Origin of the sequence: Pseudocoprococcus catus (assembly GCF_019734885.1) — a bacterium.
Taxonomy (GTDB): domain Bacteria; phylum Bacillota; class Clostridia; order Lachnospirales; family Lachnospiraceae; genus Coprococcus_A; species Coprococcus_A catus.
Genome location: NZ_JAAXCM010000062.1, coordinates 57,672 through 100,844, shown reverse-complemented (window position 1 = coordinate 100,844; position 43,173 = coordinate 57,672). Strand labels below are relative to the sequence as shown.

Here is a 43,173-nt window from a genome sequence, read left to right as displayed (position 1 = left end):
TCTATTTTATTCCCAAAATGACGAAATCCTTTGATTTATTGGGCTTTTTTCGACAGAAGGCAGACTGTTTCACAATGTGTTGAGACTAACATCGGAACACACACCCTTTACCTCGTCACTTATATCGGAACACATTTTTTTCACTTTGTCTCCAATACCTGATGACTTCCCGAATCTTTCTTTTGCGTTTCCAATTTCATTCTTAAATCCTGTTTTATATATGAAAGTAATTTTATAAGAATCTTTGTTTCCATCTTCGTCTAGTCCGCCGACTATTACTTTTTCAACTATACTCTCAAATATTCCTCTGTCAAATTCTTCTAGCACCTCATTATGCGATAGTGCTTTTTTGAAATCTGAAAGCCTCCTTTGCAATGAACTCTTTTCATCCGACTGTTGCTGCAGATATTCCAGCTTTGCTCTTGTATTTGTCAGTTCAGTTTTTAGTTCTACATCCGTTTCCTCATAAATATCCTGTTCAATAATGCCTTTCAGATAATTATCAAGTAGTTTTTTTCTCTTTAAAGAAACCTTGTCAATGCTTTTCTTCAGCTTATGTAACTGATCTTCAATCGAATTTTCTCCAAGTGCTTTCTCGGTTCGCTTCAAAAATTCTTCCAGAACATCTTTATTATCATTACACAACATCCTATAAGACTCAATAAATGCTTCTTCTATGACCTGCTCTGGAATGCCTTTGCTATCCGGACAAAATCTCTTTCCTTCTTTTGTTGATTTAACGCACTGCCATATCGTCTTTTTATACTTAGAGCTACTGTGCCATCGCCTACGAGAAAGATTAGAGCCACAGAATCCGCATTCTACCATACAGCTAAACGCAAACTGCCGACTAAATTTTTCACGTTTTCCAGGAGTGACTCCACATTTCCGATTTCCGTTTCTACGTCTTCTCATCTCCTGCGCCCGTTCAAATTGTTCCTCTGTAATGATTGGTTCGTGATGATCATGTATATAATACCGATCTTCCTCTCCAAGATTTTCTAAGCGTCTTTTTGAAATCGGATCAACCGTAAAGGTTTTTCCAAGTAAAATATCTCCCTTATATTTTTCATTATTAATGATTCCCATAACACTGGATGAAGTCCAGGGATTTCCTCTAATTGTCAGATGACCCTGCTCATTCAATTCCCTGGCTATCATTGTGCTGCCTGCTCCTGCCACATATCTATCAAAAATGTACCGTACAACCACAGCGCCTTCCTCATTGATTGAGATAGATTTTGTTTCCACATCATAATCATATCCCAAACAACCCTGAAATCCTACCAGTTCCCCCCGCTTCATTTTCATCTTCAAGCCCTTTTTCACATAAGCAGAAGTATTTTCAACTTCCTGCTGTGCTACAGAACTTAAAATAGTCATTAGAAATTCGCCGTCCTTTAATGTGTTAATCTTCTCAACCTCAAAATAAACAGCAATATTTCTCTCTTTCAACATACGAACATATTTCAATGTGTCCAGAGTATTTCTGGCAAATCGTGGAAGGCTTTTGGCAATAATCATATCTATCTTGCCATCCATGCAATCCTGAATCAACCGCTGAAACTCTTCTCTCTTATCAACCTTTGTCCCAGTGATTGCCTTATCAGCATATATACCTGAAAATATCCATTCTTTATTATTCTTAATTAACTCTGTATAATGCGTAACCATTGAGTTATAACTCTTTATCTGATCTTCATCGTCCGTACTTACTCGACAATAAGCCGCCACTCTCAACCGCTCAATCTTCCGTCTGGCAGAACCGTCAAATGAATCATGTGCTTTAATCAATTCAACTTCCATTTCGCCCTCCTTTTTGTGTTCCTACCATAGCGTTGATTATATTATAATACAATACAGATATACCGTCAAGCAGTAATGTTGGATACGATACCATAATCTTTCATTAATCTTTTTTGTATTACCTGATATTCAGTTTCATTAATCAACTTCTTAGAAAGCAACTGCTTTAACATAGATAGCTGCATACTATATCTCAATATTTTTTTATTATCCATATATATCAGATACCCCTTTCTAAATAATACTCTCCTGCAGGCGGCTGCCGGGCACAGCCTCATTGGTATCACACCATCCTCTCGGACCGAAGCAGCTTATCTCCGGAAGTTTCATTATCAGAAAGCAGTATCTTCGCACAAAGTCCCCGTTACTTTGCCTGTGATCGGATATTTATCGCTCGTGCCTTTACTTCAATACCCAAACTGGCATTCCTTCGCTTTCAATGTCCGGCAACTTTGCGCCACGATGTCGCAAAGTACCAGACACAGGCAGTCATGGCGTATCCATCACACAGCTCCACTGTTTTCTGCGTCCTGCAGGAAAAATATGAAATTGTCAAGGTACGCCAACTCTCATTACTTTTCACATGGACAAAAAGGGGCAAATTCCCATGTTCAAAAGTATTAAAGCTGTATTTTAAATCCCAATATCTTCGTGATGAGTTTAGTTTCCATCCGGCGCTTCATATATTCATCAATTCCATATCTTGTTCGCCCGCTCTCATCTATAAACTTTCTCCGACATCTACTGTTAATGTAGGGCTGAAAATAATCAATAATCTGATTTATTGCTACAGCATCGCCTCCAATGGCATCCTCAATCACTTCAAATGCAATTTGCTCTTTCTTTTTTCTGTACTGCATATGTATCACTCCAATAATTTCTTTAATAATCGCAGAGAATCCGCTTTATGGTAATGCACAGTACTCTGTACAAGATTCATACATTCTGCAATTTCTTTTTCCGTCATATCCAGAAAATAAGACATAAGAATTATCTTCCGTTTCTTTTCCGGCAGACGGTACAGTGCTTCACTGATTGCTTCATCCTTAACAGGCACTTCCATACCCATAATCTGGAAATATCGAATTTTCATAAATTCGTCATAAGAACAAAACCCGTCTAGGATTTCTTCCCGAAGTTCAGAGAAATTGATTTCCCGCTCCCAGATCTTGTCCATTTCATCCAAATAATTCAGTGCTTCACCATCCAGCACTTTAATGCAATACCTGATAAATTTTCTTTGCACAACAGCTTTTTCCAGTCTTGTCAGATTCAAGGGGATCACCTCCCCTCTGCCTGAAAGCTATTTTCGAAAACATCTTATTGCCCCCTTTGTAACGAGGACAGTCAAAATTTTAAAAAAAATCGAAAAAACAAGAAGAAATTTTTTAATGTTTCCGTATATAAAAATGCGCCCATATGAGCCATTGCCCATCGGACGCACTCTATAGCTGTTTCAGTTACCACCCACATTTTAATACAACTATGTATCACAGACATAAAAAAACGGGAATAATATCGCTATCACTCCCGGCTATACACATTTTTTTCAATTTTAAATTTTAATACACCAATACATTGAGAAATCAAAACCAATAAAACTGTCATAGCAACCAAAGATACCATTTCTAAAAACCTGCCAAGCGTACAGAAAATAGCAAAAACAAGTATCCCGCTTATGGTTTTCTCCGTAACTTTTTTACAATGTTCTTTCTCATTCTGATCAAGTTCCCGGTTGATATTTTCTACTGGTGCTAACATCCAAACCATGCTCAGACCTACTACAATACAAATCCATGAGCAAATTACAGGAAAAGTAAACTTACTGTTTATTACTAATATCAACGTCTGAACAGAAACCGAACACAAGAAACATGCTCCAAATCTATTCAGATGCAAACCACCGGCATAAGTTCTCAACAGCATAAAAACAATAGTAAAGACTACAAATTCCGGAATCATATGCAACCATATCGCTATACAGAAGCATGTCAGAAAACAACTTACCATTTCAAGTCCTATCTGAAATCCATACTGATATATCGCATATGATTCCTCGGAAGCTGCACCGGTTTTAATAACATAATCTGTTATTTTCTCCGATAAATATTTCATATTTATTTTTCCTTTAATGCTTTAAGTTCTTTCGGCATTTTAGGCTGATGGAAAATATATGCGCAGGCGCTGTCTGCCGATACTTTTCCAATCTTCAAAGATGCACTTGCCAATGCTTTGGCGGACTGCAGTTTTAAATCTTTTGTTTTCATATTTTGAAACTCCTTTCATTTGTTTTTAACACTTTATCACAAAAAAACGCATCCATTTCCTTAATGTCAAAATATCGAGTGTTCATGTAACTTTTCCCTTACCCACACTTTCAACTTCCATACAACACCACTCTGGCAAGGAACCGCCCCGGCTCTGTGGTGTCAACAGACAATACCCCCTGATATTTATCCGCCGCCCTACGGACAGATGGCAGGCCGATCCCATGATTGCTTGTATCCGTTTTTGTTGTTCTCAGTTCCTCCCCCTTCCCTTTCGCCAGCTTTCCCCGGTAGCTGTTCTCTATCGTTATCAGCAGGTTGTTTTTGTCATATTTCATCTTTAGCCGTATGTACTTCCGGCCTTCTGCCCTCCCGGCGCCTTCCACTGCATTTTCCAACAGGTTTCCCATGATCAGGCTTATATCCGCTCCCCGGAATGGCATCTCCATCGGGATGCTGAGATCCGTCAGAAATTCTATCCCCGCATCTTCTGCTTTTTTCTTCCAGTATCCTACCAGGGAATCTGTCACGATATTCCCGGTATTGATCTCTTCGGACGGTCTCAGCCTGCCATCCTCTATTATATCGGTTACAAACTGGATAAGCTTCTCCCTCTCCCCTCTCTCTGCATATGCAAGGATCGACAGGAGATGGTTTCTCATACCATGCCGCACATCCCTCATCTGCAGCACGGACAGTTCCCTCTCTTCCTGGTGCCTCGCACAAAGGTCTAGCTGCTGTTCATACACCAGATTCATCCGCCGTATCCGTAAATCATCTGCCAGCCGTATATAAATATAAAAAATCAGCACATTGATAAACAGCAGTATCAGACCGGAAACAAGAGAATACCCCTCGGCATATTCCCAGTCAGTCCTGTAAGCCAGTACAAACACTGCGTTCATGATATATATGCTCCCAGTCGGGATAAATATGATCAGGATGCTGTACCCCGTCGGCAGACCCGTAACCTTTTCATTTGTAAATACTTTCCTTAAAGCCAGGATGATCAGGAAGAACAGGAACCTTGAAGCAAACGCACCAAAAATCTGCCTTTCCACGATGCTTTCCCCATAAATCATCAGCACGCTGCCAATCAGCATTTCCGCGAGCATCCAGATGGCTGCAAATGTAACCGCAAAAAAGCTTTTCATCCATGCCTTTCCTTCAAATACATTTGCCACAACGAACAGGGCAAGCCCTACTGTTGTCCCTATGTTCCATGCTTTCGGAAGTTCATTGATAACCTCCGGGATTCCTACCTGCCAGAGTACAAGCACGATAACCCCAAGCAATACACGGATATTCTTTTTTCTCCTTTCAAAAAACATCCCAAAATAAAGGAAAAAGAGATATACTGTAAACATCGTCAGCAGCATATCTGCCATCCACTTACATGCCGACATAAAACGTATCCTCCATCGCACAGTATTGCTTACTGATCAGTTTCCGGCGGTCTTCACTGATTGAGAGCCTTTCCTCATTATCCATTACGGCAAAATCGTATGCCAGTCCTTTTATGTGTTTATAGTTTATCAGGAAAGACTGGTGTATCCGGAGGAAAATGCCCTTGCTGGCTCTCAGGCTTTCCTCAATCTCATTCAGTTTTCCATAAAATTCAAAGGTCTCTTTTTCTGTAACTATGTACACTTTTCTTCTCTTGCTTTCAAAATAAAGGATATCCCTCACCGGTATTTTGCAGTTCAGCCTCTGGTAGCTGTACCGGAAATAACTGTCGGCGCTGCTGATTTCTTCATATGCCGCCTCCAGACAACCCGCTATCTGTTTTTCTTCTACGGGTTTTACCAAAAAACGGAATGGTCTTACGGAAAATGACTCCTGCATATAGCTTTCATGGCTCGTGACGTAGATGATCAGGACATTTTTATCTGTCTCCCGGATTTTCCGTGCCACTGTGATCCCATCAGCCTGCCCCATCTCGATATCCAGGAAGATAACATCAAAGTTGTTCATACTCTCTACTGCCTCTGACAGATGCTCTCCTTCCCAGAACACTTCTGTTTCTATCGGAATAAAGTTTCTCTTTGCTATGCGGCACAACATATCCTCTATCTTTCCGGTTGTCGCAATATCGTCATCACAGATCGCTACTTTTATCATTTCCCACACCCCGCTTTCTTTTCTCTGCAGTTTTTCCAACAGTCTGCATGATCGACCATACCATTTCCCTGTCATACCCATCCATTCTTCTGTACACTTCTATCAGGTCATAATACTCATCCAATGTTTCATTCATCTTGATCTGACCGGACAGATCCCGCTTCATGTCAGACAGCCCAAGCAGGTAATCTGTTGTTACATTAAAATATTCTGCTATCCTTTTTAAGACATCTACTTTTATGATGGTAATATCCTTTTCATATTTGCTGAGCATTTGCTGTGTTACTCCTATCTCTACTGCTAGAAGCTCCTGTATCAAGCCCCTTTTTTCCCGAAGCATTTTAATCCGGCTTTCCATAATCGTTTACTCCTTAAATATACGTGATACTACCATGCTACCCTTTTCACATTTTCTTGATACAAATAATAGGAGTATTTAATTACGCAATATCAAAAAAAAGAAAGTGGGCAGCTCTATTCGCTGTCCACTTCCTGCATTATACCTTATATTTTTTAATTATCTTCTTATAATTAACTCAACTTTCCCAGCTGATATCTCTAAATAAAGCCTGAATAAATGCGGCTTGAGATGCAATCCATTCACTTACTTTACATTTTATGATGGATGTAATATCAGCAGATAATGTTAAAATGTGCTCCACAAACAGAGCCATAAGGCTCTGCAGTGAACTGGTTAAGTCCATGTCCTGGATATCATCGCAGAACATGAAGAATAATTCGCCATACGTTTTCTGGTCATTTTGGTTCCTGCGGATCCATTCCAGAATGATGTATCTTGTAAATACAATGGTCGTATGGCTTACCATTGCACCATAATTATGGCTCTGAAATTCAGTGCCTAACTTCAGAAAGGATTTTGATGATCTGAAAAAACATTCGATAGACCATATGCCGATATTTTAGAAATGCCGATTTTTGACTTTCTGAAATATTGGATTTATAAGACTTTGTAAATATATCGGCATTTCTTACTATAGAGACGTAATCAGTCATTATTATAGTATTTCCTTTGATGAGTATGAGACAATCTATGAGATAAGCGATGTTGATGATAAAAACACGGTATAAACTTAGCGATAGTGACAGTTCCATCTTTAAGGATGATGTGATGTTCAAGTATGCCAATGACGAAGATACTATCAAGCGGCTTTGTGGATTAAAATAAATGCCGATAGTTTATTAACCATGCCTGATATTGGGTCAGGCATGGAATCTTATAGAAATTTTATCGGCATTTCTAAAATATCGGCATATGGCAGGTTATGCAGATATCGGCATAACCTGCCATATGTTTCCATAAATCCGTACGATCTCAGCATCACTTAAAGAAACGTCTGTGCTTAAGAGATACAGACATTCACTCTTCTTATTGCGGTTTCGTACGAAAACGATCTTAACAGGAATTCCTGTTTTGGTGGTGACGACTAAAGAGCCAAAAATATTTTTCGCACCTTCAAAGCGGACCATTCTTTTTAGTTCGTGAAGTGTATATTTTTTGTCCTTATAAGTATAACGCTGTTTCAGCTACTTGACCATTCCGATCACATCGAGCCCGGTATCCATAACAGAGCGGATCATAGGTTCCGTTGTGAACCAGGTATCCATAAGAAGATAATCGGCCTTTATACCGGATTGTAAGGCTCTCTGGATAAGAAGAACTGCGGCGTCTGTTTTACTCATCATGCTTTCTTTACGGAACTTATAACCGTTTGTACGATGATCAATATTTTCAGATATTTCATTGTAACGATTGCTCTTTTTGGCAGAAGAAAGCAGATTAAACCCAACGGGGATAAAACTGTAACCATCAGACCACCCCAGTGTAAGCAGGGTAAATCCTTTCTGAAATCTATGTTCTACATGATCATAGACACGTGCAAGCAATTCTACAGATTTACTCCGATTCCGCTTTACTACGGAATCATCCAGAACCAGTACTTTTATCCGTTCCGGTCTGGTAAGAGCATCAAATCTGGAAGTAACTTTAGCTGCAAGGAGCATAAGGAATCTGCTCCAGTTATAGGAAGTTTCATTAAGAAAACGATAATACGTATTCTTTGAAACGGCCTGGTCTTTATGTTTAGAGTTCAGGAAACGAAAGAGATTTCGTCCCTGAAATACAAGCAGGAGTAAAAATTGAAATACTTCATATGCTGAAACGCCACAGGATTTTGTAATGTTGGAGTTTCGCAATAATTTTCCAATCTGAAGTTCTTTTAAAGCATTGGAAAATTGATTTTGGGTATTTTCATTTTTATCATTCTGGTATATCATAAGTTCAGCACCTTTTCCTTTGAGTATTTGTTTGTGGTGAACTTATTATATCAAAGATCAGGTGCTGTTTTTATGTCAAGGTACCAATTATTTTAAAATTTTAGTTGAAAAATCAACTGTTTATGCCAGGTTTACTGGTGGGAAAGTTGAGTAATTAATTACAGTTTCTCATTTGAGTGTGTGAAACTTTTTCTGTAAATAGCTAATAACAGCAAGGTCTTCTATGGTAAAATATAAATCATAGGAGGCCTTTTATTATGGCAAGAAGAGAAAAGAAACCTGTACACAAAGTAGTAATGACAGAGGGAAAGCGAAACATCATTCAGCAACTTCTTCAGGAGTATGATATTGAAACCGCTGAAGATATCCAGGATGCTCTTAAGGATCTGCTTGGCGGCACCATCAAAGAGATGATGGAAGCAGAAATGGATGATCATCTTGGCTACCAGAAATCTGAATGATCTGATAGCGATGATTACCGCAATGGATATAAATCAAAGCGTGTAAACAGCAGCTATGGCAGCATGGATATCGATGTTCCACAGGACCGTAAATCAACATTTGAGCCACAGGTTGTAAAGAAGCGTCAGAAGGATATTTCTGATATCGATCAGAAGATTATTTCCATGTATGCAAAAGGGATGACGACCCGGCAAATATCCGAAACCATCGAAGATATCTACGGTTTTGAAACATCAGAAGGCTTTATTTCAGACGTTACAGATAAAATCCTGCCTCAGATTGAAGACTGGCAAAATCGACCGCTGGATGAAGTATATCCAATCCTCTATATAGATGCCATCCATTATTCCGTACGAGATAATGGAGTAATCAGAAAATTGGCTGCCTACGTCATTCTTGGCATCAACACAGAAGGGAAAAAAGAGGTTCTTTCAATCACTGTCGGTGATAATGAAAGTTCAAAATACTGGCTGTCCGTCCTGAATGAGCTGAAGAATCGTGGTGTAAAGGATATCCTGATTATCTGCGCTGACGGTCTTAGTGGTATTAAAGAGGCAATTGCCGCTGCATTCCCCAAAACAGAGTATCAGAGATGTATTGTACATCAGGTAAGAAACACGTTAAAATATGTTCCGGATAAGGACAGAAAAGCGTTCGCTTCCGACCTAAAAACGATTTACCATGCTTCAGATGAAGAGAAAGCTAGACTGGCTCTGAATCGTGTTACTGAAAAATGGACCGCAAAATACCCGAATTCTATGAAACGCTGGTATGATAACTGGGATGCGATAACGCCGATTTTCAAGTTCTCACCGGATGTCAGAAAGGTTATTTACACGACCAATGCAATTGAAAGTCTGAATTCTACCTACCGTAAGCTCAACCGTCAGAGAAGCGTATTTCCAAGTGATACAGCACTCCTGAAAGCTCTGTATCTGGCAACTTTTGAAGCCACAAAAAAATGGACTATGAGCATTCGAAACTGGGGACGGGTCTACGGTGAACTCAGCATTATGTACGAGGGAAGACTCCCAGAATAACAGAATCTGTATGCATGATGAGAAGGACGTTTTTGACGTCCGCTCTTGACATGCCTGAAAGCATGTCGTATATATAAAACAAGAGCTGGAAGCTCCAATTTAGTGTTTCCAGCTCAATCATTATCATAGAAGATTTTTATTTACAGACTTTTCTTCATAGTCTCTCTCATTTTTCAGTTCGGTTATATATTTATCTCTTTCCGACTCAGGAATCTTCAAACCACCCATCGCCTGTTCTGCAGACCATCCCATTGTCTCCATAAGGCTTTTAATTGAAAAAAGAATTCCTTTTTCAATTCCTTTCTCCTCAACACCTTTACTTAAATTGCACATAGTAGACACCTCGCTTTCCAAAGTCTTTGTCATCTCAATTGCAAAATCTTCCTGCAGAATCTTCTTTTTTTCTTCTACTTCTCTCTCCGTCGAAAGCAATACTTCCAATAATTTCAATATACCAGATGAATTATCATCCGTAGTTCCCAAACAAATCATGATTGCAGTTAATAAGTCGTAATTTTCAATCTTCTCTTTGACATTTCCCACCAGATTTTTTTCTGCAATATAATACTCTGTAATGGTATTCTCTCTATATTGCGGAGGATTCATACAAATCCAAATCGAATATACCTTTTTTATATTTTCGTAATGAGATGAAGTAAATTCTGTCCCATACTGTGATGAAATCATACGGCTACAATAATATATTCCACGTTTTATAATCGGATAACCCGGATAAAAGTCATTCTGCGCTTCAATATTGATTATTAACTGGATTCTGTTCTCCGTTCCTGGAGCTTCCGCACAAAAACGAATATCATAGGTAACCGTGCCTTCATAAACAGAAGCATCTTCCACAGATACATTCCTTATTTGTTCTCCAGATAATCGCTCATCTACATTTACAGGCACTTGTCCAATATCCGGTTCTCCATCAATGTATCGAGAAACTATTTCCTGTATATTACAATTTCTATATTCTTCCAAACATTCTTTCATAATCCAGGCAAGTATCACTTTGTTTGCCAACAAGCGCTTGCAGGCCGCATCATATGCCGCTTTATCTCCCATTGCATCAATATTCTTTGACAATATGCTTTCTATTCTCATCCAGTACAATCCTCACTCATCATTCTTGTTTTATTTTAACATATCCACAAAAAAAAAGCCATCTTTATATACTTTTCACAAATACAATTTATCAAAAATCTATGTATCTCTGATACCTGTTCCATAAAACAATATCCTCTAATTTCTGCTTATATTCTTGCATGTCATCTATATTAGTTATATAATCATATGCGCCTACTTTCAGTACAGAATAAATTTCCTGTGGTGTTCCATTCATTATTACTAGAATAGAAACATGTGTACCCAACCTGCCTTTTATTCTTATTATCGGCATAGTCGCATCTTGAATTCTATCCTTATCAAAATGTATAATGACAACATCTGCCAAAGGATATTGACCTTTTTGCAGGTCATCATACTTATACCACATTAGTTCAAATTTACTTTGAATAATTTCATTAGTCTTTTCAAATGCTCTTCTGCTATCACTAAACAATAATATTCTCACCTATGCCACTCTTTCCACAATCTATAATTTTATTAGTATATACCTTCTCCGCTCATTGTGCTGTTTAATGTCAAAATATCGAGTGTTCATGTAACTTTTCCCTTACCCACACTTTCAACTTCCATACAACACCACCCTGGCAAGGAACCGCCCCGGCTCTGTGGTGTCAACAGACAACACCCCCTGATATTTATCCGCCGCCCTACGGACAGATGGCAGGCCGATCCCATGATTGCTTGTATCCGTTTTTGTTGTTCTCAGTTCCTCCCCCTTCCCTTTCGCCAGCTTTCCCCGGTAGCTGTTCTCTATCGTTATCAGCAGGTTGTTTTTGTCATATTTCATCTTTAGCCGTATGTACTTCCGGCCTTCTGCCCTCCCGGCGCCTTCCACTGCATTTTCCAACAGGTTTCCCATGATCAGGCTTATATCCGCTCCCCGGAACGGCATCTCCATCGGGATGCTGAGATCCGTCAGAAATTCTATCCCCGCATCTTCTGCTTTTTTCTTCCAGTATCCTACCAGGGAATCTGTCACGATATTCCCGGTATTGATCTCTTCGGACGGTCTCAGCCTGCCATCCTCTATTATATCGGTTACAAACTGGATAAGCTTCTCCCTCTCCCCTCTCTCTGCATATGCAAGGATCGACAGGAGATGGTTTCTCATACCATGCCGCACATCCCTCATCTGCAGCACGGACAGTTCCCTCTCTTCCTGGTGCCTCGCACAAAGGTCTAGCTGCTGTTCATACACCAGATTCATCCGCCGTATCCGTAAATCATCTGCCAGCCGTATATAAATATAAAAAATCAGCACATTGATAAACAGCAGTATCAGACCGGAAACAAGAGAATACCCCTCGGCATATTCCCAGTCAGTCCTGTAAGCCAGTACAAACACTGCGTTCATGATATATATGCTCCCAGTCGGGATAAATATGATCAGGATGCTGTACCCCGTCGGCAGACCCGTAACCTTTTCATTTGTAAATACTTTCCTTAAAGCCAGGATGATCAGGAAGAACAGGAACCTTGAAGCAAACGCACCAAAAATCTGCCTTTCCACGATGCTTTCCCCATAAATCATCAGCACGCTGCCAATCAGCATTTCCGCGAGCATCCAGATGGCTGCAAATGTAACCGCAAAAAAGCTTTTCATCCATGCCTTTCCTTCAAATACATTTGCCACAACGAACAGGGCAAGCCCTACTGTTGTCCCTATGTTCCATGCTTTCGGAAGTTCATTGATAACCTCCGGGATTCCTACCTGCCAGAGTACAAGCACGATAACCCCAAGCAATACACGGATATTCTTTTTTCTCCTTTCAAAAAACATCCCAAAATAAAGGAAAAAGAGATATACTGTAAACATCGTCAGCAGCATATCTGCCATCCACTTACATGCCGACATAAAACGTATCCTCCATCGCACAGTATTGCTTACTGATCAGTTTCCGGCGGTCTTCACTGATTGAGAGCCTTTCCTCATTATCCATTACGGCAAAATCGTATGCCAGTCCTTTTATGTGTTTATAGTTTATCAGGAAAGACTGGTGTATCCGGAGGAAAATGCCCTTGCTGGCTCTCAGGCTTTCCTCAATCTCATTCAGTTTTCCATAAAATTCAAAGGTCTCTTTTTCTGTAACTATGTACACTTTTCTTCTCTTGCTTTCAAAATAAAGGATATCCCTCACCGGTATTTTGCAGTTCAGCCTCTGGTAGCTGTACCGGAAATAACTGTCGGCGCTGCTGATTTCTTCATATGCCGCCTCCAGACAACCCGCTATCTGTTTTTCTTCTACGGGTTTTACCAAAAAACGGAATGGTCTTACGGAAAATGACTCCTGCATATAGCTTTCATGGCTCGTGACGTAGATGATCAGGACATTTTTATCTGTCTCCCGGATTTTCCGTGCCACTGTGATCCCATCAGCCTGCCCCATCTCGATATCCAGGAAGATAACATCAAAGTTGTTCATACTCTCTACTGCCTCTGACAGATGCTCTCCTTCCCAGAACACTTCTGTTTCTATCGGAATAAAGTTTCTCTTTGCTATGCGGCACAACATATCCTCTATCTTTCCGGTTGTCGCAATATCGTCATCACAGATCGCTACTTTTATCATTTCCCACACCCTGCTTTCTTTTCTCTGCAGTTTTTCCAACAGTCTGCATGATCGACCATACCATTTCCCTGTCATACCCATCCATTCTTCTGTACACTTCTATCAGGTCATAATACTCATCCAATGTTTCATTCATCTTGATCTGACCGGACAGATCCCGCTTCATGTCAGACAGCCCAAGCAGGTAATCTGTTGTTACATTAAAATATTCTGCTATCCTTTTTAAGACATCTACTTTTATGATGGTAATATCCTTTTCATATTTGCTGAGCATTTGCTGTGTTACTCCTATCTCTACTGCTAGAAGCTCCTGTATCAAGCCCCTTTTTTCCCGAAGCATTTTAATCCGGCTTTCCATAATCGTTTACTCCTTAAATATACGTGATACTACCATGCTACCCTTTTCACATTTTCTTGATACAAATAATAGGAGTATTTAATTACGCAATACTAAAAAATAGTAAGACAAACAAGGACATTCCATTGATTATCTTACTATTTTTATTAATCATGCAACCATACAAATTGAGTAGACTCTGAATAAATATTCGAATAAATTATATCTGCAAGTTCATCTTCGGAAGCATTTCCATTTTCTTCTCCTATATATCTCCCCACTTCATTATTATGTAAATCCATTTCTTTATGAGCTATTTTAGGGAAGCCATCGGATTCATCTCCAGAAACATCTTTATCTTCATGTGCAGTAGCAAATAACTCTGCTTTTTTACTACCGAGCAAAATACTCATTTCCGCATTCCAAATACCATGTCTAAAAGCATCACTTCTATCTCCTAATCCACTATATCCAAACTTTCTCTCCGTCTGTTCAGTTGCAATTTTTCTTGCAGTATTAACCTTAAGTGCATCAAATGGATAACGAATACACAACCTTTTTTCTGATTCAGTAAGAGAGTTCCAAATATCTGTAATTCCTCTTATATCTCTCTTATCTCCGAACTCCTGTTCATCCATAATTTTCAACACTTCATCTTCTGTAAGTTCTGGATTTTCAGATTTTATCGATAAAATCTCTGCAATCATTTTTTCAAAGTCTGTTTCTTGCATCATCACCAAATCATCTCCATTTATATCTTGCGCATAAACAGAGAAAGGTGTAGCAGTGCATAGCACAAGCGTCAATCCTAAAATTAAAAAGCTATTTTTTTTCATTTTTTCTTGTCCTCCTTACAATTTTTATTATACTCTTAAAATATTATTAATAAAAAACATGTAATAAAATCGACCGACTGAGTAATTTTTTCTTATATTTTCAATATTATTGTTTAATTTTGTTCTTTCCACATCTTTGCATACATACCCTCAGTTTCAATTAAATCTTTGTGCATTCCTTGTTCCACTATCTCCCCTTGTTCTATTAAATATATGTAATCTGCATCTTTTATAGTAGAAAGGCGATGAGTTACAATAATTTGTGTTATATTATTATTTTTTAGTTCTTTATAAATCTCTTTTTCAGTTATTGCATCTAACTGGCCGGTTCCTTCATCAAAAATAATAATATCCGGATTCTTCACTAATGCTCTAGCTATAGAAAGCCGTTGTCTTTGTCCACCTGATAAATTTTTTCCATTTTCTCCTATTCTAGTTTCATATCCTTTTTCCATACAACTTATATCCTGATCCAGTCTTGCCATCTGAGCAGCTTTTTGTATTTGCATTTTTTCACATTTTTTTGAAATATCAATATTTTTTTCAATTGTATCATCAAAAAAATAAGCCTCCTGCATAGTAATACCGATATGTTTCCTATAATCATTAACATCCAACTCTGTAATTTTATTTCCATCAATCATAAGTTGTCCTTCCGTTGGCTTATATAATCCTAAAATTAGTTTAATCAATGTGCTTTTCCCACAGCCTGTTTTTCCTACTATCGCTATTTTTTCTCCTCTTTTAATAGAAATATTAATACGCTTCAAAATATTTTCTCCTGACTTAAAATATTTAAAGCTCACATTTGTAAGTTGAATTCTTTGAATTTCTTTTTCAATTCCCTTCTTATTTATATTCTCTTCTTTCTCCGCATAATATATTTCCATAAGTCTCTCTAAAACAGAACGTAAATACACTATATCTTGCATATCATTTGCAAGTGCTGAAACAGGATTAATAAACATACTTCCAATAGATACTAACGCCATTAGACCACCCAATGATAATCTTTCTGCTGCAATTTCATAGCTTCCAAGAGCAAGCAATAAAATTGACGGAGTAAGTTTTAATACCATTAGTATACATTGAAACAAATTTGAAAATTTTTCTTTGTGCGAACTAGTTGTCATCTGTTGCGAAAAAATTTCCCTCCACTGATTAATAGAATCAATACTAGAATCTGAGCTTTTAATAAATAATATATTTTTTAAAACTTCTAATAAATATGTATATGTAACCTCTTGCCTCTCCAAATTTTCATGCATAAGCCGTCGTGTATGTTTCATGCAAAAATAAAAAAATACAGCCTGAAAAATAGCAATACCATAAATTACTAAAGATAATCTAATTGACATGCACATCATAGCTATTCCAAAAACTAAAATAGATAAACAGTTAATTATTAAAGAATTACCTATTCTTGCCATAGTGTCTTTAATCAAATTTATGTTGTTAATTCTATTTGAAATATCTCCTGATGAGCGGATATCAAAATAACTAATCGGTAAGTGAAATAATTTTTTGATAATATCCTCTGAAAAATTTTTCCAAAAGTCATATGACATACTTAAAATTATATTACTCTTCAAATAACTTAATACGCCATAAAGCAAAACTGCTCCTATTCCAAGTAAAAATACAAGTAATATAATATCATAATTTCCCCTTCCAATAGCTACATCTATGATAATTTGAGTACATATAGGCAATATAAGACTACATACTTCAATTGCAAATGAAAGAATTATACTACCCCACAATTTTTTTAATGAACCCATATTCTGCTTTATAGCCAATGTAACATTATTAATATAGTGTTTTTTTTCTACAAATTCTGATGTTTTCTTTAAAATAACAATGGCTTCAAAGTAATCTTGTAAATTTTCATTCACAGATATTTTCCGTTTGCCAATTTCTGGATCTACTATTACAATATGTCTTTTATTTATTTCCTCTAGCACTACATAATGTCCCTTCTTATTTAATAAGATAGCTGGCAAATATTCTTTAAAATTTTTTATTCCATAGTCATCGAATAATTTATACGCCCTACTCTCTAATCCATAAGACATACTAATTTCTATAATTCCCTTTAATGTCAATCCATTTCTAGAAAAAGAACATTTTCTACTCACTTCAAAAAGCGGAACTCTATTGTTGTAATAATGCAATATCATAGTCAAACAAGCAGCTCCACAGTCTAATTCCGACATTTGTTGAATGAAAGGAACTTTCTTATATAACATCCTTTTCCTCCTTTATTCAATGTGCTCATAAAGCTATCTTTATGAGCACCAATGCAATTCATTCTATTTATCCACACTAAGTGACAATACTGATGGCAATGAACTATCATAAATTTTTAAAAACTCATATCCAATTCCTGCTAATCCAATCATTAAACTAGGTGTATTATTTTGACCAGGAAGTCCACATTTATACCTTCCTAATTTAAATTTGGAAATGTTAGCATCTAAGTATGAGTACACCACATTATTGATTTTTTCTTTATCAGAGTAATTCGATGCTTGCAATAGAATATCAATATTCCCTAAATCTCCATGGCATAAACAATGGCTCTTTCCAAAGCCTTTAAAAATTGTCGTTTCAAGCGATACCTCTATTTCCTTTTTTATTTTCTTAATCGCTTTTTCTTCTTTTATATATTCTAACATAATTATCCTACTCATAAGTATTCCCGGAGCTCCATGACACCAAGTAGCAGGAATAATTCCTTGACTATAATTTGTAACACCACCAAGTGCTCTTATATCTGCCCAGTTTTTCTCTTTCTCCACATATAAACTTCTCTCATAATTTAAGGCTTTTTCTGCTGCAATAAAATACTCTATCTTACCTAATATTTCTCCTGCTTTTATAAGTGCTAAAGCAATACCTGCAGCACCATGCGAGTAACCCGCTAAAGCATTTGATGCTATTTGAGGTTTCCACATCATCATATCATCTTTTTTTGTTGCTTTTACAATTAAATAATCAGCGCATTTAGATATTAATTCTATGGATTTTTTTTCTAATCCTTTTCTACCAACTACATTATATGTTTGCAGAATGCAACCAGCCGCACCCGCAACGACATCAAAATTTTCATCTTTGTCTACAACATTTATAGTGTTAGACAAAATCTTAGAACATAATTCTGTATAATCTTCACCTATAATGTCCCCTATTACAATTAACGGAAATAAATTAGAAGTTTCACCTGTATATGCGCCAATTACAGTTTCTTTCTCCATTTCATTTTTAATACTCAAACATTTTTCTAGAGTTTTTATAATGCCATTCATGCCTCGCTTCGTTATTTCTAAATACTTTTCTTCTCTCGTAATTTTATACAAAGCTGCCATAAAAAGTAAAATACCAGGTGTGCCATTGTATAAATCTATTCCTGACGGCTCAACACTCCAATTAGTTTCTTCTACCCCTGTTACATTTGTAATAATCCATCCTATATCCTCTGCACTATTTCCAGATATTGCTGTACGAGCTAATTCTTCACCAATTTCTTTTGCCTTCTTATAGCACTCTATTTCAAGCAATCTCTTTTCATCTTTATCATGTCTCCTTACTAAAACCGGGTTTACCGTATACTTTTCTTCATCCATCAGTGACATTCTTATAAAGTTTAATTGTATTTCACAGTTTTCTTCTGACATATTTTCTAATTGCCCTTTTACTAAATCAATTCCTCTTTCTTCATACACCCCTTCAATTTTCCCTCTAGAATGCAATAATTTAGTTTCATCAGGATAATTTACGAAAAACGGAATATCATTATCTAATAAATCCTTAATTTCATACGGTGCAACTAGATTATATTTTTTTTCAAATTTTCCTTCTTTATATAACGTTGTAAACAACATCTCACGATCCAATCCACTTCTTAAATAATCTGGGTGAGTACCTATATTTAATAATGTGGAGTACTGCTGTGTAGATCTGATTATCTGCCTTACTTTCACTGTCTTAAATATCTCTACTAACTGTTTAAAAGTATTCATGCTTTCTTTAATCGTGCTATATGCTTCTAAAAAACCACCTTCTATTGATAATCTATAATTATATATATTTATTTTTTTATCATCAGAAATCGGTCTATTATTTGAGCTATGAAGCCTTCCTTTATCATATTCTATTCTTATTTCATCTGATAAATAATCTTTAATTACTGGCATCTCCATAGGTACAATCTGATTAGAATCACCACCCAATGCACTTATATCTACTCCACCATGATTTTTACTATGCCATGTTAAATTTGGAAGAATACCAACATTTCTTACAGATCCTTCAATTATTCCTGTTATCTTACCAGGTGCCGTATTTTGTTCTAAAATATGAAATCTATTATGGAAAAGAGCTTCTAAATCAATCAACACTGGATTAGCCGAAAAAGCTATAATATTTTCGTAATGAATATCTGTAGTTCTTAACAAATACAATAAACCTAACATCACACCTATTTTATAATAATACTCTTCAAGCTCACTTTCTTTTTGACATTTTTTGTTTTCAATAAATTCCATCCAACCATATGTCTCCCTATCAATAATCTTAGGTTGATAAATAGGATATTTGACACATTGTGAATTATACCATTCCAATACTTCATTAAAGTATCTATCCAATTTTAAACTTCGTGGCTTATAAACAATGGTTTTATTATTACTAAGCGTCAACTTGAAAACTGTTTTACCACCATTATGTGCATCCGACATATCACCATCTAGCTTTATTATAGAAAACGAGCGTGAATTGTCACGAAAGATAGAACACAAATAATTTTGATCAGCAGAAAATCTAGTTAAAAGATCGCACATATTGTTTATCCAGTTATTTACTCCTTTAGAAATAAGTCTGTACATTACAGGATACTCAACTAATAATCCTTCCCAATATTGTTCGTCTTTCAAAATTACATTTGAATAAAACTCCATTCTTTCAGTTGCATTTTCCCCTTGTAGCTGATTCTCCTCTCTACATACATTCAACTCCAATATTAAAACACGGATACATAATTTATATAAATGTCCAATCAATATTTTTACCATATCTTTCTGTAAATTGTCATTTACTAAATACCTTGTTCCACATTTGTTTATCTGTTCATCCAATCTTCCTTTTGCATACTTTATAAAAGGAATAAAAAAATTAATAAATGGCGTGTCATCTTCTGCTTTTTGAGTTGTTGGATTGATCCATTTAAATTTAGGTAAATCAACACTACCGTATTTCTTATTTCTTATTGCCTGATCCATTGCTTCCCATTCTTTAAGGTCATCGTTTTCTTTAGCTTCAAATCCTTTCTCACCTAACAACATGTTTAATTCTGATTGATTTATTTGAGAAAAATATGGAAGATTAATAAGGTTTTCTATATGAACTAATTTTTCCCAAAATGCTTTTCTCTTATGAATTATTGCAATTTCATCTTTCGAAAAAACAATATTTTTGCCAAGTTGACGCTCAAAAGAGTATGTTCCTTTTAAAAATTTTTCTAACATTTACTACCTCCTACTACAATATATTTCACATATCATACATCTATTAAAAATATTAAGTATTTCTATTTATTGTGCTTTTATAATATAATTCAATTCTAAACTGTTCTTAAATAAAATAAGGATGCCTTAGGTTTTAAGGCATCCCTATTACTTTAGCAGCAAATGATTGTCATAATCGGGCATTCTGCCGTACCAGTGCAAAGTCTACCGCAAGATGCATCTTCCGAATAGCAGTTACAATGCGTATTTGCTGTTCCAGCTCCTGTATAATCTTCTAATTCCATTTCTTTTAATTCCTGAAAGGAATTACCTGCTGGATTTGAACTTTCTACCTCGTTCATTTCATATACAGGAAGTTTCCAGTTTTTTACGTTCCTACTCATATTGCTTTCTCCTTTCTCAGTATGTATTTAGTCAGCTCTGTAACTGACTATGTTCTTATTATACATCAAATTTCTTAGTTTTTATTTTTATGGAATTTTATCGACTCTACATGTCATTTTTTCTAAAAAATGTTATCTTCTTAGTTATTACTTAATTTTTGATAAACGAACTTTCCAAAATGGAAATTGGCACTAATAATAACCTCGAAAGTATTTTACACATGACTATATAATCTTAATTTTAATGGATAGATAGTAAAATCAAGATTGTCATCACTTGTGATGTCTATACACTTCTTATAGCACTAATATAAAAAGAGGACACAAAGGTAAGAGTACCATGTGCCCATTCTCATTACGGATCGAATTTCATATACACTTGTAATGCAGTTTTATAAATAAAATACTACTCCAATAGCTCTACTATTTATTTTCCCCTATATCATCTCCTTATCTCTTAATATTCTTTTTTTCTCCTAATCCTTTCAGAATGATGAGCGATATGCACCCACAAATTAGCAACATTACAGTACTTTCTATTATCTGTAAAGTCGTTGCTTCATAATAGCCGGAAACTATAAACACCGCCGTTATAGGATAAAAAACTCTTAACCCATTTGACATACTTGTAAACAACCCTGCAAAAGAATAAATCTCAGCAAATATCAACGCAAGCCAGTATCCCTTTTTTATGCGCGCTACCAATGCAATCACTGGAGAAAGGGCAAAAAAAGTTCCTAAACCATCCAGCACATAAATTTTCAAAAATCTCAAGAGCATTTCCACAGATAGCTCTTGAAAATGAAATGCAGCCTCCACACAGAATGTAATAAGAAATAACAACAAATAGAGTAGCAAACTTAATAGTAAAGTTACTACCATTTTTGCACTCATCATTTTAGATTCATTTATTGGAATCAAGTGCAAAGATTTCATCGTATCTTCCTGTTCTTCCCGGCAGATTAAATAACTACCCAATAATGCAATTACTGCAGGGAGCAGAAAAAATGTAGCTAAAGATTGTGCTGCAGTCATAAACCATCCGACACCTTCTATATATCGTTTCTCTCCAAATGAAAACTGTCCTTGTGCAAAGACAATAACTGCTACCATAACTATTGCAAATACAGCAATCCAAACTATTTTTGAACGACGAAGTTTCCTATGTTCCGCCCAAATCAATGCTTTCATACTATTTACTTACCTCACTTTCTCCGAGCTAATGCCAGATTCGCAAATACAGAAGAAGCAATAGCCCACAAACCAATACATAAAAAAGCTGCTGGCAGATTCAATTCCTGATTAAAAACAACTCCCGGAATATCACGCATAACAATTACATTCATGCTAGATAGCGGATGCAGATACATATTTATCATTAACAAAATAAAACCCAGAAAAGTATACACTAATGTCACACAAACTGGCAGTATATAGCCTTTTGAGGAAGCAGCAACTGCCAAAATTGGCAAAATAGCAAAGGCTGTTAATCCACCAATCTCAATACACTTTTTTAATAGATACAAAGTACTGTCCCATTCAAAAACAATATATCCAGTCAATACACCAGCTGCTATCGAAGCCAGAACAGTAATCAGCATAAATAAGATGGAGTAACTAAGCACGATTACAAATTTGCCAAAAAAATATTCCATACGACTAACCGGCACAATCCAAAGCTGTTTGAGCATATCATGCTGGTTTTCATCGTACATAAGCATGGTGCAAAGAATTCCCAAGACCACTGGTAATATGATCCATGGCGTATAACTAAATGCTGTCCATTTATAAAACTGTACTGGCACTATTCCTATTTTACCTATATGTTGAAAATAGAATAGTGCCAAAAATGGCATAAAAAATGCTGAAAGTAACATTAACCAAACAAACTTCCTACGGTGTAATTTCAAAAATTCCGTCTGAATCAGTTTAAGCAATTCCCTCTCCTCCCGTGATTTTCTTGAAATAATCCTCCAGTGTGTCATTACAAACCTGAGAACTGATAACAGCTATGTCTTGTACTATAAGAGCTTTATTGATTTCCGCCATATCCAAACAGGTATCATAAATCCGAAGTGTCTGATCATCATGCACAGAATAATCTACCAGGTGGAACTGATGTTCCAAAATCAACGCCGCTTTTGAAACGTCAGACACTTGTAGAAGAATATATTTTCTATTTTTCTTTTTCAATTCTTTCATGCTGTTTTCTTCCAATAGAAGTCCATGATCTATAATACCAATATCATCTGCCAAAAGTGCAATTTCAGATAAGATATGACTGGAAATGAGAATAGTTTTTCCACGCTCCACGCTCAGCTCTTTAATAAAATTTCTCATCTCTGCAATGCCAATGGGATCAAGTCCGTTGGTCGGCTCGTCCAAAATCAACAATTCTGGATCGTGAAGAATCGCATTGGCGATACCAAGACGCTGCTTCATGCCAAGAGAATATTTGCTAAATAACTTTTTGTCCTTATAGGGCAATCCCACTACTTCCAATGCTTTTTTTACTGCATTGGGACCCACGGTCCCTCGCAGTTTTGCAAAAATTTCCAAATTTTCCGTGCCGGTCAAGTTTGGATAAAACCCAGGTGTTTCTATAATTGCACCAATACGCGGAAAGACTTGTTTTTCCCGACCTTTGATATCTTGGCCAAATACATCTACCTTACCAGAAGTAATGGGAGTCAATCCCAAAATCATTTTCATAATAGTGGTTTTCCCTGCTCCATTACGCCCTAATAGACCATAAATGCGTCCCTTTTTCACATGGATGTTTACCGCTTTTACAACGTCCTGCTCTCCATAAACCTTTGTCAGCTGCTTCGTTTCAATCACAAAATTATTCATAATAATACCTCTCTCTTAAAAAATTACTATTTATAAAATTCTTCTGTTTCTAATAGGAACGTTTACGTAAAACAATTATCGATAGAATAGTAAACACGATTCCTACCGTAAATATAGATATCAGACACAATGATGGAGAGAGTGTTACTGTTACCCCTTGTGTCCAACTTCGCACCATATCTGCAGATACCGGTGATAAACTCGAATAAATTCCCATAACACTTGCCAACGGATGCGCCCCCATCAAATATGCTGGTGCGATTACCACTGGAACAAGATAAAGAAACGTTGCTCCGATAGGAATTCCATATCCTTTTGAAGAAGTTGCCATAAATACAATCGGCAACATAGCAATAGGAACAAGCCCCCCGCCCAATAAGTATAGTACAAAAGATTGTAATACGGTGCTGGTATTAAAATCTGGGAAATCTCCCGCAATAAAACCTCCGCCAACGCAGATAGCAAACGTGAACACACATAGTATTAATGACATTAAAATAATGACTGCCACTTTAGAAAAATAAAGCTGAGATTTTGAAATAGGAATAATCCACAGTTCTTTAAGCGTGTCGTTCTTCTGTTCATCGAAGAATAGCGTAGTAGCAAACATTCCTAACGCAATAGGTAGGAATAAACTAGTGAGGTTTTTGAATGCCAAGGTATATAAATCGCTAAACTGATCCATTAAAGGACTGCTCCTAGAAATACTACAAGCACGGTTAACCGCAAATATTCCTAAAAGAAAAGTAAGTGCAAAAATACTCCAGACTGTTTTGTTCCGTTTCCATTTTTGAAGTTCTACTACAATCATTGTCACTTCATTTTCCCCCTTTCATGTTTATAACTACTATTATAAAACACCAACCTTGCCATAACCTTGCCGAAATCTTGTTTTTATCTTGCTTTTAATATAGATATCTATATGCAACTACAAAATTTTAGGCAATAAGATTGTAAATACTGTTCCCCTTTCAAGAGTACTACTAACTGAAATTTTCCCTTTGTGAGCACTAACAAGTTCTTTTACGATAGAAAGGCCAAATCCATTTCCCTTAGCGGAACGTGATTGGTCACATTGGTACATCCTTTCAAAAATGTATGGCAAATCACCGGACGAAATTCCTCTACCATTATCCATAACTAAAATCTTAACTTGTTGTGTATCTTCAAAAATTCTAAAAGACACATAATCTGCTCCACTATGGGTAATAATATTTTCTAGTAGATTATTTAATATTCGCATATAGCTATTAGAATCAATCCGTAGAAAGCATTCCCGTTCTGGTATCTCAACTTCATACTCAATCCCCGCATTTTCTAAAATTGGCACCCATTCTGCAATAATATTTCTAGATAATTCATTAATATCCAATATTTCAAAATGAAAAACTTGCTCTCTAGCATCCAATTTGACCCATTCAAACAAAATAGTAACAAAATCTTTCAACCGATTAGCTTTATCTAACGCTACATGGATATACTCATCTCGTTCTGTTCCAGTAACTATCCCCTTTTCAATTGCTTCCAAATAGCCCACTAAGGAAGTCAACGGCGTTTTTACATCATGAGAAAGACTCGTCATAAGGCGCTTATATGCTTGTTCTGCTTGTCTTTGCTGTATAATCCTTAATTGACTATCAATTACGATACTATTAATATCATAACAAATCTGTTTTGTCATATCATTTTCTCTTGTCACAATACGTCTATTTAAATTTCCATCTTTTATATCATGCAAAGCATCCTTAATAAAAGAAAGCTGCTGTCGTACTCGTCTCATCCGCCAAATTAAGTATAAGATTATTAATATCGAAAACCCGAGCCCCACAATAAGATACACATTTACATTTATAGCCATATTTATACCTCACTATTAAATCGATATCCCACACCTCGAACTGTTTGAATATAAAAAGGATGTTCTGGATCAGGTTCAATTTTTTTACGTAGTTTACTAACAAAAGACATAATATTGCTATCATCAAAAGCATACTCATCTGACCATACCTGTAAATAAATCTGCCTTTTTGTATACACTTTTCCTTTATTCATTGCCAAAAACAATAGCAAGTCAAACTCTTTCCCAGTAAGTTCTATTTGATTGTTTTGTACTATAACCTCCCGATTACTCTTATTAATGCTCATTCCCTTCAATACTATTTTATCTTGATTGTGACTCTCTTGTTGATTCAAAGTAGTATAACGACGTACAAGCGAGTTAACACGAGCCATCAGTTCACTAATACTAAATGGCTTTGTTAGATAATCGTCTGCCCCCAATCTTAAACCAAAAACTTTGTCTCCTTCATCACCCTTTGCTGTTAACATTAAAACTGGCACATTACTAGATTCTCTAATTTTCTGCAACACTTGAAAACCATCTATACCAGGCATCATCACATCAAGAATAATCAAAACACAACCTTCTCTATATTCATCTAAGAATTTCAGTCCTTCAAGACCATTATGTGCGACCATAGCAAACCATCCTTCCTTCTCTACACATTTTTTCATCAAGGTACACAATTCTTTATCATCATCTATAATCAAAATGTGTTCCATCTTTATTCACCCTCCATCTATTGTCCAGTTTTATACTTACTATTTCTTAATTATAGTTTTGAGATTAAAGCAATGCAATAATCTTTTCTAAAAATATATTTAAGCTTGTTGGCATTGAAGAGCAAGTTTCGCAATGTAGCACAATAACCCCTTTCCGGGTTCTTGGCGACTTGCAACTTGATGGGGATTTCGTTTCCCCATACCCTCGACCACAATCACAGATATGTATATTGGTTTCCATTTACATGGTCACAGTGCGATAATTTTTCATCACTTACTTTCCCTGCAGGCCGCAAAATTTGGATTTTCTTATGAAACCACTACCACGAAGAAAGGAAGTTATCAATGACAAGACCTAAGAAAGAGGAAACTCTTGCAAAAACTAAAGATGTGCATTTACGCATGAATGAAACTGAATATGATCTTCTTGCAGAAAGAGCCAAGGCTAACAGCATGACGGTTTCTGATTTTATCCGAAATGCCTTGGTCAACCAGAAAGTCATCATCAAATACGAAATTACCGCAGATCTTCCCGAAATAAAAAAACTTATTAGCGAGTTTGGTAAAATTGGCAGCAACCTAAATCAGATTGCCCGATATTTTAATCAGGGTGGAATCCTCTCTTCTGAAATGAGAAATGAAATCCGAAAGTCTCTCCGGGATATTTATGAAATGAAATATGAAGTGATGAAAATGGCAGGTGATTTTCGTGGCAGTAATTAAACATATCGCAAACAAAAACTCTGACTATGGAGAATCGGAACGGTATCTTATCTTCCAGCACAACGAGTATACGCAAAAACCGATTCTTGATGAAGAAGGGCATATGATACTGAGAGAAGAATATTATCTGGACGGTCTGAACTGTGATCCATTCTCTTTTGCATCTGAATGTCAGGAACTGAACAGCTACTATCACAAGAACAAAAACTTCAATGAAATAAAATCCCATCACTATATCATCAGCTTCGACCCAAAAGACAGGGATGAATGTGGATTGACCGGTGAACGTGCCCAGCAACTCGGATTGACTTTTGCAAAGAAAAACTTTCCCGGTCATCAGGCTTTAGTCTGTACTCATACCGACGGTCATAACAAAAGTGGAAACATCCATGTGCATATCGTAATTAACAGTCTCCGTAAATATGATATACCACAAGAACCCTATATGGAATTTGACTGTGAAGCAAAAGCCGGTTATAAGCATCATCTAAGTGCTGCCTATCTTGCCCATCTAAAACAGGAAGTCATGGATATGTGCAAAAAAGAAGGGTTGCACCAAGTTGATCTGCTCACTCCTGCTGAAAGAAAAATCACCGAAAAAGAATACTGGGCACAACGCCGGGGACAGGAAAAATTAGATAAGCTGAATCTGAAAATGAAAGAAGATGGAATCACACCGAAAGAAACTCGTTACCAGACAGAAAAACAATTTCTCCGTGACGCTATTGATGATGCTGCAAGTATTGCCCGATCACCAGAAGAATTTTCAAAAATCCTTGACGAAAAATATCACATCATCCTCAAGATCAGTCGAAACCGGTACAGCTATCTTCACCCTGGCAGAAAAAAATTTATCACTGAAAGAACTCTTGGGACCAGATACACAGAAGATTTTCTCTTGAAAGCATTTGAAGAAAACACGAAATCCCGTAGAGAACTGAAAGAAGAAATTCTGGAACAGCAGGCTCCGAATACTTCCACAGATTTACCACCTGTTCCTTTCTCTGATACTTCTGCTATCCCTGCACCATTCATTTTCATAAAATCAAACCTCCGGCTTGTAATAGATCTGCAAACCTGTATTAAAGCCCAGCAGAGCAAAGCCTATGCTCAAAAAGTAAAGCTCACCAATTTGAAGCAGATGGCTCAGACTGTTGCCTACATACAAGAGCATGGATATGATTCTCTTGATGATTTCCATGCAGCACTCAATCAGGCATCAGACCAGACCAGTGCTTCCAGAAAATCTTTAAAAGATACTGAACAACAGCTCAAAGAAGTGAATGAACAGATTCATTTTACCGGACAATATCTGGCATACAAAAATGTGTATGCTGATTATCGTACAAGCCGAAACAAGAAAAAATTTTATGAAGAACATCGAGCAGAACTTTCCCTGTATGACACAGCTCTACGAACACTCAAAGAAAAATCTGGCGGGAATAAATTGCCTTCCATGAAAGCTCTCTATGCTGAAAAGGACCGGCTTGTTGAATTGAGGGATAGACAGCGTGAAGATTTTTCTAATCACCAGGATTATGAACGGGAGCTTCGCACTGTATCTGCGAATATTGATATGATTCTTGGGAAGAATCGTGGGCAGGAGCAACAGATTGAAAAAGAGCAGAATTTATAAACCTTTTCATCTCCAAGCACCCAAATATCATTTTCAAATCTATGCTAATGAATAAATTCCTGTTTGCATCTTTCCTAAAAAGATGTATGATATAGAAAAACACAGGAGACATCATTAAAATGAAGGCACATAAATATTGGTCACTCGGTGCATTGGCATCCATGATCGGAACTTTTTACTGCTTCTCAAGATATGAAATCTGCTCATAAATATTTTGCTTACAGCTCTCTTCTCTGTATGATTATGGCTATCTATTCTGGTCATAAAATGATTTCTGGAAAGTCCTTAAAAAAGAAAGACTCTGTTTCCGAAGAATCTGCTGAATAATCAAAGAAGGAGTTTCTCCATGTGTGGCGAAATAGAAAAATGCTATTAAAAAGTTCACATAAAATACATTGCTTATGTAAATGTACCGGTATTCTCAAACAGTTATAACGAAAATACCTATTGAAAAAGAACTCACAACCATAGTTCATTTCATAAATCAATACAAAAACATTGATGTTTTTCTTATTTACAGTATGATATAATTAAAAAGAAGATGCAGTATTAAAGGGAGAACTGCCCAGACAGCCTGGCCTCAGAAATATGCACCTTCCTCTATAAATATATTATGTGGTATCAACACCTTTTATACATAAATAAAAAGATACAGTAAACAAAATGGTACTACCCAGGTAGCCCGTTTCTTGCTCATGTATCTCAATCTATCTTAATCTTAGTCGATAAATTTTAATTTGTCAAGATAAATTTCAAATAAAAGAAAGGAAAAAAGGTCTCACTTATGTTAGAAAAGAACAAAGCAGATAGCAGAAAATATTTTATTTTCAAAATACGAGATTTGGTACATAATTCTTTCCACACACTTGAAGAAAAGCGAACAGAAAGTTTATTGCAATATATGGGTATCTGTATCAGCACCTATGATGAACTTAGGGCATCCCTTGACCCAACCAAACTAAAACGCTCATACGAAGGATTGTTAGAAGGACTGGATTACCAGATGCAAATACATCCTTTTCATAAGCTTGATTTATACCAAAATGATTTTTCTCACTTACATCAGCTCATAAATCTTGCAAATGAAGCTCGCGATAAAGAACTTCATAACATTCACCGTAGCATTGTAGCTTTAAAAAAGAAATTGGAAGCTGAAAATCTCATAAATTGTTATATTCAATGCTTACTCACAGAAACCACATTCAAAGGCATGGATTATTTAATGGAGGCTCTTATTAGTGATTTATTATATGCAGGACATTCTATGTCTCATATTTTAGATTTTTTCAAAAGACAGCAGCAAGAATTTCTAGAACATAATGATGCTGAAAAAACTATACAGAATCTTAACGAATTTGACAGAAAACCTATACCTTTTTCTATTCATATCTGTTTTAAAATTTCAAGCCAGACGCAGAAGGAACTGGCACTTAATCTTATAAAACAGCAATTTGAAATCCATACTAACCAAGAATTAGGGATACCTCATATAAATAACGATACCTTAATTGCCAGTAAAGAGTATCTAGCTTTAGATGAATTCAAAGCAATCGACTTAGCTCAAAAAGAATTCCAATCCGTTACAGAACTGTTTGATATGTGGCAAAGCACAACCAATTGTATTCGCGATGATTTATGGTATTATTGGAAAGAAGACACGGTTTTTCATAAAATCAGCTTAAACAGCATTGATCCCATAAAAATGCTTAACCATATTGACGCAAACTATAAAAAACAGTTGGAACGTTTTTTACAGTTGCGAAATGATCTTGGCAGCAACAATATTAGAACTTTGGAACGAATACTTTATACTCTTAATTCTGCCAAATCGCTGACTACTCAAAACCGTTTTCTTAACTTTTGGTCATCCCTTGAATATATTTTATATTCATTTCCACGCTTTACAATCATAGAAAAAGCACGCGTTGTTGTTCCAGAAGTTTTTGGATTGTTCTATCTAAAAAATAAACTTAATATATTTTGGGCACGACTTACTTATTGTATGTCTAACAAAAAGGATTATGCTGAGAAATATCCTACTTTACAAAATTTTATAATGAATTGTCAGGTCACTGAAAAAGATTATTCTACCCCAAAAGTAATTGCTTATCTAAGTGATGTAAATAAATATAGTGCTATTTTATCTGAGCTTTCTTTCCATATTGTCCTTGAGCGAGAATGTCGTGAAATAATTATGCTTTTAACTGAGCCAGAAAAAACAAGCAAGGCAATTCAAGAATATTTTGACGGTATTAAGCATGATTTAAATTATATTTATCGTCTCCGAAATCAACTAATTCATTCTACAAAGGATATTGACGATTCCCTGGAGTATATCAGCTTTCGATTGTATCGCTATGTTAACTCTGTACTTTCCACGATATTATACTATCAGGAAAAAAACAATTTATATAGCATTACAGATATATTAATTTCTGTAGATGCCACCTACCAAGACTATAATAAAAAATTATCGCCAGATATCAAAAAGAAAAAGAAGAAATCTTCTTCCGAGATTGCTTCAGAAACCCTTTCTCCTGAAGACATCTATCGCATTGTACGACCAAAATATTTATTCATTGAATAGTATTTTAATATTAAGATTCATCTTTAAAATACATTATCTAAAAAGTGGATGCTACTTTAACTAAAAGTTACAGTAACATCCACTTCTTAAAAACTATTTCTTCTTCCTCTCCATTTCTTCTTCGATTTCCTTCTGTGGCTGTCCTTTTCTCTGACTGGCTATCTTCTTCTGATGATTACGGAGTCGTTTCAGTACCGATCTTCGTGGAGCATTTTTATCTTTTTTCCTTGGAATGTTGTTCATCAGTCCATCAATCATATTGTAGTTGGCTTCTTCTGCCATCTCTGCACTGCGAAGATATTCTCCATTATCCATGACCTTCTGCCAGTTTGCCAGCTCTGGTTTCTTCTTTTGTGTTTCTCCAGATTGTTGCTGTCTGATCTGGGATTGTGCCTGCATTTCCTGTTGTTTTTGCTGTGCCTGCTCTGCCTGTTGCTGCATGAAGTTCTGGATGTTCCGTCTGGCTTCTTCATCAAAGCCATTGTAACAGTCATTCATGACTACGGCACCTTCCTCACTGAGAATCACATAGGCTGCTCTTGTTCCATACTCCTCATGCTCCATCAGAAACCATTTCTTCTCGTTCATCAGGATGTAATCCTGTGCAAGCCATGTTCCTTTCTTTCCTTCGATTTCGTACCCGGTTGTATCAATGGAAAGTCTGGTATCGGAAGAACTTTTGATTGTGAGAAATTCTGGAATGATGATAAAACCATCTTTGTTGACATAGTAAGCTGTGGTTTTTCCATCGTCGGTGATGACGATCACATCACTGCAACCAATGGAATGACCTTTGAAGTTCTTCGGTCGCTGCTTCTGTAAACGGAGTTTAATATCAGCCGGAGTTTCCCCCGGCTGGATTCTTCCAATATACACCTGCTGATAGTTTTCTACCTGGACTGTTCTTCCTTCGCTTTTCAGTTTCTCGTAAGAACGGAAACGGACATCCCGGTACTCTGGGGTATCTTTTACCTGATATACTGCACACTGACTTGTATTCATTCTTCATCCTCCTCTTCCAGTTCCATTTTATATTCTTCCAGATCCATAAGAAAAACCTCATATCCTTCATCGCTCATGCAGAACAGTTTTCTTATGGTATTGCAGACAAGCCCGATCATATCTGCATCGCCTTTCAGAAAAGGAATGATATGATCGATTGCCTCCATCGTGTCATTTCTGTTTCCTTTATCAAACATTGCTGTTACTAAACATTCATCCGCATCAAAGTTCATCGCCAGATCCATCATAATTCCACTTCTCCCTTCTTATGTGTCTTGGATTTCTCCGTTGTCTTATTCTGCTCCTGTGCTTTTGCCCTTGCCTGAAAATCTTTTAAAGACTGCAGCACAGATTTCTTCACTTCACCTTTTGCTCTGCTTGCAGGTTCTGCCTTTTGTGGCTGGCTCCGATTTACAGATACCGGTTCCTGCTCTGCCCTTCTGTCTGCCGCAACCGCAGAAGGTTTCTGTCCACTTCCTATTACTGTTTCTGTCGTATGTTCCGTTTCCTTTACAATTCCATGCTTTTCATCCAGATACTTTTCCATGTCTGCGATTGCTTTCTGCACCAGAGGGCTTTCTTTATAGTGTGGAATCATATCTATCAGATCACGCCGTATCCGGTCTGCACTCATCAACTCATATTCTCCGGAATAATTTTCATCACCATCTTGCAGATCAAATCCGATTCCTTTAATCCCATGCAGTCTCTCTGCTGGGATACTCTCATATATTTTAATGGCTTCTTCTAAAGTGAGGTTGTTATGGTACTCTCCCATGACCGGAAACTCCATGCACTCTGCGACATAAAAACTGATCGTGGCTTCTGGCTGTTCCTGCTCCGGCTGTTTGTCAAAAATAGAAAATCGCTCTGTATCTTCCAGACGGGAAAGTAAAGAACGGGCAGTTATAACATCGCTGTCTATATCGGATTCCTCGGATACCTCAAGCAGCCAGTCCTTGATAGTTTCTGTTTTCTTATTCAAAATATCCTCCGTGAGTTTTTCCACCTGTTCTTCTCTATTTTCAACTGTATCGTTATACTCATAGGTATCAACGTCATAGCTAAAATTATCCAGGTCCACAGCGAGCTTTTTAATCTCCTGCTGGTCAAGATATTTTTCGGATTCTTTTATATACTCTGCCAGAGTGATTCGCTCCTCTGCAATCGGGTTAATATCCACCTTAATTCCTGCCATCGCTATACCAGATTCATTTAAGGCATTGAAAAAGCTATCTTCTCGAATATCACCTTTATAGGAAAGAACCACATCAAGGTCAGAATCTTCCCGGTAAAGGTCTTGTCTGCTTCTGGAACCATACACTCTTGCAGCAAGCAGCTCTACCTCCTGTTCCATTCCCATATCTTCTAATACTGCCTGTGCATGATACAAGACACCTCTTTCAACATCTGCCCTGCTCAGACTGTTTAATGCCAGTTCATTTCTTCCAATCTCAGAAGTCGCACGAAGTTCCCCCTCCTGCAATAAATCTTTAGAGTGCTGGATCGTCATTTCTTCAAATTCTTTATAATCCACTTTGACACATTCCACATCATCCATTCTTTCACTTTTAAGGATTTCATAAGCAGCTTCCTGAATGGATGCGTCTGGATTATCATAATCACCACCCTGGATTTCATGCAGATCAGAGTCATAAAAAATAAACGAATATCCTTCTTCTGTTGCCTGTATGGTCAGATACCCTTTACTCCTGGTAAACTGCATTGCGATTCCTTCATAGGTTTGCATTGCTTCTTCCCTGCGAAATCCTTCAAAAATACTTGCCGGGCAGTTCTTTTCTAATTGTATCCGCTGCATCTGTTCTTCCTGAACTTCTTCCACATCTGCCATCAGATCTTCGTAATCCACTACTTTTGCATCTTCCAGTGAGTACCCTTTATCTTCTAAAATATCACTGGCAGCTTCATCTACATAGATTGTCGGATTGTCATAGATTCCTCCATCATCCTCCTGATAATCTTCATTATAAAATGTATAGTCATAACCATCTTCTGCGGTCTGGATTGTAAAGTATTGTTTTCCAATCTGATATGCAATCTGTACCTCATTCCAGTCCAGCATGTTTTCCATTTTATTTACCACTTCATATATTTCTGGATTCAGCCACCCTCCGATCTGTTTATACGCATGGGTCAGCCGATCTATCCCGTTTTCACATCGGATAAAATCCATGCTTTCCTGCATCGTTTCCGTATTCTGGATACCAAGCACTTTTTTCTGATGATTTGGCAGACGTAAATATTCCTGCATCGCTTCATCCAGTGATTCATACCGGTTTACTTTTACTACACCCTCTGCATTTACATCTTCCATCACATAAAAATTATCAACGTAATGAATCTCTGGCATTTTTAACTTTATGCCTTCCGGCAGCTGCACCTCACTGACTGCATGAAAATTAAACCGGACATCCGTTCCAGATTCATTTTTTCCTGCCATCGTTTCTTCCCAGGTATCTTTCTGTACTGCCTGTATTTCTTCGATTGTAAGTGTCTGTCCACTCCGCAGGGTTACAACAGAATCTTTCGGGAATTCCGTCAAGTCATAAAGTGTTGTTCCATTTTCCTGCAAATATTCTGAAACTGCTTCCAATGCTCCTGCGTCAAACCCGTTCCATAAGTCCTCCGCTACAAGCTGTCCATTTTCTGCTACGATAATGCCTGCCACATCGGAGCCAAATTCATCCTGTTCCATTAAGAAAAACTTCTCCCCGGCATATTCCTTTTCATCAACCGTATGCCATGTTCCGTTATGTCCTTCTGCTTCATACCCTCTTGTCTCTGCCGTAATCGTCACTTCGTTTTCTCCTATCGCCTGTTCTATCCTCTGCATCCGGATCTCAGCTCTTGCCATGTCGATAAACCCATCTAAAACTGCCGGGTGGCTTTCGATCACATAATCCAGGTTCAGATTTCTGCCCCGGCTGATATTTTCCGGGACTTCGATATGCTCCGCCCAGTCTTTGTTCTGTCTGGAGAATCTTCCATCATGGGAAAGTTCCTGGATGGTATTTGCCATAACAAAATTCATACGTTCTTCCCCAAAGCGTTCCACGACTTCTTTTGCTGCATTCTGCTTTAAGTGCAGCCCGTCAAAATTCTCCCGGATAGCTTCTTCGATTGCTTTCTTGCAGTCCATGTTTAACTTTCTCGAATCCAGATAAGCATCCACATCCCGTTCTCCCATTGCCTGTTCCAATGTTCCTTTATAAACTGGCGGATATGCCCTGACGGAATTATGTTCCAGTATGTTCATTCTCTGCTGGACAAACTCCGGAAGTTCCTGAAATCCAAAAGAATCTACATAATAGGCTGTAATCTCTGCACCCCTGTTTATCACGATCACATCACTTACCGATAAAGAATGACCACGGAAATCTTCCGGTCGGTCAATGTTAAAGCGTTCAAATATATTTTCTAACGTGATTGTTGGCATCCATGGTGCTGCATAAACCATCCGGTAATCCTTTCCGTCAATGGTATATCCCAGACTCTTTGCGGATTCCATTCCCATAAACTGATAAGTATGCTCATCCCCACTATCCATCTGATAAATGGCAAACCTTCCGCTTTCTCCATGCAGAAGAAGTGTCTCATCAATCTTTTCTGCACTCTGCTGTTCCAGTGCTTCCTGTTTTGTAGCAGATATTTCTCTTTCTTTCTGCACTTCCCATTCTGTTTCTGTGATTCCAAAGATACCGTCATATCCAAGAATTGCATCTTCTGTGTCTACAAGTGTTGATTCTGCCAGCTGTGGATTCTCTTGATTTCCATGTAACACATAAATTTCTGCCCCTCCACGGTACAATTCATATGCACGGTCTTTCGTAAGCGGAAGCATATGGTCTAACTGGATTCCTGCCTCGTGCATTTCTGTAAAACCAACCATGCCATCCGGGAAATTGTCAATCTGTGCCTGTATTTCATTCATAAGGCTTCTCGTATATTCACTTCCCGGTCTGCGGATTGCAGTCATCATACGGTTCACCAGTCCAAGCACTTCGTCTTTATCATCCATCTTATATGCAAAATTCACAATAAGATTTCTCTGGGAATCTGTGAAATCTCCCGTATTGGCAGCTTCTGCTGTTTCAATCAGACGGTGGGCATACTGCATGGCTGTTTCTTCTGCAATTTCCGGCTCTTTCGCTGGGAAGTTCGCCCTTGCTGCCTGGATCACTTCATACACCAGCTTTGAACCGGCTTCATCGTAAGATTCCCTCATATCCCATACCAGGTCATTCAGTCTTTCCACCTGTCCAGGGAAGGTTTCTGCATATTCATTTACAAATGCCTTTTCATTTTCCGAAAAAATATTTCTTGGAAACTCTGCTTTTTGCACCAGCATCTCTGCCTGATCTTTCGGAGAAAGGTCAGAAAAATAAGTAACGCCTGTGTCAGCATCATATTCCACATCATAAAAATCAATCGGATAGTTCTCTCCGTGCCCACTGCTGTCATAGAGTGGTGTGACGGCAGCACCTTTTTCTTCCAGAAAACTTTCCAGTGGTTTCTCATTTTCCTCTATCTCACCACTTTCCAGAAGGCGGACGTATTCCCCCACATTCTGCTCTAACTGTTCCCTGCTCATGTTTTCGATCAGATCATAAGTAAACTCGGAACCCATACTGCCTGAAAGATGCAGAATTAAATCTTCCTTATGAAAAGTATCCCGAACTGGTCTTTCCATTTCCAGCTCGTGCATCTGTGTCTCGATATTCTCAATGACTTCCGCAGACGTTTTCCGGATGGTATCCATAGATGCCCGGAGTGCTTTCATATCCTTGCTTTCACACCAGCTGGCAATATAGGTAAAAGAGTATTCGGAAGTATCCAGACCAAAGTGGTTGCAGACAATATAGGCAATACTTTCTGCTTCCACTTCTTTGGTTATCCGGTCTTTTAAAATCCCTTCCGCATCCATTACCTCCCGGTCATGCAGCAATGCATGGCTTACTTCGTGTACTCCGGTTTTCATGGTCTGGAGATTACTCATATCTTCCTGAATTGCGATATACTTTTCTGTCTGATGATAATACCCCTTTGCTTCCCCTTCTATTTCCATCATGCGGATTGGCACAGGGGAAATGTTCTGCAATGCTTCCATAAACGTGTCATAAAACTGTACACTCCCGGTAAGTTCCGGTACTTCCAACTCTACAATCGGCTCTCCCTCTGTCTGGCTGACATCAAATACCGTTGTCACACGAAACCTTGGAATGACCATCTCCACGATCTCTGTTTCCGGCTGACCGTCATCCCCGATCACCGGCTCTTTTGTTACAGGGTCAATCTTTTCAATCTCCTGTTTCTCACGGATGGGTGCCGGTGCGATGATCTGGATTCCTTTTTCCCCTCTCTTTACATGGCGGTTAAATTTCTTCTGCCACGCCTGATACCCTGCCACCAGAGTAGCCTCCGGTTTCTGCATGGTGATCAGAAGGGTGTTATTAAAACTGTAATTATGGAACTTGGACATGGTATTCAAATATTCCGTATATCGTTCCGAAGTAAAAATCTCCTTTACGCCCTGTTCCAGCCGTTCCGATATTTCCTTTAACTGTTTCTCTATATTATTTGCCATAAACAAACCCTCCATTTTATGTCCCCGCCAGAGAAAACTCTGACGGGAAATCTTTTATAACTCCTGTTCGTGTTTTTTCTTTGCAGTTTTCTGTACAGGTGGCTGTTCCGCTGTATTCTGCTGTGCCTTCTCCTGCTTTAAGCGTTCCAGAATAGACGGCTTATGGATTCTGTCTGCTGTTTCCGGAAGTTCTTTTTCTTCTACAGCATCCCTGCTATCTGTGCTACTTCCTTCTCTGCCAATATCCTCATCTGCCATAATCGTCTCATTGCCCTTTTCATCCATGTTCAGCAACGCATTTAACTCGGATAACCGTTCCATCTTTTCATTCAGCTCTGCTTCTTTCGGGAATGGTTTCTTTACCTCTTCCTGTGCAGTCGCAAGCTGCTGTTGTACGGTTTCCAATTTCTGCTCACTTTCCGTCAGCTTCCTGTCAATGGAAAAAAGGGTGTTATGGATACGCTGCATATTTCCTACCGGGTCTTTTCCGATCTCCAGCTTATAAGAACATTTCCCTTTGACCGTCAGTTCAAATGCATTGGAGAACATATTGTAGGAAGCAGATAACGTAAACCCATGATATTCCCCGACCTTTCCACCGGTGCTAACGGTTTTTAGTCCTGCACAGGCAGCGATCAATGCCTCGCCTGCTTCTTTCTTATCTTCATAAAGGACATTTCCTACTGTCATGGCAAACGTGTCATTATCCTGTAAATCCACGCTTTTTACTACCTGGGAATCTATCTGCATCCCGGCAATCCGCTCTTTCAATGCACTGATCTGTACCGGGAAATTCTTTGCAATATCGGATTCCAGACGGTAAATCTGACTGGTATGGTTTGCCTTTAAGAGTTTCAGTTTACTCACCTGCACATCCAGATCCATTTTTTCCTTAATGTACGGATTGCCTGTAGCAAGTGCCTTGATCTCTGCATAGGACAGTGCCGTATCATCCACATCTTCACAGGCCCTGACCGGGGATTTACTGGTCATGATCTGACTGATGAACTTCTGCTTATTCTCCAAAATCTGCCACATATACGCATCAAAAGTGTTCTCCGTCACATACCGGAATATCTTTACTTTGTCATTCTGGTTTCCCTGTCTTAAAATACGTCCTTCCTGCTGTTCCAGATCAGACGGCTTCCACGGACAGTCAAGGTGATGGAGGGCAATGAGCCTGTCCTGTACGTTTGTACCAGCACCGAGTTTTGGAGTGGAACCCATAAGGATTCTCACCTGCCCGGCCCGTACCTTTGCAAACAAATCTGCTTTCTTTGTCTCCGTGTTGTATTCATGGATAAACGCAATCTCTTCTTTCGGGATTCCCCTGGCAACCAGTTTGTTTCGGACATCATCATATACATTGAAAGTCCCATCCCCTTTTGGAGTAGACAAGTCACAGAAGATCAGCTGTGTTGTCCGATCTGCTTTTCCCTCGTCCCATACCTGAAAAGCATTTTCCACACAGGTATTGACCTTGCTTTTTTCTGCATCCGGAAGGAGTTCATTTAATAGCCTCTGATCCAATGCACATTTTCTTCCGTCATTGGTAATCTTGAGCATGTTGTCCACCGTTGGATTCACAAGACCGGCTCTTACTTCTTCCGCACGTTCCGAAAAGGCACTGACCATTTCCTGCTGTTCTTCACTTGGTTTTAAGACTTCATTGATAAACTCTGCTTCCGGTACAGGAAGATTCAGCATATCCGATGTCTGAATATCCGCAGCTTCCTTAAAAATGGAGATCAGCTCTGGAAGATTAAAAAAACGGGCAAACCGTGTTTTCGCACGATAGCCCGTTCCTTCCGGTGATAATTCGATTGCGGTTACTGTCTCCCCAAACGTTGCCGCCCAGGAATCAAAGTGTCCCATACCCATACGCATGAGTGTGTCATACTGGAGATAACGCATGATAGTGTAAAGCTCGGTCATACTATTTGATACAGGAGTACCTGTAGCAAAGGTGATTCCTCTGCCGCCTGTCAGTTCATCCATATACCGGCATTTCATAAACATATCCGAACTTTTCTGTGCATCCGTCTGTGAGATACCCGCCACATTCCGCATTTTTGTATACAAAAAAAGGTTCTTAAAACTATGGCTCTCATCCACAAACAGCCGGTCTACACCCAACTGCTCAAAAGTTACCACATCATCCTTTCTGGTCTGGTCATTGAGTTTCTTCATCCTCGCCTGCAGACTCTTCTTTGTTTTTTCCAACTGCTTGATGGTATAATTCTGCCCTGCCTGATGTGCCGCTTCTTCAATGGAAAACGTAAGATCTGCGATCTGATCTTCCAGCATGGCAATCTGCCGTTCTCTTGAAAGAGGGATTTTCTCAAACTGCGTATGGCCGATGATCACGGCATCATAATCCCCTGTCGCAATACGGGAACAGAACCGTTTTCGGTTTGCCGGCTCAAAGTCTTTCTTCGTTGCCACCAGGATATTTGCTCCCGGATAGAGACGTAGGAAATCACTGCCCCACTGCTCGGTCAGATGGTTTGGCACAACATAAAGATTCTTTTGTGAGAGTCCCAGCCGTTTTGATTCCATACCGGCTGCGATCATCTGGAACGTCTTTCCTGCTCCTACGCAATGAGCCAGTAACGTATTATTTCCATACAGCACATGAGCCACTGCGTTTTTCTGATGCGGCATCAAGGTGATCTCCGGGTTCATGCCGACAAACTGAATATGGCTTCCATCATATTCCCGTGGACGGATGCTGTTAAATCGTTCATTATAAATTTTACAGAGATCTTCCCGTCGGTGCAGGTCTTTAAATATCCACTCCTTAAATTCCTCTTTGATCAGCTCCTGCTTCTGCTGTGCCAGCATCGTTTCCTTCCGATTTAATTCCCGGTGTTCCCCATCGGCATCCTGTACCGTGTCATAAATCTTGGTATCTCTAAGGTTTAAGGCATCTTCCAAAAGGCGGTAGGCATTGGCTCTCTGTGTTCCATATGTGGAAGTAACAAGGGCATTTCCGTAGCTGTCCACATTTTTTCCCATAACATTCCACTGTCCGGTCACTTCGGCATACTGGACTTTGACCTTGCTCCCTACATAATATCTTGGTGTATGGAATGTTTCTGCCATGAACCGTGTAATGTAATCCTCGGAGATCCAGGTTGCCCCAAGTCTTGCTTCAATCTCTGATGCATCCAGATCTTTTGGCTGTACCTGCTCCAAATACTGCACATTCACCTGATATTCCGGGTGATCTTCTGCAAACTGTTTTGCGATCTGCAGTTTCTCCCTCACATTTCCAGAAAGATATTCATCCGACGGCTCCCATTTTTCACCGATCGGATTCTTAAAGATCACCCCTGCCAGTTCTTCTGTAAGCTCCTCTTCTGTTTTCCCTGAAAGCTGTGCCATATAGGAAAGGTCAACGCCTGCCCTCTCACCAATGCAAACCGCAAGTGCTTCACTGGCAGTATCCACGGAAGTTACCGTTTCTGCCCTGCGGATCGTCCTTTTGGTAAAAATATCCGCTTTCCGTTTCAGTTCTCCCTTATCATCCAGAAATTCCAGAGAAGTCAAAAGACAATAGCTGCTGTCCTGACTAAATGCCCGCTTATTGGCATTGCTGCTGATAAGACCATATTTTGCTGTAAAGGTATCGTATTCTTCATTGAGTTTTCCCTGCAGCTTTGTGATCTGTTCATCGCTTTCCTCTTCCATCTGGCACTGGATCAGTTCATTCGTAATATCACGGATGTTCACCAGCCCTTTAACACGTTCCGCTGTCATAGCCGGAAGATCCATGCGGTTCATCACAGAATTTTCCCGGTAATAGACTTCATCATTCACTACGGTAAAACTGAAATTCTTTACATTCGGGTCTGCCGGGATAGAGACAACATCCTCCTCCAACTCTGTATCCGAAAGTTCCAGTTCCGTGATCGTACCATGGATATTCTGGACAGCTTCTTTTAATTGTTCTTCTAAGGTAATTCCTTCTTTTGGTTTTACGGTCACTTCCTGCTTTCCGTACTGGGTACTTTCTGTAGTAAAATCACCAAGCACCATTTCCGGATGCTCTGCAAAATAAGCATTGACCGAATAGCCTTCCGGTGTTTCCTTTAAATTTAACCATTCCGGTTCCTCAATGGATGCCCTGTCCCTTTTCTGGAAAAACAGAATATCAGAAACAACGCTGGTATTGGCATTTCTCTGGAACGCATTATTCGGTAATCGGATGGCTCCAAGCAGTTCTGCCCGGTTTGCGATATACTGTCTCACTGCCGGATTCTGCTTATCCATCGTTCCACTGGAAGTTACTACTGCAACTACGCCGCCTGGACGCACCAGATCAAGGGATTTTGCAATAAAATAATCATGGATCATAAAATGATGCCGGTCATATCTGCGGTCACTGACCTGATACGCCCCAAATGGAACATTGCCTATCACACAGTCAAAAAAGCTGTCCGGATAACTGGTTTCCTCAAATCCCTGTACTGCAATCTTGTTTTTCTGGTAAAGCTGTTTTGCGATTCTTCCCGAAACCGGGTCGAGTTCCACACCGTACATATTGGCTTTGCCCATACTCTCCGGGATCAGTCCCATAAAGTTACCGACACCACAGGACGGCTCCAGAATATTTCCCTGTTTCAGTCCCATATTTTCCAGTACTTCATACATACTTCGGATCACGGTCGGGGACGTATAAAAAGCATTTAAGGTCGATGCCCTTGCTGCACTGTATTCTTCCGGCGATAAAGTATTCTTTAATTCCAGATACTCATTCGCCCAGCTGCTGTTACTCTCCTCAAATGCCTGTGGGATACCACCCCAGCCAACATAACGGGATAAGATTTCCTGTTCTTCGGGTGTTGCCAGACGTTCTTCTTTCTCCAAAGTCTGTAACAAATGGATGGCTTCCATATTTGCTTTATACTTTGCTTTCGGACCGCCTGCTCCAAGGTCATTATCCTGAATCCGAAAGTTATGCGGTTCTGTTACAATCTTTTCTGCTTCCGGTTTCAAATATGGCTGGAATTCTCCTTCATATCCAAACAGTTCATTTTCTCCGGGAATATAATTGCGTCCGGTTTCCAGGCACCGGAACACATCGGCAGTTGGTGCATTGCTGACTGCATAAAACTCATCATACGAATATTTAGGGAAATCTTCTGTATGATAGGTCGACAGATGAAGTTCTGTATTGGAACGGGTCTGTGCAACCAGATCTTTTCCCTCTAGTCCTTCCGGCAATACCCCTACTGCTTCAAAGTGATACCCCTGATACTCAAAAACACCCTCATCCCAGGACTCTGCCAGTTCTTCTGCGGTTTTAGCTGTTGTCTCTTCTTCTGGTTCAGTTGGTTCCTGTCCCTCAGAATCTTTCGTTGTTTCCTGTTCCTGACTTTCCAGAATAGATTCTTCGGCAGTAACCTCTTCCTCTTCTATTTCCTCCA

General features: G+C 38.4%; 33 protein-coding genes and 2 pseudogenes (1 of these 35 cut by a window edge). 6 read left to right on the top strand and 29 right to left on the bottom strand.

The window, feature by feature from the left end:
• Nucleotides 1-69 precede the first annotated feature (69 nt).
• The 9 genes from HED67_RS15745 to HED67_RS15710 all read right to left on the bottom strand — a co-directional run bounded on the left by HED67_RS15745 (nucleotide 70) and on the right by HED67_RS15710 (nucleotide 6,552).
• Complete coding sequence (locus HED67_RS15745) at nucleotides 70-1,806, bottom strand: recombinase family protein (protein WP_221718844.1); 1,737 nt, start codon at nucleotides 1,804-1,806, stop codon at nucleotides 70-72.
• 65 nt (nucleotides 1,807-1,871) lie between these two features.
• A complete protein-coding gene (locus HED67_RS17155; RefSeq protein ID WP_070090346.1) occupies nucleotides 1,872-2,021 on the bottom strand; it encodes an SHOCT domain-containing protein in 150 nt (49 codons plus the stop codon).
• A gap of 405 nt (nucleotides 2,022-2,426) precedes the next feature.
• A complete protein-coding gene (locus tag HED67_RS15740) occupies nucleotides 2,427-2,666 on the bottom strand; it encodes a helix-turn-helix domain-containing protein (RefSeq protein WP_096241036.1) in 240 nt (79 codons plus the stop codon).
• 5 nt (nucleotides 2,667-2,671) lie between these two features.
• Nucleotides 2,672-3,091 (bottom strand): sigma-70 family RNA polymerase sigma factor, encoded by a 420-nt coding sequence (locus tag HED67_RS15735; RefSeq protein ID WP_226840088.1) that lies wholly within the window; start codon nucleotides 3,089-3,091, stop codon nucleotides 2,672-2,674.
• Nucleotides 3,092-3,330: 239 nt separating this feature from the next.
• Complete coding sequence (locus HED67_RS15730; RefSeq protein WP_096241038.1) at nucleotides 3,331-3,921, bottom strand: accessory gene regulator B family protein; 591 nt, start codon at nucleotides 3,919-3,921, stop codon at nucleotides 3,331-3,333.
• A gap of 2 nt (nucleotides 3,922-3,923) precedes the next feature.
• On the bottom strand, nucleotides 3,924-4,073 hold the full coding sequence (locus HED67_RS15725) for a cyclic lactone autoinducer peptide (protein WP_096241039.1): 150 nt from the start codon (nucleotides 4,071-4,073) through the stop codon (nucleotides 3,924-3,926).
• A 110-nt stretch (nucleotides 4,074-4,183) separates the two neighbouring features.
• Nucleotides 4,184-5,479, bottom strand: coding sequence for a GHKL domain-containing protein (locus tag HED67_RS15720; protein ID WP_096241040.1), 1,296 nt, complete (start codon nucleotides 5,477-5,479; stop codon nucleotides 4,184-4,186).
• Nucleotides 5,466-6,194: a LytR/AlgR family response regulator transcription factor gene (locus tag HED67_RS15715; RefSeq protein ID WP_096241041.1), complete on the bottom strand. Its 729-nt coding sequence runs from the start codon at nucleotides 6,192-6,194 to the stop codon at nucleotides 5,466-5,468. The genes HED67_RS15720 and HED67_RS15715 overlap by 14 nt, the downstream gene beginning before the upstream one ends.
• Nucleotides 6,172-6,552: a helix-turn-helix domain-containing protein gene (locus tag HED67_RS15710; RefSeq protein ID WP_096241042.1), complete on the bottom strand. Its 381-nt coding sequence runs from the start codon at nucleotides 6,550-6,552 to the stop codon at nucleotides 6,172-6,174. The genes HED67_RS15715 and HED67_RS15710 overlap by 23 nt, the downstream gene beginning before the upstream one ends.
• A gap of 705 nt (nucleotides 6,553-7,257) precedes the next feature.
• On the opposite strand from HED67_RS15710, the gene HED67_RS17280 reads away from it, so the two are divergent.
• Nucleotides 7,258-7,380, top strand: a complete 123-nt coding sequence (locus tag HED67_RS17280) for a hypothetical protein (RefSeq protein ID WP_260702787.1) — start codon at nucleotides 7,258-7,260, stop codon at nucleotides 7,378-7,380.
• Nucleotides 7,381-7,739: 359 nt separating this feature from the next.
• Here HED67_RS17280 and HED67_RS15705 read toward each other — a convergent pair whose 3' ends face one another.
• Complete coding sequence (locus HED67_RS15705; RefSeq protein WP_096241045.1) at nucleotides 7,740-8,489, bottom strand: IS4 family transposase; 750 nt, start codon at nucleotides 8,487-8,489, stop codon at nucleotides 7,740-7,742.
• 296 nt (nucleotides 8,490-8,785) lie between these two features.
• On the opposite strand from HED67_RS15705, the pseudogene HED67_RS15700 reads away from it, so the two are divergent.
• A pseudogene (locus tag HED67_RS15700) lies at nucleotides 8,786-9,991 on the top strand (IS256 family transposase).
• Nucleotides 9,992-10,114: 123 nt separating this feature from the next.
• Here HED67_RS15700 and HED67_RS15695 read toward each other — a convergent pair.
• The 15 genes from HED67_RS15695 to HED67_RS15625 all read right to left on the bottom strand — a co-directional run bounded on the left by HED67_RS15695 (nucleotide 10,115) and on the right by HED67_RS15625 (nucleotide 26,188).
• Nucleotides 10,115-11,059 (bottom strand): hypothetical protein, encoded by a 945-nt coding sequence (locus HED67_RS15695; RefSeq protein ID WP_330656638.1) that lies wholly within the window; start codon nucleotides 11,057-11,059, stop codon nucleotides 10,115-10,117.
• A 130-nt stretch (nucleotides 11,060-11,189) separates the two neighbouring features.
• The gene (locus HED67_RS15690) at nucleotides 11,190-11,567 is read right to left on the bottom strand and encodes a hypothetical protein (RefSeq protein WP_138344554.1); all 378 of its coding nucleotides are present in this window, start codon (nucleotides 11,565-11,567) and stop codon (nucleotides 11,190-11,192) included.
• Nucleotides 11,568-11,681: 114 nt separating this feature from the next.
• Nucleotides 11,682-12,977 carry a GHKL domain-containing protein gene (locus tag HED67_RS15685; protein ID WP_096241040.1) on the bottom strand — a complete coding sequence of 432 codons (1,296 nt, stop codon included), beginning with the start codon at nucleotides 12,975-12,977 and terminating at the stop codon, nucleotides 11,682-11,684.
• Entirely contained in the window at nucleotides 12,964-13,692 is a 729-nt protein-coding gene (locus tag HED67_RS15680; protein WP_096241041.1) for a LytR/AlgR family response regulator transcription factor, read from the bottom strand. Before HED67_RS15680 ends, HED67_RS15685 begins: the two co-directional genes overlap by 14 nt.
• A complete protein-coding gene (locus HED67_RS15675; protein ID WP_096241050.1) occupies nucleotides 13,670-14,050 on the bottom strand; it encodes a helix-turn-helix domain-containing protein in 381 nt (126 codons plus the stop codon). Before HED67_RS15675 ends, HED67_RS15680 begins: the two co-directional genes overlap by 23 nt.
• Before the next feature lie 146 nt (nucleotides 14,051-14,196).
• Entirely contained in the window at nucleotides 14,197-14,865 is a 669-nt protein-coding gene (locus HED67_RS15670) for a DUF6973 domain-containing protein (protein WP_096241051.1), read from the bottom strand.
• A 113-nt stretch (nucleotides 14,866-14,978) separates the two neighbouring features.
• Nucleotides 14,979-17,114 carry a peptidase domain-containing ABC transporter gene (locus HED67_RS15665; protein ID WP_096241052.1) on the bottom strand — a complete coding sequence of 712 codons (2,136 nt, stop codon included), beginning with the start codon at nucleotides 17,112-17,114 and terminating at the stop codon, nucleotides 14,979-14,981.
• A gap of 63 nt (nucleotides 17,115-17,177) precedes the next feature.
• Nucleotides 17,178-20,390 carry a type 2 lanthipeptide synthetase LanM family protein gene (locus HED67_RS15660; RefSeq protein WP_096241053.1) on the bottom strand — a complete coding sequence of 1,071 codons (3,213 nt, stop codon included), beginning with the start codon at nucleotides 20,388-20,390 and terminating at the stop codon, nucleotides 17,178-17,180.
• A 152-nt stretch (nucleotides 20,391-20,542) separates the two neighbouring features.
• Nucleotides 20,543-20,773, bottom strand: coding sequence for a plantaricin C family lantibiotic (locus tag HED67_RS15655; RefSeq protein ID WP_096241054.1), 231 nt, complete (start codon nucleotides 20,771-20,773; stop codon nucleotides 20,543-20,545).
• Nucleotides 20,774-21,223: 450 nt separating this feature from the next.
• On the bottom strand, nucleotides 21,224-21,964 hold the full coding sequence (locus HED67_RS15650) for an ABC transporter permease (protein ID WP_096241055.1): 741 nt from the start codon (nucleotides 21,962-21,964) through the stop codon (nucleotides 21,224-21,226).
• A 14-nt stretch (nucleotides 21,965-21,978) separates the two neighbouring features.
• Nucleotides 21,979-22,710: an ABC transporter permease gene (locus HED67_RS15645; RefSeq protein ID WP_096241056.1), complete on the bottom strand. Its 732-nt coding sequence runs from the start codon at nucleotides 22,708-22,710 to the stop codon at nucleotides 21,979-21,981.
• Nucleotides 22,703-23,626 (bottom strand): ABC transporter ATP-binding protein, encoded by a 924-nt coding sequence (locus HED67_RS15640; protein ID WP_096241057.1) that lies wholly within the window; start codon nucleotides 23,624-23,626, stop codon nucleotides 22,703-22,705. Before HED67_RS15640 ends, HED67_RS15645 begins: the two co-directional genes overlap by 8 nt.
• Before the next feature lie 49 nt (nucleotides 23,627-23,675).
• Nucleotides 23,676-24,437, bottom strand: a complete 762-nt coding sequence (locus HED67_RS15635) for an ABC transporter permease (RefSeq protein WP_179966607.1) — start codon at nucleotides 24,435-24,437, stop codon at nucleotides 23,676-23,678.
• Nucleotides 24,438-24,554: 117 nt separating this feature from the next.
• Complete coding sequence (locus HED67_RS15630; RefSeq protein WP_179966606.1) at nucleotides 24,555-25,484, bottom strand: sensor histidine kinase; 930 nt, start codon at nucleotides 25,482-25,484, stop codon at nucleotides 24,555-24,557.
• A gap of 2 nt (nucleotides 25,485-25,486) precedes the next feature.
• Nucleotides 25,487-26,188 carry a response regulator transcription factor gene (locus HED67_RS15625; protein ID WP_096241059.1) on the bottom strand — a complete coding sequence of 234 codons (702 nt, stop codon included), beginning with the start codon at nucleotides 26,186-26,188 and terminating at the stop codon, nucleotides 25,487-25,489.
• Between the two features lie 345 nt (nucleotides 26,189-26,533).
• Between HED67_RS15625 and HED67_RS15620 the strand changes: the two genes are divergently transcribed.
• The 4 genes and pseudogenes from HED67_RS15620 (at nucleotide 26,534) to HED67_RS15605 (ending at nucleotide 31,134) form a co-directional block, all read left to right on the top strand.
• Nucleotides 26,534-26,911: a plasmid mobilization protein gene (locus HED67_RS15620; protein ID WP_004613332.1), complete on the top strand. Its 378-nt coding sequence runs from the start codon at nucleotides 26,534-26,536 to the stop codon at nucleotides 26,909-26,911.
• Nucleotides 26,898-28,547 (top strand): relaxase/mobilization nuclease domain-containing protein, encoded by a 1,650-nt coding sequence (locus tag HED67_RS15615; RefSeq protein WP_004613331.1) that lies wholly within the window; start codon nucleotides 26,898-26,900, stop codon nucleotides 28,545-28,547. Before HED67_RS15620 ends, HED67_RS15615 begins: the two co-directional genes overlap by 14 nt.
• Nucleotides 28,548-28,666: 119 nt before the next feature.
• Nucleotides 28,667-28,808 (top strand): annotated as a pseudogene (locus tag HED67_RS17600) (DUF6219 family protein); the annotation flags it as partial.
• A 523-nt stretch (nucleotides 28,809-29,331) separates the two neighbouring features.
• Entirely contained in the window at nucleotides 29,332-31,134 is a 1,803-nt protein-coding gene (locus HED67_RS15605) for a hypothetical protein (protein WP_096241061.1), read from the top strand.
• 93 nt (nucleotides 31,135-31,227) lie between these two features.
• On the opposite strand, the gene HED67_RS15600 is transcribed toward HED67_RS15605, so the two are convergent.
• The 4 genes in view from HED67_RS15600 to HED67_RS15585 are tightly spaced (at most 54 nt apart) and all read right to left on the bottom strand, a layout consistent with a single transcriptional unit that may run on beyond the window.
• Complete coding sequence (locus tag HED67_RS15600; protein ID WP_004613328.1) at nucleotides 31,228-32,136, bottom strand: YodL domain-containing protein; 909 nt, start codon at nucleotides 32,134-32,136, stop codon at nucleotides 31,228-31,230.
• Complete coding sequence (locus tag HED67_RS15595) at nucleotides 32,133-32,384, bottom strand: transposon-transfer assisting family protein (protein WP_004613327.1); 252 nt, start codon at nucleotides 32,382-32,384, stop codon at nucleotides 32,133-32,135. The genes HED67_RS15600 and HED67_RS15595 overlap by 4 nt, the downstream gene beginning before the upstream one ends.
• Nucleotides 32,381-37,741, bottom strand: a complete 5,361-nt coding sequence (locus HED67_RS15590; protein WP_221718843.1) for a DUF3849 domain-containing protein — start codon at nucleotides 37,739-37,741, stop codon at nucleotides 32,381-32,383. Before HED67_RS15590 ends, HED67_RS15595 begins: the two co-directional genes overlap by 4 nt.
• Nucleotides 37,742-37,795: 54 nt before the next feature.
• Nucleotides 37,796-43,173: the 3' portion of an SNF2-related protein gene (locus tag HED67_RS15585; RefSeq protein WP_330656595.1), read on the bottom strand. It continues 2,791 nt past the right edge of the window; only the last 5,378 of its 8,169 coding nucleotides appear in the window; its start codon lies off the right edge, out of view; its stop codon occupies nucleotides 37,796-37,798.

What these genes read in the sequence shown, in the direction of transcription:
- HED67_RS15745 (WP_221718844.1), bottom strand. Translation starts at nt 1,806, where the DNA reads ATGGAAGTTGAATTGATTAAAGCACATGATTCATTTGACGGTTCTGCC.
- HED67_RS17155 (WP_070090346.1), bottom strand. Translation starts at nt 2,021, where the DNA reads ATGGATAATAAAAAAATATTGAGATATAGTATGCAGCTATCTATGTTA.
- HED67_RS15740 (WP_096241036.1), bottom strand. Translation starts at nt 2,666, where the DNA reads ATGCAGTACAGAAAAAAGAAAGAGCAAATTGCATTTGAAGTGATTGAG.
- HED67_RS15730 (WP_096241038.1), bottom strand. Translation starts at nt 3,921, where the DNA reads ATGAAATATTTATCGGAGAAAATAACAGATTATGTTATTAAAACCGGT.
- HED67_RS15725 (WP_096241039.1), bottom strand. Translation starts at nt 4,073, where the DNA reads ATGAAAACAAAAGATTTAAAACTGCAGTCCGCCAAAGCATTGGCAAGT.
- HED67_RS15720 (WP_096241040.1), bottom strand. Translation starts at nt 5,479, where the DNA reads ATGTCGGCATGTAAGTGGATGGCAGATATGCTGCTGACGATGTTTACA.
- HED67_RS15715 (WP_096241041.1), bottom strand. Translation starts at nt 6,194, where the DNA reads ATGATAAAAGTAGCGATCTGTGATGACGATATTGCGACAACCGGAAAG.
- HED67_RS15710 (WP_096241042.1), bottom strand. Translation starts at nt 6,552, where the DNA reads ATGGAAAGCCGGATTAAAATGCTTCGGGAAAAAAGGGGCTTGATACAG.
- HED67_RS17280 (WP_260702787.1), top strand. Translation starts at nt 7,258, where the DNA reads ATGTTGATGATAAAAACACGGTATAAACTTAGCGATAGTGACAGTTCC.
- HED67_RS15705 (WP_096241045.1), bottom strand. Translation starts at nt 8,489, where the DNA reads ATGATATACCAGAATGATAAAAATGAAAATACCCAAAATCAATTTTCC.
- HED67_RS15695 (WP_330656638.1), bottom strand. Translation starts at nt 11,059, where the DNA reads ATGGGAGATAAAGCGGCATATGATGCGGCCTGCAAGCGCTTGTTGGCA.
- HED67_RS15685 (WP_096241040.1), bottom strand. Translation starts at nt 12,977, where the DNA reads ATGTCGGCATGTAAGTGGATGGCAGATATGCTGCTGACGATGTTTACA.
- HED67_RS15680 (WP_096241041.1), bottom strand. Translation starts at nt 13,692, where the DNA reads ATGATAAAAGTAGCGATCTGTGATGACGATATTGCGACAACCGGAAAG.
- HED67_RS15675 (WP_096241050.1), bottom strand. Translation starts at nt 14,050, where the DNA reads ATGGAAAGCCGGATTAAAATGCTTCGGGAAAAAAGGGGCTTGATACAG.
- HED67_RS15670 (WP_096241051.1), bottom strand. Translation starts at nt 14,865, where the DNA reads ATGAAAAAAAATAGCTTTTTAATTTTAGGATTGACGCTTGTGCTATGC.
- HED67_RS15665 (WP_096241052.1), bottom strand. Translation starts at nt 17,114, where the DNA reads ATGTTATATAAGAAAGTTCCTTTCATTCAACAAATGTCGGAATTAGAC.
- HED67_RS15660 (WP_096241053.1), bottom strand. Translation starts at nt 20,390, where the DNA reads ATGTTAGAAAAATTTTTAAAAGGAACATACTCTTTTGAGCGTCAACTT.
- HED67_RS15655 (WP_096241054.1), bottom strand. Translation starts at nt 20,773, where the DNA reads ATGAGTAGGAACGTAAAAAACTGGAAACTTCCTGTATATGAAATGAAC.
- HED67_RS15650 (WP_096241055.1), bottom strand. Translation starts at nt 21,964, where the DNA reads ATGAAAGCATTGATTTGGGCGGAACATAGGAAACTTCGTCGTTCAAAA.
- HED67_RS15640 (WP_096241057.1), bottom strand. Translation starts at nt 23,626, where the DNA reads ATGAATAATTTTGTGATTGAAACGAAGCAGCTGACAAAGGTTTATGGA.
- HED67_RS15635 (WP_179966607.1), bottom strand. Translation starts at nt 24,437, where the DNA reads ATGATTGTAGTAGAACTTCAAAAATGGAAACGGAACAAAACAGTCTGG.
- HED67_RS15630 (WP_179966606.1), bottom strand. Translation starts at nt 25,484, where the DNA reads ATGGCTATAAATGTAAATGTGTATCTTATTGTGGGGCTCGGGTTTTCG.
- HED67_RS15625 (WP_096241059.1), bottom strand. Translation starts at nt 26,188, where the DNA reads ATGGAACACATTTTGATTATAGATGATGATAAAGAATTGTGTACCTTG.
- HED67_RS15620 (WP_004613332.1), top strand. Translation starts at nt 26,534, where the DNA reads ATGACAAGACCTAAGAAAGAGGAAACTCTTGCAAAAACTAAAGATGTG.
- HED67_RS15605 (WP_096241061.1), top strand. Translation starts at nt 29,332, where the DNA reads ATGTTAGAAAAGAACAAAGCAGATAGCAGAAAATATTTTATTTTCAAA.
- HED67_RS15600 (WP_004613328.1), bottom strand. Translation starts at nt 32,136, where the DNA reads ATGAATACAAGTCAGTGTGCAGTATATCAGGTAAAAGATACCCCAGAG.
- HED67_RS15595 (WP_004613327.1), bottom strand. Translation starts at nt 32,384, where the DNA reads ATGATGGATCTGGCGATGAACTTTGATGCGGATGAATGTTTAGTAACA.
- HED67_RS15590 (WP_221718843.1), bottom strand. Translation starts at nt 37,741, where the DNA reads ATGGCAAATAATATAGAGAAACAGTTAAAGGAAATATCGGAACGGCTG.